The organism is Kitasatospora sp. NPDC001175, from assembly GCF_053598215.1.
This window is the reverse complement of the sequence record NZ_JBSFJU010000052.1, coordinates 1-56,060: the sequence shown is the minus strand read 5'-3', so window position 1 is coordinate 56,060 and position 56,060 is coordinate 1. Positions and strand designations below refer to the sequence as shown.

General features: G+C 72.0%; 55 protein-coding genes (1 of these 55 running past the window's edge). 32 read left to right on the top strand and 23 right to left on the bottom strand.

The features are described from left to right. Positions 1–10, top strand: partial view of a DUF2079 domain-containing protein gene (locus ACWDAK_RS29605; protein WP_344637441.1) — the final stretch only. It extends 1,463 nt beyond the left edge of the window; the window shows 10 of its 1,473 coding nt (coding positions 1,464–1,473); its start codon lies beyond the left edge, outside the window; the stop codon is at positions 8–10. Between the two features lie 89 nt (positions 11–99). Here the strand turns inward: ACWDAK_RS29605 and ACWDAK_RS29600 are convergent, their stop codons facing one another. After that, positions 100–315 (bottom strand): DUF397 domain-containing protein, encoded by a 216-nt coding sequence (locus ACWDAK_RS29600; RefSeq protein WP_427395948.1) that lies wholly within the window; start codon positions 313–315, stop codon positions 100–102. Then, positions 315–1,172, bottom strand: coding sequence for a helix-turn-helix domain-containing protein (locus tag ACWDAK_RS29595; RefSeq protein WP_427395949.1), 858 nt, complete (start codon positions 1,170–1,172; stop codon positions 315–317). Before ACWDAK_RS29595 ends, ACWDAK_RS29600 begins: the two co-directional genes overlap by 1 nt. A gap of 274 nt (positions 1,173–1,446) precedes the next feature. Between ACWDAK_RS29595 and ACWDAK_RS29590 the strand changes: the two genes are divergently transcribed. The 5 genes from ACWDAK_RS29590 (at position 1,447) to ACWDAK_RS29570 (ending at position 3,405) form a co-directional block, all read left to right on the top strand. Next, a complete protein-coding gene (locus ACWDAK_RS29590) occupies positions 1,447–1,887 on the top strand; it encodes an ATP-binding protein (protein WP_427395950.1) in 441 nt (146 codons plus the stop codon). Then, complete coding sequence (locus ACWDAK_RS29585) at positions 1,884–2,174, top strand: hypothetical protein (RefSeq protein WP_344637437.1); 291 nt, start codon at positions 1,884–1,886, stop codon at positions 2,172–2,174. The genes ACWDAK_RS29590 and ACWDAK_RS29585 overlap by 4 nt, the downstream gene beginning before the upstream one ends. A gap of 2 nt (positions 2,175–2,176) precedes the next feature. Then, positions 2,177–2,332: a hypothetical protein gene (locus tag ACWDAK_RS29580; protein ID WP_344637436.1), complete on the top strand. Its 156-nt coding sequence runs from the start codon at positions 2,177–2,179 to the stop codon at positions 2,330–2,332. Between the two features lie 111 nt (positions 2,333–2,443). Then, the gene (locus ACWDAK_RS29575) at positions 2,444–2,809 is read left to right on the top strand and encodes a PadR family transcriptional regulator (RefSeq protein WP_344637435.1); all 366 of its coding nucleotides are present in this window, start codon (positions 2,444–2,446) and stop codon (positions 2,807–2,809) included. After that, positions 2,806–3,405: an HAAS signaling domain-containing protein gene (locus ACWDAK_RS29570; RefSeq protein WP_344637434.1), complete on the top strand. Its 600-nt coding sequence runs from the start codon at positions 2,806–2,808 to the stop codon at positions 3,403–3,405. The genes ACWDAK_RS29575 and ACWDAK_RS29570 overlap by 4 nt, the downstream gene beginning before the upstream one ends. 406 nt (positions 3,406–3,811) lie before the next feature. Here the strand turns inward: ACWDAK_RS29570 and ACWDAK_RS29565 are convergent, their stop codons facing one another. Beyond that, positions 3,812–4,336, bottom strand: a complete 525-nt coding sequence (locus ACWDAK_RS29565; RefSeq protein WP_344637433.1) for an NUDIX hydrolase — start codon at positions 4,334–4,336, stop codon at positions 3,812–3,814. Between the two features lie 495 nt (positions 4,337–4,831). On the opposite strand from ACWDAK_RS29565, the gene ACWDAK_RS29560 reads away from it, so the two are divergent. Next, on the top strand, positions 4,832–5,248 hold the full coding sequence (locus tag ACWDAK_RS29560; protein ID WP_344637432.1) for an SsgA family sporulation/cell division regulator: 417 nt from the start codon (positions 4,832–4,834) through the stop codon (positions 5,246–5,248). A gap of 74 nt (positions 5,249–5,322) precedes the next feature. Here the strand turns inward: ACWDAK_RS29560 and ACWDAK_RS29555 are convergent, their stop codons facing one another. Beyond that, positions 5,323–5,700 carry a phage holin family protein gene (locus ACWDAK_RS29555; RefSeq protein ID WP_344637431.1) on the bottom strand — a complete coding sequence of 126 codons (378 nt, stop codon included), beginning with the start codon at positions 5,698–5,700 and terminating at the stop codon, positions 5,323–5,325. Between the two features lie 171 nt (positions 5,701–5,871). Here ACWDAK_RS29555 and ACWDAK_RS29550 point away from each other — a divergent pair, with 171 nt between their 5' ends. The 3 genes from ACWDAK_RS29550 to ACWDAK_RS29540 all read left to right on the top strand — a co-directional run bounded on the left by ACWDAK_RS29550 (position 5,872) and on the right by ACWDAK_RS29540 (position 7,647). Continuing rightward, positions 5,872–6,189, top strand: coding sequence for a cupin domain-containing protein (locus ACWDAK_RS29550; protein WP_344637430.1), 318 nt, complete (start codon positions 5,872–5,874; stop codon positions 6,187–6,189). A gap of 221 nt (positions 6,190–6,410) precedes the next feature. Next, positions 6,411–7,193, top strand: coding sequence for a thiaminase II (gene tenA, locus ACWDAK_RS29545; protein ID WP_427395951.1), 783 nt, complete (start codon positions 6,411–6,413; stop codon positions 7,191–7,193). 253 nt (positions 7,194–7,446) lie between these two features. Continuing rightward, positions 7,447–7,647, top strand: a complete 201-nt coding sequence (locus ACWDAK_RS29540) for a DUF5326 family protein (RefSeq protein ID WP_344637428.1) — start codon at positions 7,447–7,449, stop codon at positions 7,645–7,647. Between the two features lie 84 nt (positions 7,648–7,731). On the opposite strand, the gene ACWDAK_RS29535 is transcribed toward ACWDAK_RS29540, so the two are convergent. The 5 genes from ACWDAK_RS29535 to ACWDAK_RS29515 all read right to left on the bottom strand — a co-directional run bounded on the left by ACWDAK_RS29535 (position 7,732) and on the right by ACWDAK_RS29515 (position 13,145). Then, positions 7,732–8,628: an NAD-dependent epimerase/dehydratase family protein gene (locus tag ACWDAK_RS29535; protein ID WP_344637427.1), complete on the bottom strand. Its 897-nt coding sequence runs from the start codon at positions 8,626–8,628 to the stop codon at positions 7,732–7,734. Between the two features lie 61 nt (positions 8,629–8,689). Next, on the bottom strand, positions 8,690–9,736 hold the full coding sequence (locus tag ACWDAK_RS29530; RefSeq protein ID WP_427395952.1) for a cytochrome P450: 1,047 nt from the start codon (positions 9,734–9,736) through the stop codon (positions 8,690–8,692). Positions 9,737–9,813: 77 nt separating this feature from the next. After that, positions 9,814–11,304, bottom strand: a complete 1,491-nt coding sequence (locus tag ACWDAK_RS29525) for a class I adenylate-forming enzyme family protein (RefSeq protein ID WP_427395953.1) — start codon at positions 11,302–11,304, stop codon at positions 9,814–9,816. A gap of 93 nt (positions 11,305–11,397) precedes the next feature. Next, positions 11,398–12,138, bottom strand: a complete 741-nt coding sequence (locus ACWDAK_RS29520) for a glycosyltransferase family A protein (RefSeq protein WP_344637424.1) — start codon at positions 12,136–12,138, stop codon at positions 11,398–11,400. Then, positions 12,135–13,145, bottom strand: coding sequence for a 3-oxoacyl-ACP synthase III family protein (locus tag ACWDAK_RS29515; RefSeq protein ID WP_427395954.1), 1,011 nt, complete (start codon positions 13,143–13,145; stop codon positions 12,135–12,137). Before ACWDAK_RS29515 ends, ACWDAK_RS29520 begins: the two co-directional genes overlap by 4 nt. Positions 13,146–13,337: 192 nt before the next feature. On the opposite strand from ACWDAK_RS29515, the gene ACWDAK_RS29510 reads away from it, so the two are divergent. Further along, a complete protein-coding gene (locus ACWDAK_RS29510; RefSeq protein ID WP_344637422.1) occupies positions 13,338–14,114 on the top strand; it encodes a VC0807 family protein in 777 nt (258 codons plus the stop codon). Between the two features lie 107 nt (positions 14,115–14,221). On the opposite strand, the gene ACWDAK_RS29505 is transcribed toward ACWDAK_RS29510, so the two are convergent. Together ACWDAK_RS29505 and ACWDAK_RS29500 are read right to left on the bottom strand one after the other, a co-directional pair. Next, the gene (locus ACWDAK_RS29505) at positions 14,222–15,709 is read right to left on the bottom strand and encodes a flotillin family protein (RefSeq protein ID WP_344637421.1); all 1,488 of its coding nucleotides are present in this window, start codon (positions 15,707–15,709) and stop codon (positions 14,222–14,224) included. Positions 15,710–15,938: 229 nt separating this feature from the next. Continuing rightward, positions 15,939–16,145: a hypothetical protein gene (locus ACWDAK_RS29500; protein WP_344637420.1), complete on the bottom strand. Its 207-nt coding sequence runs from the start codon at positions 16,143–16,145 to the stop codon at positions 15,939–15,941. Positions 16,146–16,366: 221 nt separating this feature from the next. On the opposite strand from ACWDAK_RS29500, the gene thiC reads away from it, so the two are divergent. Beyond that, positions 16,367–18,187 carry a phosphomethylpyrimidine synthase ThiC gene (gene thiC, locus ACWDAK_RS29495; RefSeq protein WP_427395955.1) on the top strand — a complete coding sequence of 607 codons (1,821 nt, stop codon included), beginning with the start codon at positions 16,367–16,369 and terminating at the stop codon, positions 18,185–18,187. 234 nt (positions 18,188–18,421) lie between these two features. On the opposite strand, the gene ACWDAK_RS29490 is transcribed toward thiC, so the two are convergent. Both ACWDAK_RS29490 and ACWDAK_RS29485 read right to left on the bottom strand, forming a co-directional pair. Continuing rightward, positions 18,422–18,778, bottom strand: a complete 357-nt coding sequence (locus ACWDAK_RS29490; protein ID WP_344637418.1) for an LPXTG cell wall anchor domain-containing protein — start codon at positions 18,776–18,778, stop codon at positions 18,422–18,424. Positions 18,779–19,094: 316 nt separating this feature from the next. Next, positions 19,095–19,481, bottom strand: a complete 387-nt coding sequence (locus ACWDAK_RS29485) for a VOC family protein (protein ID WP_344637417.1) — start codon at positions 19,479–19,481, stop codon at positions 19,095–19,097. 224 nt (positions 19,482–19,705) lie between these two features. On the opposite strand from ACWDAK_RS29485, the gene ACWDAK_RS29480 reads away from it, so the two are divergent. Further along, a complete protein-coding gene (locus ACWDAK_RS29480) occupies positions 19,706–20,437 on the top strand; it encodes a sulfite exporter TauE/SafE family protein (protein ID WP_344637416.1) in 732 nt (243 codons plus the stop codon). A 202-nt stretch (positions 20,438–20,639) separates the two neighbouring features. Then, positions 20,640–22,316 (top strand): DUF885 domain-containing protein, encoded by a 1,677-nt coding sequence (locus ACWDAK_RS29475; RefSeq protein WP_427395548.1) that lies wholly within the window; start codon positions 20,640–20,642, stop codon positions 22,314–22,316. 221 nt (positions 22,317–22,537) lie between these two features. Here the strand turns inward: ACWDAK_RS29475 and ACWDAK_RS29470 are convergent, their stop codons facing one another. The 3 genes from ACWDAK_RS29470 to ACWDAK_RS29460 form a co-directional block, all read right to left on the bottom strand. Further along, complete coding sequence (locus tag ACWDAK_RS29470) at positions 22,538–23,497, bottom strand: hypothetical protein (RefSeq protein WP_344637414.1); 960 nt, start codon at positions 23,495–23,497, stop codon at positions 22,538–22,540. A gap of 265 nt (positions 23,498–23,762) precedes the next feature. Further along, complete coding sequence (locus ACWDAK_RS29465; RefSeq protein ID WP_344637413.1) at positions 23,763–24,920, bottom strand: metallophosphoesterase; 1,158 nt, start codon at positions 24,918–24,920, stop codon at positions 23,763–23,765. A gap of 207 nt (positions 24,921–25,127) precedes the next feature. Beyond that, the gene (locus ACWDAK_RS29460; RefSeq protein ID WP_344637412.1) at positions 25,128–26,300 is read right to left on the bottom strand and encodes a LacI family DNA-binding transcriptional regulator; all 1,173 of its coding nucleotides are present in this window, start codon (positions 26,298–26,300) and stop codon (positions 25,128–25,130) included. Positions 26,301–26,671: 371 nt separating this feature from the next. Here ACWDAK_RS29460 and hisC point away from each other — a divergent pair, with 371 nt between their 5' ends. The 13 genes from hisC to ACWDAK_RS29395 all read left to right on the top strand — a co-directional run bounded on the left by hisC (position 26,672) and on the right by ACWDAK_RS29395 (position 44,636). Next, positions 26,672–27,751 (top strand): histidinol-phosphate transaminase, encoded by a 1,080-nt coding sequence (gene hisC, locus ACWDAK_RS29455; protein ID WP_344637411.1) that lies wholly within the window; start codon positions 26,672–26,674, stop codon positions 27,749–27,751. Between the two features lie 352 nt (positions 27,752–28,103). Next, entirely contained in the window at positions 28,104–28,295 is a 192-nt protein-coding gene (locus ACWDAK_RS29450; protein WP_427395550.1) for a hypothetical protein, read from the top strand. A 250-nt stretch (positions 28,296–28,545) separates the two neighbouring features. Beyond that, the gene (locus ACWDAK_RS29445) at positions 28,546–29,955 is read left to right on the top strand and encodes an efflux RND transporter periplasmic adaptor subunit (protein ID WP_344637409.1); all 1,410 of its coding nucleotides are present in this window, start codon (positions 28,546–28,548) and stop codon (positions 29,953–29,955) included. Beyond that, positions 29,952–30,776, top strand: a complete 825-nt coding sequence (locus ACWDAK_RS29440; RefSeq protein ID WP_344637408.1) for an ABC transporter ATP-binding protein — start codon at positions 29,952–29,954, stop codon at positions 30,774–30,776. Before ACWDAK_RS29445 ends, ACWDAK_RS29440 begins: the two co-directional genes overlap by 4 nt. Beyond that, complete coding sequence (locus tag ACWDAK_RS29435) at positions 30,773–31,975, top strand: ABC transporter permease (protein ID WP_344637407.1); 1,203 nt, start codon at positions 30,773–30,775, stop codon at positions 31,973–31,975. The genes ACWDAK_RS29440 and ACWDAK_RS29435 overlap by 4 nt, the downstream gene beginning before the upstream one ends. Positions 31,976–32,020: 45 nt before the next feature. Beyond that, positions 32,021–32,713 carry a single stranded DNA-binding domain-containing protein gene (locus tag ACWDAK_RS29430; RefSeq protein WP_427395551.1) on the top strand — a complete coding sequence of 231 codons (693 nt, stop codon included), beginning with the start codon at positions 32,021–32,023 and terminating at the stop codon, positions 32,711–32,713. Positions 32,714–32,864: 151 nt separating this feature from the next. Then, positions 32,865–33,548, top strand: coding sequence for a VC0807 family protein (locus ACWDAK_RS29425; protein WP_427395552.1), 684 nt, complete (start codon positions 32,865–32,867; stop codon positions 33,546–33,548). 287 nt (positions 33,549–33,835) lie between these two features. After that, positions 33,836–34,528 (top strand): response regulator transcription factor, encoded by a 693-nt coding sequence (locus ACWDAK_RS29420; RefSeq protein WP_425557649.1) that lies wholly within the window; start codon positions 33,836–33,838, stop codon positions 34,526–34,528. A 4-nt stretch (positions 34,529–34,532) separates the two neighbouring features. Then, positions 34,533–36,119, top strand: a complete 1,587-nt coding sequence (locus ACWDAK_RS29415; protein ID WP_344637404.1) for a sensor histidine kinase — start codon at positions 34,533–34,535, stop codon at positions 36,117–36,119. Between the two features lie 436 nt (positions 36,120–36,555). Then, the gene (locus tag ACWDAK_RS29410; protein ID WP_344637403.1) at positions 36,556–38,115 is read left to right on the top strand and encodes a cytochrome ubiquinol oxidase subunit I; all 1,560 of its coding nucleotides are present in this window, start codon (positions 36,556–36,558) and stop codon (positions 38,113–38,115) included. A gap of 26 nt (positions 38,116–38,141) precedes the next feature. Further along, positions 38,142–39,155, top strand: a complete 1,014-nt coding sequence (gene cydB / locus ACWDAK_RS29405; protein ID WP_427395553.1) for a cytochrome d ubiquinol oxidase subunit II — start codon at positions 38,142–38,144, stop codon at positions 39,153–39,155. 31 nt (positions 39,156–39,186) lie between these two features. Further along, on the top strand, positions 39,187–42,708 hold the full coding sequence (cydD, locus tag ACWDAK_RS29400) for a thiol reductant ABC exporter subunit CydD (RefSeq protein ID WP_427395554.1): 3,522 nt from the start codon (positions 39,187–39,189) through the stop codon (positions 42,706–42,708). A gap of 38 nt (positions 42,709–42,746) precedes the next feature. Then, entirely contained in the window at positions 42,747–44,636 is a 1,890-nt protein-coding gene (locus tag ACWDAK_RS29395; protein WP_344637400.1) for a GAF domain-containing sensor histidine kinase, read from the top strand. 36 nt (positions 44,637–44,672) lie between these two features. Here the strand turns inward: ACWDAK_RS29395 and ACWDAK_RS29390 are convergent, their stop codons facing one another. The 7 genes from ACWDAK_RS29390 to ACWDAK_RS29360 all read right to left on the bottom strand — a co-directional run bounded on the left by ACWDAK_RS29390 (position 44,673) and on the right by ACWDAK_RS29360 (position 50,351). Then, positions 44,673–45,500 carry an HAD family hydrolase gene (locus ACWDAK_RS29390; protein WP_427395555.1) on the bottom strand — a complete coding sequence of 276 codons (828 nt, stop codon included), beginning with the start codon at positions 45,498–45,500 and terminating at the stop codon, positions 44,673–44,675. Between the two features lie 153 nt (positions 45,501–45,653). Further along, positions 45,654–46,220, bottom strand: a complete 567-nt coding sequence (locus ACWDAK_RS29385; protein ID WP_427395556.1) for a hypothetical protein — start codon at positions 46,218–46,220, stop codon at positions 45,654–45,656. Between the two features lie 173 nt (positions 46,221–46,393). Then, positions 46,394–47,623, bottom strand: coding sequence for a serine hydrolase domain-containing protein (locus tag ACWDAK_RS29380; RefSeq protein ID WP_427395557.1), 1,230 nt, complete (start codon positions 47,621–47,623; stop codon positions 46,394–46,396). A gap of 293 nt (positions 47,624–47,916) precedes the next feature. Then, on the bottom strand, positions 47,917–48,318 hold the full coding sequence (locus tag ACWDAK_RS29375) for a DNA-binding protein (RefSeq protein WP_344637396.1): 402 nt from the start codon (positions 48,316–48,318) through the stop codon (positions 47,917–47,919). Continuing rightward, positions 48,315–48,563: a type II toxin-antitoxin system CcdA family antitoxin gene (locus ACWDAK_RS29370; protein WP_344637395.1), complete on the bottom strand. Its 249-nt coding sequence runs from the start codon at positions 48,561–48,563 to the stop codon at positions 48,315–48,317. Before ACWDAK_RS29370 ends, ACWDAK_RS29375 begins: the two co-directional genes overlap by 4 nt. 199 nt (positions 48,564–48,762) lie before the next feature. Continuing rightward, a complete protein-coding gene (locus ACWDAK_RS29365; protein ID WP_344637394.1) occupies positions 48,763–50,019 on the bottom strand; it encodes a hypothetical protein in 1,257 nt (418 codons plus the stop codon). Between the two features lie 53 nt (positions 50,020–50,072). Continuing rightward, positions 50,073–50,351 carry a hypothetical protein gene (locus ACWDAK_RS29360; protein ID WP_344637393.1) on the bottom strand — a complete coding sequence of 93 codons (279 nt, stop codon included), beginning with the start codon at positions 50,349–50,351 and terminating at the stop codon, positions 50,073–50,075. A 749-nt stretch (positions 50,352–51,100) separates the two neighbouring features. Here ACWDAK_RS29360 and ACWDAK_RS29355 point away from each other — a divergent pair. From ACWDAK_RS29355 to ACWDAK_RS29335, 5 genes are all read left to right on the top strand, one after another. Beyond that, positions 51,101–51,988, top strand: a complete 888-nt coding sequence (locus tag ACWDAK_RS29355) for an LLM class flavin-dependent oxidoreductase (RefSeq protein WP_427395558.1) — start codon at positions 51,101–51,103, stop codon at positions 51,986–51,988. 295 nt (positions 51,989–52,283) lie between these two features. Next, complete coding sequence (locus ACWDAK_RS29350) at positions 52,284–53,183, top strand: hypothetical protein (RefSeq protein WP_344637391.1); 900 nt, start codon at positions 52,284–52,286, stop codon at positions 53,181–53,183. Between the two features lie 74 nt (positions 53,184–53,257). Next, complete coding sequence (locus tag ACWDAK_RS29345; RefSeq protein WP_344637390.1) at positions 53,258–54,106, top strand: hypothetical protein; 849 nt, start codon at positions 53,258–53,260, stop codon at positions 54,104–54,106. Continuing rightward, positions 54,103–54,933, top strand: coding sequence for a hypothetical protein (locus tag ACWDAK_RS29340; protein WP_344637389.1), 831 nt, complete (start codon positions 54,103–54,105; stop codon positions 54,931–54,933). The genes ACWDAK_RS29345 and ACWDAK_RS29340 overlap by 4 nt, the downstream gene beginning before the upstream one ends. Next, complete coding sequence (locus ACWDAK_RS29335; RefSeq protein ID WP_344637388.1) at positions 54,930–55,934, top strand: hypothetical protein; 1,005 nt, start codon at positions 54,930–54,932, stop codon at positions 55,932–55,934. Before ACWDAK_RS29340 ends, ACWDAK_RS29335 begins: the two co-directional genes overlap by 4 nt. Positions 55,935–56,060 lie beyond the last annotated feature (126 nt).

Sequence of the window (56,060 nt, the reverse complement as noted above, 5' to 3'; positions counted from 1 at the left end):
CGGCCGCTGACCGGCCGAACCGTCCCGCCCGCACCACCGACCCGATCAACCCGCCGCAGCCACGACCAACAACCGCTCGCGGCCGGATGGATCACGAAGTCACGCGAAGTCGCCTGCCTTGATGCCCGCGACGAAGGCCGACCAGGCGCCGGCGGGGAAGACGAGGGCGGGGCCGTGCGGGTCCTTGGAGTCGCGGACGGGGACGATGCCGGGGAGGCCGTCGGCGACCTCGATGCAGTTTCCCTGGTCAGCGCTGAACTTGCTCTTGCGCCATGTGGCGTGGCTTAGGTCTATACCGACCGGGTCCGTCTGCATCACTCAAGATCCTTTGCAATCTGCCCGATCAAGCGTCGCGACGGCCCAACGTCGAGTGCCGCTGCCCGGAGCCGATCAAACGCCTGGTCGTAGGCCGTTACGTCGTCGTCCCGTTCCAGATAAAGGCTACTCGTCAGGGCTTCGGTGTACACCACATCGAGATCGTTCCGGACGGGGAACTCCAGGATGACAAACGATCCGTGAACGCCCGGGTGGGCGCCCGCCGCGAACGGCACCACCTGCAGGGTGATGTGAGGTTCCCTGCAGCCGGCTACCAGGTGTTGCAGCTGCTTCGCCATGATGGACTGGCTGCCGATCAGTCGACGTAGCGCAGCCTCGTCCACGATCGCCCAGAGTCTCAGCGGATCCTCTCGCTGAAGTGCCGCGTTCTGTCGTGCCAGGCGGACATCAACCAGTGCGTTGACAACCTCCGGCTTGGCGTCCGGTCGGAGTTGTCGGATCAGCGCCCGTGCGTAGTCCGATGTCTGGAGCAGCCCAGGGATGAGCGAAGACTCGAAGTTTCGGACCGACACGGCCTCCGCCTCGAAGCTGATGAACGAGGCGTAGCGCTGGGAGATCACGTCGGAGTATGGCTGCCACCAGACCCTGCGCTTGCCCTCCCGCGCCAGGGCTGCAAGCGCCTCGCGCGTTGCCGGGTCGGTGACTTGGTAGACGTCGAGGAGTGCCCCGACCTCGTTCGCACGCACGCCGGAGCGGCCGGTCTCCAAGCGACTGACCTTGGACTGGTGCCACCCGAGGCGGGACGCGACTTCGTCAACCGTGAGGTCCAGCCTCTCTCGGATCTTCCGGAGTTCCGCACCCAGCATCCGACGGCGCACGGTGGGCGTTGCGGGCACGTTGCTGCCTCCCTCTGTCGCACTGCCTCGTCGGATCACAGTCTGTCCTGCTGAACAGGGCGTCGTCACACGAGATCTGAAAGTGCATATGTACTTTTTCTGATGCGATTGCATGAAGCGACGGACTAGGGGCATGCTACGGCACGTAGTCACTCGTTAGACGCAGAGTGATTACGGAGGGCGGTTGGCCGGGCATCCCTATGCCTGATCCCGGCCGCCGCCGGGCCGTGTGCCCGGATCACGGCTACCGACCATGCCCGGAAGGGGCGTTGCCATGACCGGAACGTTGCAGAGACCGCCCGCTGTGACCGGCGAGCACTCGTGTTGGCTGCCGCGTCACCGCAAGTCGGCGGGTAGAGCCCGCAGGCAGCTGCGTGACTTCCTCGCCGGCCTCGATGGCGGCGAACAGTACGCGGACACCGGGGAGTTGCTGCTCTCCGAGCTTGTCGCCAACGCTGTCGAACACGCCCGCGTGCCACCCGGCCGCCTGATCCAGGTCCGTTTCGAACTCTCCCCCGCCGTACTGCGGATCGAAGTCCACGATGCCAACGCCCGTCATCCGAAGCCCTGTTCGGTGAGCGAGGACGGTGAGGACGGCCGCGGTCTCTGGCTCGTTCAGCAACTGTCCGCCGACTGGGGCTGCCACCCCAGACCGGGCGGCATCGGAAAGGCCGTCTGGTGTCTGATCAGCCCGACCCGGCGGAGTGCGGTATGAGCACCCCGAGCACGGACGACATCCCGGTCGTCGTTGAGATCGAGGGTATCGCCGCCCCCGCCGCGTTCACGCATCTCCCCGACGCGCTCGCCGCCGTCTGGGACGCCCTGAAGCCACTCCCGCTCGGCACTCTCCAGGCCGACGCCTTCCGCTACTTCCTCACTCGCCCCGACGCCGCCGAGCGTGCCACGGAGTTCCTCCGGCGCGACGGCCGGCTCGATCTCTCCTTCACCCTGCACGGCCAACCCCACACCGTCCGCCTCCGCCACCAGGACGCGGAGCACTGACCGTGGACGACGACCCCCAGGCCGAGTACCGCGAAGCCGCCGAACGCCACCGGCGAGGGCAGCCGGACCCCCGCGCCGCTCTCCTCGCCTACGCCTTCTCCAGTGTCTGCATCGCCCTGCTCGCGCTCGCCCTGCTCCTCTCCGCCCACTCCCGCTGATGTCGCATCAGGAACGCCAGTCACGCCTCCAAGGCGATCAGATGACCAGTCGTCAGCGGGCTCTGGAGCTGTCTTGTTCCGCATGCTATCTTGCGTTGCATGGTACCTGGCATGACACACACTGACGGTTCCGGTGCGGCGGACGGGTCGGTGGCCACTCAACTGCGCAAGGGGGTGCTGGAGTACTGCGTGCTGGCGCTGCTGAGGGACGGTCCGCGCTACGGGGTCGAGCTGCTGCAGGAGCTCGGCCGCTTCCCGATGCTGGCGACCAGCCAGGGCACGATCTACCCCCTGCTGTCCCGGTTGCGCCGCGCCGGGCTCGCCGACACCTTCCTGCGCGACTCGGCCAGTGGTCCGTCGCGCCGCTATTACACCCTCACCCCGGCCGGCCGCAGTGCGCTGGAGGAGTTCACCGCGCTTTGGCCCGCCTTCCGAGCAGCCGTAGACCACGTCCTAGCCCCAGGAGAGAAGCCATGACCCCCATCGAGCACCCGCTGGTCCGCGCCTACCTGGACGCGGTCACCCGATTCACTGCCGCGCTGCCCGACGAGCGCCGCCGCGAACTGCTGGCGGACCTGCGCGAGCACATCGAGGTCGCACTGGCGGACCGCGACCCCGTCGACGAGGACGCGGTGCGGCAGGTCCTGAACAACCTGGGCCGCCCCCAGGAGATCGCCGACGCCGCACTCGACGCCGAGGGCGGGCCGCGACCCGAACCGGAGAGCGCCGGCCGCACCAAGCTCACCCTGGCGCTCGCAGTCCTTCCGGCGCCGATGTTCCTGGTCCCGGTCCTCGGGCCGGTACTCGGGCTGGCCGCCGCCATCGCAGTCCTGGTCAGGGTCTGGAAGTCCCCGCAGTGGACCCGGCGGGAGAAGAAGCAGGCGACCCTGCTCCTGTTCTCACCGGTGGTGGCCGTGCCGCTGGTCGCCGCCGCCTTCTCCGTGTCCTCGGCCGGGTTGACCCCGATCAACGTCCTTGCCGTCTGCCTGGTGGGCTTCAGCCTTCCCGTCCTCGCGGCAGTCCGGCTCGCCCGCTCCGCCGCCCGCCTCCGCACCGGCGCTCTCACGGTCTGACCCGGGGCTGCGGGGTAGCGGCGCTCGGCACCGTCAGGCGGTTGCCTCGGCGTCCGGCAGCCCCGGGAGGGTCGGTTCCGCGGTCCAACTGGCCAGCAGCCGTAGCGCCTCGGCGGACGGGGACCCGGTCGAGCAGTTGGTCCTGGGCGGCCCAGACCTCGCCCATTCCGCCCGCGCCCATCGGGCGATCCATCAGGTACCGCCCCGCCACGACCGTGCCGCTGTGCACCGCGCCCCGCCTCTCCGAGATCCCCGGAAGGCAACCCAGGGTAGGGCCATGCGCTGACGCCTTTGCCCGGGCCTCGCCTCGGGCTGTTCCGGCGGTACCGCGCGGCCGTCCGCGTGCGCGCATCGGGCGTCCGGCCCGCCGGCGCTCTTGCGTCGCGCGTCGGCGGGCCGGACGCCCTCAGCCCAGGTCGTGGGCGAGCAGAGCCCGGATGCCCTCGATGTTGGCGGCGAGATAGGCGCGCAGGCTGGGCGGAACGACGTTCACCGAGGTCACGCCCTCGCGGGTGAAGGGGAGGTGGACGATCTCGTACTCGCCGTGCGGGTCGTCCACCTCGGGGCCGTGCCGGCGGGTGGGGTCCATGGCGGCCAGGCGGCAGACGAAGAAGTGCTGGATCTTGACCCCGTGCGGATGGGCGAGGGTGCCGTCGTCGTGGTGGGCGTGGGAGACGGTGTCGACGAAGGCGGGCACCACGTCCACGACCTTGCCGCCGAGCTCCTCGTCGATCTCCCGGTGCAGTGCGTCCACCACGGTGCGGTCACCGGCTTCGACGCCGCCGCCGGGCGTGATCCAGTACGGATTGCTGCCGGGTCGGGTCCGTTTGATCAGGACGATGGAGGCCTGGGCGTGCGGGTCGTCCGGGTCCAGCTCCAGCAGGATGGCCCGGGCCGTGCGTTTGACGACCGGGCGGACGGGGCCGGGCATGGCCACCTCCGGTGCGCGAGCGTTGTGCGGAAGTCTCCCGCGTGCGAGCCTGCCCGAAACCCGAACCGGCCGAAGAACGGGAGGGTTCGGTTCCGCTGAACGGATGATTCTGCGTGTTCGGGGGTGTGGTTCTGCCGGTATGGGTGTAGCGGCCAGGGATCTTCGATTGGAAGGCTTCGCGCTTTACCAATCGTTGAACGTATGGTTGCCTTCTGGCATGGAGAGTGATTCGAAGGCGCTTCGACGGATCCGTTGCTGAGAGTGATTGCAGGCATGCCAACCCTGTGCTGCAATGAGCGTCAATCGGGCAAACGGAGCAGCCAACTCCGGGTCGGGGCCACCACGGCGGGCGGTGCGACTGCCCGGGGCGTGCGGCCCGTCGGATCCCCGGTGGATCGCACGCACCGAACGTGGCCGACGGGTTTGGACCCGGATCCGGGGGCCATAACAGTCGCACAGCCGGGGCAGGCCGGTCAGAACGTGAGGTAGTGGCGCATGCACAGCACGGTCCAGGGCCACGTGGTGATGCACCTCGTGGTCTCGAACGAGCTCTCCTTCCGCATCCTGGTCGACCTCGAGTACGACCCCGCCGACCCGTATGCGATCCGGCTCACCTTCCACCTCCCCGGCGACGCGCCGGTGACGTGGGTCTTCGCGCGGGAGCTGCTGCTGGACGGGATCAGCCAGCCGACCGGCGAGGGCGATGTGCACATCCACCCGCTCGGGGAGGAACTCGCCGAGGTCGGCATCATGCTGCGCTCGCCCGAGGGCGACGCGGTGCTGCGGTCCTCCGCGCCGCCGCTGATCGCCTTCCTCACCCGCACCGACCGCCTGGTGCCGGTGGGCGAGGAGCGCACCGGCGGCGATCTGGACGAGCAGTTGGCGCTCATCCTCAGCCCCGGGGCGCGTTGATCGAGGTCTCCGCACGCCGAGGGTCCGCCGTCCACGACGGCGGGCCCTCGGCGTTGGGGAAGGACGGTCGGTGGTCAGTCCTCGTCGTCGAAGGCCAGGTGGAGGCCCCAGGACACCAGGCTGATGATCAGCGAGCCGAGCAGCGCGGGCCAGAACCCGGTGACGTTGAAGTCCAGGTGGAGGTGGCCGGAGGCCCAGGAAGTCAGCAGCAGCATCAGGGCGTTGATCACAAAAGTGATCAGCCCGAGGGTGAGCACGAACAGCGGCAGCGAGAACAGCTTGACCACCGGCTTGATCAGCCAGTTCACCACGCCGAAGACCAGCGCCACCGAGATCACGGTGACCGTCTTGTGCTGCCAGCCGTCCGCCGTGAGGTCGATCCCGCTGACGATCCAGGCGGCGACCCAGATGGCGGCCGCATTGCTGAGCGTTTTGACGACGAAATGTTTCACGGGTCCGCCCGCATCCAATCTGCTGTGAGCAAGTCTTGCCCTATAGGCGTACCGCAGTCGCAGCGAAAGCCAAACCGGCGGGGCAGCCCGGCGGTGCGGCGGCCGGTGCCGGATGCGGTTGAATGCACCCATCGCGTGGCCGAGTGACGGACGAGATGTGGAGCGGCGCCGATGAAGGTCTTCCGGCTGGACGAACTGGACGCGGAGCGGGCCGCCAACCAAGGCGCCTACCTGCGCTTCCTCAAGGAGCGCAGCATGTCCGCCGGGTTGTACGCGCTTTCGCCGGGCGACACCGACACCCAGTCGCCGCACGCGCAGGACGAGATCTACCAGGTCATCAGCGGCCGGGCCGAGTTGACCGTCGGGTCGGAGACGACCACGGTCGGGCGCGGGAGCGTGGTCTTCGTCCCGGCCGGGATGCCGCACCGGTTCCACCACATCACCGAGGAGCTGCGGGTGCTGGTGATCTTCTCTCCGCCGGAGGACTGACCGGTCACGGGCCCCGGTGCGCCGGGGCCGGACGGCTGTGAACGGCGGCCCGGCCGGGCGGTAGGGTCGGCCGCGTACGCAGTCGAACCGCGGGAGCCCGTGGCAGCGGGCTGAGAGGGCGCTGAACGACACCCCCGGAGCGGGGGTTGTCGCGCCGACCGCCAGAACCTGGCCGTGGCAGCGGGGAACCGCCTGCCCGGGACAGGGAGGGAGTCCACACCGTGTCCCATCCGCACACCGCAGAGCAGCCAGGGGCCCACGCCGCCGAGCAGTCCGGGGAGTTCGGGCAGTTCGGCCAGGTGCAGTCCGGGCCGTTCGAGCCGTACGCCGCCGAGCGGCCCGGTTCGCTCACCGCCGAGCTCTGGGCCGCCATCGCGCCGATCTACGCGGAGATCCTCGGCCACCCGTTCATCGCCGGGCTCACCGACGGCACCCTGCCGCGCGAGGCCTTCCGCCACTTCGTCATCCAGGACTCGCACTATCTGCGCGACTACGCCCGCGCGTTGGCCGTCTGCGCCGCCAAGGCTCCGGGCGAGCAGGACGTCCGGGCTTTCGCCGACGACGCGATCGGCGCACTGGCCGCTGAGCAGGGCATGCACGCCGAGTTCCTGAACGCCTTCGGCCAGACGGCCGCCGAGGCGGCTGCCGAACCCGTGCTGCCGACCACCCGGGCCTACACCAGCTACCTGCTCGCCACCGTCTACGGCGGCTCGTTCGCCGAGGCCGTGGGCGCGGTGCTGCCCTGCTACTGGATCTACGCCCGGGTCGGCGAGCAGCTGCTGGCGAAGTCCTCGCCGCAGCCGCTGTACGCCAAGTGGATCGCCACCTACGGCGACGAGGCGTTCCAGTCGGTGGTCCGGCGGGTGCTGGAGCTGACCGACCGCCTGGGCGAGGAGCTCGCCCCGGCCGAACGGCGGCGGGTGGTCGAGCACTTCACCACGACGTCCCGCTACGAGTGGATGTTCTGGGACGCCGCCTGGCGCGGTGAGACCTGGCCGGTCTGACGTCCGGCGGCCCGTTGCTCCTCCCGGGGAAGCGCAACGGGCGCCGGACGGCGGGTTCGGAGCGCTCGCCGGGCTGGGCACCGATGGGGGCCGTGGGGGTATCCCTGGGCCCGGACTCGGGGGGATCTCGGGGTTCTATGGGGGGCCGGAAGCCTCGTCCACGTGCTGCGACGCCCGTACGATCGAAGCATCGGAAGCGGACGGGACGCGACGGAAGAGCCGGCGCCGGCCCGAGGGGAGATAAGGATCCGACATGGCTGAGCTCTGGAAGTCGCTGCCCTCCTGGGTGCGCAACATCGTTGTCCCGGTCCTCGTCCTGGTACTGGCGTGGAACCTGGTCTGGTTCGTGGTCGGCGTGGTGAGCTCGCTGCTCGGCCTGCTGATCAAGGGCCTGGTGGTGGTCGGCCTGGCCGCCGCGGTGGTGGTGCTGGTGAAGAAGGCTGCGAAGAGCTGACCCGGGCGGCCGGGTCACCGAGACGGCGTGACGGGCCCTGTTCCTCCCAGTCGGGAGCGGCGGGGCCCGTCGTCGTTCCGGGACTCAGACCCGGGTGGTGAACGCGGTGTCCAGGTCCCAACGGGGTGTCCACCCCTGGCCGCGGGCGCGGCCGGTGTCCAGCACCACGCTGTGCGCGAGCTGGTCCACGGCGTACGGAGTGAGGCCCGCAGAGGGCACCGCCCTGGCGGCCAGACGGACCGCCCGGAGCGGGAGATGACGTATCACCGGGTCGGTGACCCCGTGCATCCGGAGCACCCGGCGGACGGCTTCGTCTCGGCGGTACGGCACCGGATCGGCGATGTTGTACGCGCCGGGCGCCCAGCCGGGAGCGGCGAGGCAGGCGTCCGCCAGGTTCTGGACGGCGGTCAGGCTGAGTTCGACGTCCGGGCCGGGCAGCAGCAGCACGCCGCGGCGGACCCGGGCGAGCAGCCGGGGCACCAGATGCGGATCGCCCGGGCCGTACACCGCGCGCGGGCGCAGCACCACCGCTCCGGCGGCGAGCGCGAGCCGCTCCCCGGCGGCCTTGGTGCGGCCGTAGGCGTTGAGGTGCCCGCCGGCGGTGGGGTGGTCCTCGCGGACCAGGCGGCGGCTGGGCCTCGGGTCGTAGACGCTGGCGCTGCTCACCCAGACCACCGGTCTGCCGGCGGCCGCCGCCAACAGCCGCTCGGCACCTGCCACGTTGACCGCGTGGCTCTCCGCCTCCGCCGGGGAGCCCGGCCTCGGGTCGCCGACCGCGGCCGCGCAGTGGACGAGCAGGTCGCAGTCGCGCAGCGCGGCACGCAGCTCGGCGGAGGCCGGGGCGGTGGCCTCCCAGTGCAGGTGCTGCCCGAGCGGGCCCGGGCGGCGACCGAGGCAGAGCACCTGGGCTCCGGCGGCCGCGGCGGCGCGGGCGACGTGCGAGCCGCAGAAACCGCCGGCACCGGTGACGGCGATGCGCATGGATCACGCCTCTCGTAGGGGAGTTCGGAAGCTGTCGGGGCGGTACCGTGCCGCGGCCGGTTCACCGCCGCGGGCGGACCAGGAGGGACGAGTAGCCCGGAAGTGCGGCACGGCGGTCGACCGTGGCGCGGCGGACGGTCGGCTGGTGGCGGGCCAACGCGGCCAGGAAATCCGCGAGTTGGGCGCGGGCTAGCCGGGCGCCGGGGCAGGCGTGCGGGCCGGTGCCGAAGACCGCCTGGACGGCGGCGGCCGGGTCGGCGGGCGTGTCGCGGTGGGATTCGGCGGCGTGCCGGGCCACCAGGACCAGCCGGTCGCCGGGCCGGATCGGGCAGCCGGCGACGGCGGTGCCCCGTGCGCTCGGGGCGGCGGCGCGCGGGAGGATGGGGGACGGTGCGGTCAACCGCAACAGTTCACCGACGAGTTGGGGTGCCGGGCCGGCGGAGATCTCGTCCCAGAGGCCGGCGTCCGCGCACCAGGCGGCGGCGCGCGGGAGCGCGGCCACGGTGGTGTTCACTGCGGCGACGACGAGCATCGCGTCCAGGGCGTCCGGCAGGATTCGCGTCAACTCCAATGCGGCGTACGGCGATCGGCGCCGTGGCAGCAGGCTGGGCAGGTGCTCGCGGGCGGTGGCCGAGGCGGCGTCGGCGGCGGCCCGGGCCAGGTCGAGGGGTGCCGCCGTACTGCCGGTCAGGGCGGCCGCGGTGGCGCCGGCGAGTTCGCGGACGACCGGCACCAGGTCGGCGCCGTCGTGGAGCCGGCTCAGCCGGTGGTCGAGGACGGCCTGCCAGACCGGGCGCAGCCGCTCCACGCCCTGGGTGCTGAGGTGTTCGGCCAGTTCGCGGCGGGTGGCGCGGTGTTCGGCGCCCTCCTGGTCGAACAGCAGTCCGCCGTCGGTGAGTCGGGCCGCCGCGCCGCCGGTGGTGCCGGACGCGGTACGGTCCAGCGGCACCCGGGTGAGCACTTCGCGGTACGCCTGCGGGCTGTGCACCAGCACGGTACGGCCGAGTCGGACGACCGGGCGGTGCCGGGTCGCGGCCAGCAGCGCGAACAGGGCCGGGTGGCTGCGGAGGTAGACCTGCCGGTCACGGCGCCGGGCAAGGGCGTTCACAGGAAGGCTCCTCGGGGGTCGGGGCGGGTCGGGGAGAGGGACTTGTCCGCTGGGGGCCGGGGCGCGGCCGGGGGCGGTCACCTTCCGCCGCGCGTGCCCGAGGGACGGCTCCCGTCCGCTTCGAGGGCGCGGGCGCACAGGCGGGAGGCCGCCGCGCGGTCGGGTTTGCGGGAGCGCCCGGAGAGCGGGATCTCGGCGAAGAGCAGTGCGTCCGGGCGGGCGCTGCCCATCCGGCCCAGCGGGGCCTGCAGCGCGGTGCGCAGCTGCCGCCGGTCGGCTCCGGCCTGCGGCTGGATGAGGGCGACCAGCCGTTCGTCGCCCTCCTCGGCCGGTACGCCCACCAGTACGGCGAGTTCGACTCCGGGCAGGTGCAGCGCTGGCTCGTACAGGCCCGGATAGATGTTCTCCGCGCGGCGCAGCACCATGTCCTTGCAGCGTCCGGCGAGCACGATCCGTCCGTCCGGGGTGAGCCTGGCGCGGTCGCCGGTGCGGACCCAGGGGTCGGGCCGTTCGCCGAGGTAGCGGTGGCGGGCGGCGGGGCCGGTGAGCAGCAGTTCGCCCTCGGGCGAGAGCCTGGCCCCCACGCCGGGCAGCGGCTGCCCGAGCAGGTCGCCGTCGCCCCGGTGGGCGGCCTTGTCGGCCTCCTCGACGGCCGCGGCCGGGAACAGCTCGGTCAGCGCGTACACGCTCCAGGCCTCCCGGGCGCCTGCCCGCTTGACCCGGCCGAGCAGTTCGGCGCTGGCCGGGGCGGATCCCGTCCAGACGCGTCCGGTGAAGCCGTCCAGGCCGCGCAGCTGCGGTGGGGTGAGGTAGGTGTTGGCGGGCCGCAGCAGGCGGATCTGGCGCTGGAGCAGCCGGGTCGAGCGGGCCGGGAGGGCCACCGCGGCCCCGGCGGCCAGCGAGGGGACGAGGACGAAGGAGGTGCCGCCGAGCACGGTCTCCCCCGGCCGGGGCCGGACCAGGTCGGTGACGGTGCGCATTCCGGCGGCCAGTCCACCGCGGCTGTGGACCACGGCGCGCGGGCTCGAGGTGGTGCCGGAGGTGAAGACGATTACGGCGTCGCCGTCACCCTCGTACGGCGCGGGCAGCGGAGCCCGGGCCGGGCGGAGGGCCGGTGCGCAGCCCGGGGCGCGCGGGCCGACCGTCACCACCGGGCCGAGGGCGGCCAGCGGCGGCAGGGCGAGGCCCGCCCGCCGGGCCAGCGGGTGCGCCCAGCCCGCGACGGCCTGGGCGGCGGCGTCGGCGAGCACCAGGGCGGGCCGGGCGGACGACAGCCGGGCGAGCAGGACGTCCGGCCCGGCGGCGGGGTCGAGGACGGCGATGGCGAGGCCCAGGCGGTGTGCGGCGAGCATGACGGCCAGGGCCCGGGGGCCCGGGCGGACGGCCACGCCGATGGTGTCGCCGGGGCGCAGCCCGTACCGCTGGTGCAGGGCGCTCGCGTAGCCGTCCGCGAGCTCGGTGAGTTCGCCGCAGCGGGCCAGCACCCGGGTGGCACCGGTGCGGGACGCGCCGAGTACGGCGGGGCGGTCGGCGCCCTGGCGGAGGGCGTGCGCGAGCTGTTCCAGCATGGTGGCTCCGGTGGGTGCGGGAGATGGGGCGGAGGGCCGTTTCCGGGGGCTCGCTCCTGGCCGCGAACGGTTCCGGTCCGCGGCGGCGGGGCTTCAGCGCGGGTCGACGCCGCGGCCGCCGCTGCCGCGTTCGAGGTACCAGCGGGCGGTGCCGAGGACGCCGTAGGCGCGGATCCGGCGGGTGGAGTTGTGCACCACCATGTCCCGGCAGTGGACGATCGCCGTGGTGTGGCGGCGGACCCGGTTGATGAAGGTGCGGTCGGTCGGTGAGGGGCGGCGGGGCATGCCGCCGACCGCGAGGTAGAGCTCGGCGGTGATGGCCATGTTGTTTCCTGCGTGCATCCGGTACGGGACCAGGTAGCCGTGCCTGCGGTGGTGGGCCGGCCGGATGCGGCCGAAGGCGGCGCCGAGGGTGACCAGGGCGCGGAACGCCGCCCGTCCGAGGAGGCCGTGTTCGTCGTGCCGGGCTGTGATGTGCCCGCAGACCAGGCCCCCTGAGCGGAGCACGGCCGCCCGCGCGGCCGCCGTCCAGCCGGGCTGCGGGAGGCAGTCGGCGTCGGTGCGGGCGAGCAGCGCGGCGCCGGCGGAGATGGCGTGCCTGAAGCCGGTGTCGACGGCGCAGCCGACCCCCTTCTCCGTCTCGACCAGCAGCTCGACCGGGAACGGCGCCCGGGACGCGAACTCCCGTACCACCTCGCCGGTCCGGTCACAGGAGTCGTTGTCGACCACCAGCAGCCGGAAGTCCCGGTCGTGCTGGCGGGCCAGCGCGTCCAGCGTGCCCGCTATCCGGGCCTCCTCCTGGTACGCGGGCACGACGACCCAGAGCTCGGTCACGAGACCTCCCAGACCATCGTCATCAGGCTGACGCCACCGCCCAGACCCACCAGCAGCACCCGGTCGCCCCGCTTCAACTCATCGCGTATCCGGTCGAGTTGGACGCCCAGGGTGGCGCTGGCGATGTTGCCGAGCTCGGGTACGGTCAGCACCAGCCGGTCGGCCGGGACGCCGGTCAGTTCGACGAACCGCTCCAGGTAGGGCACCGTCACCTGATGCACCAGCACCCGGGCGTAGGCGTCCCAGCCGAGCCCGGTGCGGGCGGCCACCCGGGTCAGGATGTCGCCGCCGATCTTCTCGAAGACGCCGCGCAACTCCTTGCCCCCGCCGTGGAAGTAGGTGTGCTCGTCGCCGCGCGGGTGGCGCGATCCGCCGCCCGGTATGCCGCCGACCGTCCAGTGCTCGGAAGCGGTCTCGGTCTCGATGTCGAGGATCCCGCCGTGCGGCACCGGCTCGACCACCACGGCCGCGCCCGCGTCGCCGAAGGTGTAGCCGGCGAAGCCCGCGCGGAACTCGGCCAGTCCGCCCGGGTCGCGGCGCATCGCCCGGCTGGGCGTCTCGCCGGTGACCACCAGGGCGCGCCGGCCCCGGCCGGCCAGGATCATCGCGCGGGCCACGTCGATGCCGTTGATGAAGCTGTTGCACGCGTTGGAGACGTCGAACGCGTGGGCACGAGAACCGAGTTCGGCCTGCACCAGATGGGCGGTGGCCGGTTCCACCACGTCCCGCGTGGCGGAGGCGTACACCAGCAGGTCGATGTCGAGCGGGTGGTACCCGCCGGCCGCCAGCGCCCGGCGGCCGGCGCCCAGCGCGAGCGTCGAGGCGTACTCGCCATCGGCCGCGAACCGCCGGGTCACTATGCCGGTGGCCTTCTCGAACATCCGCTCCGGCAGCCGCAGGCCGGTGCCGGCGGTGACATGGTCCTGGAGTTCCCGCGAGGTGAGCACCTGGTCCGGCAGGCAGGAGCCGACGGCGGTGATGCCGATGCCCGGCGTGTGGAGGTTCATGCCTCCCATGCTTCTGGCCGGCACCGTCCAGCGACCTGAGTACGGGTACTCAGCGCTGAGTGGCCATCAGCTCAACATGACATCCGTCATGTCGCTTCCCGGACGGCAGACACTGCCGGCGGACCGGCCCCGGACGGGATTCTTGAGGCACAGGGAAGCCCGCAGCAGGGACGACAGGAAAGGTCACGGATCATGGCACTCACTGCTGGCAATGTGATGGAGCAGCCCGCCGGGATCGCTCAGGCAGAGACCGCCGCGGCCGGGACCGCTCCGGCCGGGACCGCCGCCGCCGAGGAGAAGCACAGCGAGCTGGCTCCGCTCCGGCCGCTGCTGATCGACGTCGCGCTGCCGCTGCTGGCCTACTACGCGGCGCACTCGGTGTTCCATCTGAGCATGATCGCCTCGCTGACCGTCTCCAGTGTGGTGCCCGCCGTCCGCACCGTCCTCCAACTGGTGCGCGAGCGCTCGTTCAACGCGTTCGCCACCCTGATGCTGGTGGTCAACCTGGCGGGCATCGGCCTCTCGGCGGTCACCGGGGACGCCCGGCTGATGATCGCCAAGGACGGCGCGATCAGCAGCGTGATCGGCTTGGCGGTGCTGGTCTCGGCCTTCGCCGGCCGGCCGATGATGACCGCCGGGATGCGGCCGTTCGTCGTCAAGGGGAAGCCGGCCATGTCGGCCGCGTGGGACCGGCTGGCGTCCGGCGCGGCGGCCTCGGTGGGTGCCTCGGTCTCCTTCCGGCGCTGCGAGCGGGCCTTCTCGCTGATCTGGGGCACCGTGCTGGTGGCCGAGTGCGTGGCCAAGGTGATCGGCGCCTACACCCTGCCGGTGGCGACCATGGCCTGGATGGGCACGGTCTTCCTCGTCGCCGCGATCCTGATCGGCATCGTGGCCGGCAACGCCGCCGCCGGCCGGATCCACGGCCTGGTCGCCGCCGAGGCCGAGCGCACCCCGGCCCCGCTCGCCTGAGCCCCGCCGCCCCGCTTCCCCAAGACCCCCGCTTCCCTGAGTACGGCACCGGGCCCGGCCACCGAGACAACGGTGGCCGGGCCCGGCTCATTCGGTGCGCGGTGGAATCAGTTCCGCTGCTCCTGCACCGGAATCGCCTGGGCAACGGGCTTGGCGGCCGGGGCGGTGGGCGCGGCGTCCGCCGCCCCCGCCTCGCCGCCGCCCGCGTTCATCGCGGAGAGCAGCTGGCGGGCGAGCCCGAGGCCGGTGCCGCCCATGGTCAGCGCCTTGGCGAACATCTCGCCCATGCCGTCGGCGCCGTTCAGCAGCACCATGTGGTCCACGTTGCCGAAGGCCTCGGCACCCGCGCGGACGATCTCGGGCCACTTCTCGGCGAGTTGCTGGGCGACCACGGCCTCCTGGTTCTCGGCGAGCGCGGCCGCGCGGGCCTTGATCGCCTCGGCCTCGGCCAGACCCAGCGCGCGGGCCGCCTCGGCCTGGGCGAGACCCTTGGCCTCGGCCGCCGCGGCCTCCGCCTGGCCGGTCGCCTTGGTCGCCTCGGCGGCGGCCAGACCCCGGGCCCGGGTGGCCTCGGCCTCGGCCGCCGCGGCGATCTTCAGCCGGTTCGCCTCGGCACCGGCCTTCAGCTCGGTCTCCTTGGCGTGCGCCTCGGCCGCCGAGATCCGCGCGTCACGCTCGGCCTCGGCCTTGGTACGGGTCTCGTACGCCCGGGCGTCGGCGGGCTTGCGGACGTCCGCCTGGAGCTGCTGCTCCTTGCGGTGCGCCTCCAGCTCGGCCACCTTGGTCTCCTGGACCACGACCTCCTGCCGGGCGGCGGCCTGCGCCAGCGGCCCGGCCTGCAGCGCGGCGGCCGTCGCCTTCTCCAGCTCGGCCTGGTAACCAGCCTGCTGGATACCGGAGTTGCGGGTCGCCTCGGCCTTGCGCGCGGCGGCCTCCTGCTCGGCCTCGGTGGCCTCCCGGTCGGCTGCGGCGGCCGCGATGCGGGCGTCGCGCTGGACGGCGGCGGCGTGCGGCGCGGCCAGGTTCTTGATGTAGCCGGTCGGGTCGAGGATCTCCTGGATCTGCAGCGAGTCGATGATCAGACCCAGCTTCTCCATCTCCGTGCCGGAGGCGGCCCGGGTCTCACCGGTCAGCCGCTCGCGGTCGCGGATCATGTCCTCGACCGTCAGATTGCCGACGATGGAGCGCAGGTGACCGGCGAACACGTTGTGCACCCGCTGGCCCATCGCCTTCTGCTGGTCCAGGAAGCGGCGGGCGGCGTTGGCGATCGACACCGCGTCGTCGCCGACCTTGAAGATCACAACGCCCTTGACGTGTACCGGAATTCCCTGCGACGTCACGCACTCGACGTCCAGCTCGGCCTCGTTCAGGTCGAGCGACAGCCGGCGGACCGCCTGCACGCCGGGCACCACCAGCGTGCCGCGGCCGGTGACGATCCGGAAGCCCAGGCCCTCGCCGACCCCCTCGGCGCGGTGCTTGGACCCGGAGATGACCAGTGCTTCGTTGGGTTCGGCAACCCGCCACATGAGCTTGAACACGGTCACGATGACCACGAGAGCGACGACCGCTCCCACAACGCCGATCAACATCGGCATTCTCCCCCTTCAGGGCACCGGTTCCGTGGCTGCGCTCTGTTGTGCAGGATGGCGCGGAACCGGTGGCAGCAGGAGATTCTGCGCCTGATGGGATCCAATGTGAAGCCGGGACGGTTCGTGTTCTGCATCGAACCCGTCAAGATTCCGTCAACGCGATGACAATACGGATGACTCGGACTTGTGCCGTCCGGTCGGAGCAGTGTTCAGGCCGGTGCGCGGGCGGCGGTGCTCAGGCCAGCGCGCGGGCCACGTAGACCGTGCGCGGCGGCTGGTACTCCACCACGACCACCGGCGTGCCGACCGGCAGCGTCTCGTCCGGCACCGACGGATGCGCCAGGAACGCCTCCGTCCCCTGCCGCTCAGGTACGTGTACCAGCACCTCGCCGACCAGACCGGCACCGACCTTGCCGGTGACCCGGCCCGTGTTGCCCACCATGGCCCCAGTCTGCCCCTCACCGCGCACGGCCGGAACCCGTCTGGACCGCCCGGGTTCCGCCCGCTACGGTGTTGGACGTCTCACGCAGGCAACACCGCCTGCCGAAACGGGAGCTCGGAGCACCGGGCTGAGAGGGCGCTGACCGGTACACGCGTACCGAACGCTGCGCCGACCGCAGGAACCTGACCGGGTAATGCCGGCGTAGGGAGTAGAGGTCCGAGATGACCACGTTTGATGCACAGCAGCCTGCCCGCGAGCCGGAGGCGACCGCCAAGGTCACCAGCGCGAGCACCGGCTACCCGACCCCGGCATGGCGGAAGGCGTACCACGAGGGCTCCCGGCCCGACCTGCGGGTGCCGTACCGCGAGGTCCGGCTCACCAACGGCACCACCGTGCCGCTGTACGACACCTCAGGGCCGTACACCGACCCCGCGTACGAGCCGGACGTGCGCCGCGGTCTGCCCGCGCTCCGCGACGCGTGGATCCGCCAGCGCGGCGACGTCGAGGAGTACGACGGCCGTGAGGCCCGCCCCGAGGACGACGGGATCCGGCACACCTCGCCGCGCGGCGGCAACCTGCGCAACCTGGACGCGGTCTTCCCGGGCCGTCCGCGCCGTCCGCTGCGCGCCCGGGACGGCGTCGCGGTCACCCAACTCGCCTACGCGAAGCGGGGGATCGTCACGCCGGAGATGGAGTTCATCGCGTTGCGCGAGGGCCTGGAGGCGGAGTTCGTCCGGGCCGAGGTCGCCGCCGGCCGGGCCGTCATCCCGCTGAACGTGAACCACCCCGAGGTGGAACCGGCCATCATCGGCACCAACTTCCTGGTGAAGATCAACGCCAACATCGGCAACTCCGCGGTGACCTCCTCCATCGAGGAGGAGGTGGAGAAGATGACCTGGGCGACCCGCTGGGGCGCCGACACCGTCATGGACCTCTCCACCGGCCGCAACATCCACACCACCCGCGAGTGGATCCTGCGCAACTCCCCCGTGCCGATCGGCACCGTGCCGCTCTACCAGGCACTGGAGAAGGTCGACGGCAAGGCCGAGGAGCTGAGCTGGGAGGTCTACCGCGACACCATCATCGAGCAGTGCGAGCAGGGCGTCGACTACATGACCGTCCACGCGGGCGTACTGCTGCGCTACGTCCCACTGACGGCCCGTCGCAAGACCGGCATCGTCTCGCGCGGCGGCTCGATCATGGCGGCCTGGTGCCTGGCGCACCACAAGGAGAACTTCCTCTACACCAACTTCGAGGAGCTCTGCGACATCCTGCGCGCCTACGACGTCACCTTCTCGCTCGGTGACGGCCTGCGTCCGGGTTCGATCGCGGACGCCAACGACGAGGCGCAGTTCGCCGAACTGCAGACGCTGGGCGAGCTCGGGCGCATCGCCCGTTCGAAGGACGTCCAGGTGATGATCGAGGGCCCGGGCCACGTCCCGATGCACAAGATCAAGGAGAACATGGATCTCCAGAAGGAGATCTGCGACGAGGCGCCCTTCTACACCCTCGGCCCGCTCACCACGGACGTCGCCCCCGGCTACGACCACATCACCTCGGGCATCGGCGCCGCGATGATCGCCTGGTGGGGCACCGCGATGCTCTGCTACGTCACGCCCAAGGAGCACCTGGGCCTGCCCAACCGCGACGACGTCAAGACCGGCGTGATCACCTACAAGATCGCCGCCCATGCCGCGGACCTCGCCAAGGGCCACCCCGGCGCCCAGGCCTGGGACGACGCCCTCTCCGACGCCCGCTTCGAGTTCCGCTGGGAGGACCAGTTCAACCTGGCCCTGGACCCGGAGACCGCGCGCGACTTCCACGACGAGACCCTCCCCGCCGAGCCCGCCAAGACGGCCCACTTCTGTTCCATGTGCGGCCCGAAGTTCTGCTCGATGAAGATCAGCAAATCCATCAACGAGAAGTTCGGCGGCGATGGGGCCTCGCCGGAGTACGACGCGGCGGCCGTCGAGGGCATGAAGACCATGTCCGAGGAGTTCGCGGCCCACGGCAACCGGGTCTACCTGCCGCTGGCTGACTGACGGCACTCCAGTCGGGGCTGCCCCGGAAACCGGGACCGGGCTCCGGGGCAGCCCTCCTTTTCGCCACCCGTGACACCGACGCTGTTGTCCGGTGACGAACCGCCCGATCTCGGTGCCTCGCTGCGCCGTATCGCCGCGAACCGCGCTACGGGCGCTCAGGGCCTGTCCGGCGGAGAACGGGCGGTGCCCCGAGCAGCTTCAGCTGCTCGGGGCACCGCTTCGTTGTCGCGCGTGTCAGCCCTGTGCCTGACGGCGGCGGCGCTGGGTGAAGAAGAGCGTGCCGGCGCCGAGCACCACGAGGGCTCCGCCTGCGCCGACGAGGGCACCGGTGTTGCTCGCGCCGGTGGAGGCAAGCGAGGTGGAGGTGGGGGTGAGATCGGCGAACGGGGCCGAGGAGGTGTCGGCCGCCTGGACGACCTTGCTGGTGGACGTCTTGTCCGGGGAGGTCGAGCCGGAGGTGGCCTCAGTGGTCGGCGAAGGCTGGGCGGGCTGGGCGGTCGGGCTGCTGGAGTCGGACGGGGCGGGGGTGCCGTCCACGGTCACGTGCGCCGGCTGGGAGCTGATCACCGGGCCCTGGCCGATGTACGACAAGGCGCTGAGCCAGCCCGTGACGCGCGGGCCAGTCCGAGGATGCGAGCGGCTCGGACCGCTGCCGCTCGTCGCGTGTGCGGAGGTGGCCAGGCGTCGGTGCGGGCTGGCACGATGCTGTACCTGCGCAATGCTTGACGGGCGAATGCGTTTCAGAGAGAAGCGATGAGGCGTGGAAGAGCGTCTCCGCAGAGTCACCGCCAAACTGGCGAGGGTGCCTCGCCTTCCCGGGGCCATGGACCACGCCGAGGGCGCACCCAGCCTCGCCGACCTCCGTACGGCGTTCATGCACGGTGGGGCGCACCAGGGGCCCCCGGAATCACCCCTCGGCGTCCTGCGGGTACCAGCGCAGTTCGATGGTGTTGCCGTCCGGGTCCCGCACATAGACCGAGGTTGCGCTGCCGCGCGCGCCGTACCGGCCGACCGGCCCGTCCAGGACGGTGAAGACGCCCGAGTCGATGGCCTCCTGCCAGTCCAGCGGCTCCACGGTGAGGCAGAAGTGGTCGACGTTCGATCCCTCCCGGGGGCCGCTCACCAGGTCGATGATGGTCTCGGCGCTGACCCGCACCGACGGGAAGGGGGCCCGGCCGGCCCGCCACTCGTCCACCCGCACCGGCTCCAGGCCGAGCGGTCCGCAGTAGAACTCCAGTGCGCGCTCGATGTCCTGGACGTTGAGGACCAGGTGGTCGAAGGCTTTCACACGCATGACGGTCACTTCGCTTCCGGGGTCGCGGCCTGCTGGGCCGGTCGGTGGTGGGACACACGGTGCCGTTGGCGGGCACCCGCGTGGCCGGTGTGCCGTTCAACCGGTGCCGGAGGCTCCCTGGGGGCCGGGACCGGGCGACGTCTTCCACGATCCGCCGAACGGGCCGCGCCATCAAGACGGGAACGGACTAAGACCGTTTAGCTGGGCTGAACGACGGGACGACCATGTTGGAACGGCATGTCGCCGATCTGTTGCTGGGGTGTGTCGTGCTGTTGGGCGCCTCCGTGCAGCGATTGGCCGGGATCGGGTTCGCTCTGGTCGCGGCGCCGGTGCTGGTGTTGCTGCTCGGACCGGGCCAGGGGGTGGTGCTGGCGAACTGCGCGGCGGGGGCGATCAGCGCGATCGGGCTGGCGGGCACCTGGCGGCAGGTCCGGTTGACCGCGATGCTCCCGCTGGTGGTCGCGGCCGCGTGTACCGTCCCGGCCGGGGCCTGGTTGGCCGCGCGGATGCCGGAGCCCGAACTGCTGGCCGGCGTGGGAGCGTTGGTGACCGCGGCGGTGGTGCTGGTGATGGCCGGGGCCCGAGTGCGCGCGCTGCGCGGGGTCAGCGGGGCGATCGCCGCGGGCGCCACCAGCGGGTTCATGAACTCCGCAGCCGGGGTGGGCGGGCCGGCCGTCTCCCTGTACGCGGTCAACGCGGGTTGGACGGCCGGGGAGTTCGTGCCCAATGCGCAGTTCTACGGGGTCCTGGTCAACACCCTCTCCGTCTCGGCCAAAGGCGTGCCACGGCTCACCGGAACGGTGTGGCTGCTGGCCGCGGCGGGCATCGCGGGGGGAGCGCTGATCGGGAGGGCGCTCGCCGACCGGGTGCCGGAGAGGTACGCCCGGTGGGCGGTGCTGTCGCTCGCGCTGGCGGGTGGGCTCACCACGCTGGGAAAGGGGCTGTGGGAGCTCTGAACCGGGAGCCGTGAGCCCGTCGGCGCCCGGTGGCCGGCTCCGGCCCGCGTCCCCACCTCACGGGTCCGCCGGTGGCGGGCGGCCGGACGGGGCCGTGGAGCGGCCTGCCCCGGGCCGGCGTTCGGCGGCGGAAATCCCAGGGCGGCGGCCGGGGCGGGGCTGGGTGCTGACGGCCGGGCCACCGGAGCGCCAAGATGAAGGAATGTCAGATGACTTGAGCACACCACGACGTATCGCCGACGGCCACGTGGAGCGGGTGGCCGCGCAGGACCCGTCGGTCGCCACCGCGTTGGGGCTGAACCCGGGGGACGACCGGCAGCCCGACCTGTCGCCGGAAGGCTTCGAGGCGCTCGCCGAACTCGCCCGCGGCACCCTCGGCAGGCTCGACGGCCAGGAGGCGGGAACCGACCCCGCCGAGCAGGCCTGCGCCCGGCTGCTGCGCGAGCGTCTCACCGCCGAACTCGCCGTGCACGACGCCGGCGACCACTACCGCTCGCTGCGCAACCTCAACTCCCCGGTGCAGCGGCTGCGTTCCATCTTCGTCCTGATGCCGACCGAGAGCGAGGAGGACTGGGCGACGGTGGCCGGCCGGCTGCGCAACCTCCCCGGCGCGCTGGACGGTTACCGGGCCACCCTGACCGAGGGGATCTCACGCGGTCTGCTCTCCGCCCCGCGCCAGGTGGGCGCCGTGATCCGCCAACTCGACGCCTGGACCGGCCGGGACACCGGCGGCACCAGCTGGTTCGCCGACTTCGTCTCCGACTGCGCCACCGGGCAGCGCCCCGGGCTGGACGACGACGCCGTCGGGGCGAGCGCCGCCGTCGGCGAGTTCCGCGACTGGCTGCACGGGACGTACCTGCCGGCCGCCGCCGGAGTCCCGGACCCGGTCGGCCGGGAACGCTACCTGCGGTCCGCCCGCTTCTCCACCGGCGCCGACGTCGACGTCGACGAGGCGTACGCCTGGGCCTGGGACGAGTTCCACCGGAACCTGGCCGAGATGCGGGCCGAGGCCGGCCGCATCCTGCCCGGCGCCACCGTGCTGGAGGCCATGCACCACCTGGACGAGTACGGCCACGTCATCAAGGGGGAGGAGGAGATCCGGGTCTGGCTGCAGCAGATCATGGACGAGGCGATAGCGGCGCTGGACGGCACCCACTTCGACATCTCGGGGCCGCTGCGCCGGGTCGAGTCGAGGATCGCGCCCCCCGGCAGCTCCCCCGCGCCCCACTACACCCGTCCCAGCCTCGACTTCAGCCGCCCCGGCCGGACCTACCTGCCGACCCTCGGCAAGGACACCTTCCCGACCTGGGAGATCGTCAGCACCTGGTACCACGAGGGCGTTCCGGGCCACCACCTCCAGCTGGCCCGTTGGGTCGAGGTCGCCGACCGGCTCAGCCGCTACCAGGTGACCCTGGGCAGTGTCAGTGCCAACACCGAGGGCTGGGCCCTGTACGCGGAGCGGCTGATGGACGAACTCGGCTTCCTATCCGACCCGGGCCGCCGCCTCGGCTACCTCGACAAGCAGATGCTGCGCATCATCCGCGTGATCATCGATATCGGCATGCACCTGGAACTCGCCATCCCCGCCGACTCCCCCTTCCACCCGGGCGAGCGCTGGACTCCGGAGCTGGCCACCGCGTTCATGGCCGCCTACCACGGCAGTTCGGTCGAGCGCCGCACCGGCGAGGTGGACCGCTACCTCGGCTGGCCGGGTCAGGCGATCAGCTACAAGCTCGGTGAACGTGCCTGGCTGCGGGGCCGCGAGGCCGCCAGGAAGCGGCACGGCGGCGCCTTCGACCTCAAGGCCTGGCACATGAAGGCGCTCTCCCAGGGCTCCTACGGGCTCGACGACCTGGCCGCCAACCTCGCGACGCTGTAACTGGTCGTTTCGGCCGACAGGGGTGCGACTGCTCGGCTCCGCCAGGTCTGCCAGAACATCGGCACCGCCCTCAAGCCCGCGAGGGCGGACTGACGGCACGTCACCAAGCTGACCGTCGACCTGGTGGATCCCGAACTCCCGGCCTCCGCGCGGTCGGCCATCGCCCGCCGTGGGACCGCGAGCCGGGGCCGGACGGTCTGACCGCCGGTGACGCCGGACGGTCAGACCTCGTCCGGTCCGGTGAAGCCCGGTGGGCTGTAGCCCGGGCTGCTGAACTCGGCGGTACGCGGCGTACGGCCCTCGGGGCCGGTCAGGTTCTCGGCACCCGGGCTGGTGAAGCCCGGGCTGCCGAAGGCCGCGCGGCTGTAGCCGGGGCTGAGCAGCTCCGGCGGGTTGGGGTGGGCGGCCGGTTGGGCGGGGAGCGCGGGTTCGGCGCTCAGGTTGGCACGCAGGTAGGGGAGCAGCGCGCGTTCGAGCAGCGCGGTGTGCCAGGCGAGCCGGGCCTCGGCGAGGCCGTCCGATGGCGTGGGAGCGTCCGTCCGGCCGCCGCCAGTGCCGCCGCCAGCGCCGCCACCAGTGCCGCCGTCGGGCGCCGCCCCGGCCGCCGCCCGAGGCTGTGCCGCCGCCTGGGGCTGTGCTGCCGTCTGCGGCGGTGCGTACGGCGGCGGTGCCGTGCTGTCGCGCAGTGCGGTGAGCATCAGTCCGACCGCGCCGGTCACCAGCGTGGCGACGCCGACGGCCAGTGCCGTCCACCCGGCGGTCACCACGGCCCGTCCGAGGGCGAGAGCGGGGCTGGTGGCGCGCAGGGTGTAGCCGAGCAGCAGCAGGACGGCCGCCGCCGACCAGGAGAGGATCGGCGCCAGCACGGTGAGCGCGGGCAGCAGCCCGACGCCCTGTTCGGCCGGCGCGGGGGCTGGCTCCGGCTCCGGCCGCGTCCGGGGTCGGGCGCCCTCCTGGTGCCGCAGGGCGGTGCGCAGCCCGGTGTAGCGAAGGTATTCGTCCGCTGCGCCGGCCGCGGCGGTGTCGGCGGCGAGCAGGGCCTTGGTGCGGAGCTGGGCGGCGGTGAGGTGCGGGCCGGCCCCGGCCAGGGCAGCGAGTATCTCCGGGGCGCGCAGGGCTTCGTCGAGGATGCGCTCGAAGTCCGGGCGGTCCTCGGCGAGCAGATGTGGGGTGGTGGTCATGGGTACCCCGTTCCGCTGGATCACGGAGGTGGACTGGTCCATGCCGGTGGACCGTCGGGTGCCGGTGCTCGGAGCGACCGGGACCCGGCCCGGCATGGTGCATCGATGGTAGGGGCGAGCAGCGAGTGACTGACAGTCGGTTTCCGGATTTTCAGTGGTACGAGCACCCTTGTGGTATCGGACTGCTGTTCACTCCGGTACTGCCGTTCGAAAACACGGCGCCCGGCCGGAGAGTCCGGGCCGGGCGCGAGGCGTTGATTCGGCGTCAGTTGAGGGGCAGTCGGGCGACCAGCAGTCGACCCTCCATGGTGACCCCGCCGTCCATCGCGATGGCCAGCTCGTCCGCGTAGATGTACGGGCCGGGGATGTGCGGCGGCACGCCCTCCTCGGCGTGCGTGGAGCCGGTGAGGTACGGGATCGGGCTGTGCCCGTGCACCACGCGCTGCCCGCCGTACGCGGCGAGCAGCTCGTGCGCGGCCATCGGCCCGGCCTGGCCGCGGAAGGCGAACCGCTTGGTGAAGCGGCGGAAGCAGTCCCACCACTCGTCCGCGCCCTCGTCCGCGAGCAGGTGGTGCACCGCGTCGTTGACCTCGGCGATGGACTCGCCGTACTCCAGGTAGGCGGTGGTGTCGGAGTGCAGCAGCAGGTGGTTGTCCTCGAGGGCCATCGCGGGGAGCCGGGAGAGCCAGCTGATGTGGTGCGGCTCCAGGCGGTCCAGGTCCTGCTGCTGGCCGCCGTTGAGCCGCCAGGCGGCGAGGAAGGAGGCGGTGCCGGCGGTGGACTGGACCGGCTCGTCGCCGTACTTGGCGGCGCCGAGGAAGAGCAGTTCGTGATTGCCCATCAGGGCCCGGCAGTAGCCGCCCGCGGCGGCGGCCTCGGCGGCGAGCTGCATGACCAGGTCGATGACGCCGATGCCGTCGGGGCCGCGGTCGGTGAAGTCGCCGAGGAACCAGAGCCTGGCGCGACCGGCGGACCAGTGGCCCTCGGCGTCGATCAGGCCCTGCTGGTGCAGCGCGGCCCGCAGTTCGTCGAGATAGCCGTGCACGTCGCCGACCACGTACAGCGGGCCCGGAGCCTCGCCCGGGGTGGGTTGCGGATACGGGAAGTGGACTTCCTCGGGTGGCGGCGGAGCGAGCGGTGGACCCAGTTCGATGGTCGGCCGGTCCTCGTGGTGGACCGGCGCCGGCAGCGGCTCGCGGTGGACCATCTGCACTGTCACGTCGTCGGGGTGACTGTGCGTCGGCCAGTGCTGTTCGAGGAAGCGGGCGCCGCCGTAGCCGCTGTAAGTGGTGTCGTAGCCGTACCCGGGCGGCGGCTCGGGAGGCTCGTAGTAGGAGCCGTACGGGAGCACGTCGAGGTCCTGGGGGTGGTGGGGGCCTGAGTCGGGCAGTTCAGGCCCGGGGAAGCGGTCCTCGGGTGTCATTCGCCCATCATAGGAAGACCACTCTCCCGGCGTCCTCACCTGGTCGGTATCCAATCGGCCGGAGAGTCTCGCCGACCCGCTCCGAGCGGGCGCGGACGGTGCTTCCGGCGCCTCAACCGGGGCGGTGTACGACCCGATTTGTCCCATCGTGTGGCGGTCCAGGGCCTGTCCGGCGCCGCGCGCCCGGAAAGATCCGCCGGACAGGCCCTAAACCTCGCCCGGTGGGCGGGGTGCGCTGATGGTGGTCCGGGGACTGCGGCGCTGCGAGGACGCCCGCACGATCAGCTCGGTGGGCATCAGGGTGCCCGGCGGCGGTCCGGTGCCGGCGGTGCGGAAGCGCGGCGGGAAGAGCCGGGTGCCCCCGGTCAGGTCGGAGAGCGCCACGCCCGTGCCGGAGTCGACTCCCTCGATGGCGTCGATCAGCAGGTTGACCACGGTGGTGCCGATCCGGCGCGGCTTGAGCGAGAGGGTGGTGATCGGCGGTTCGGTGCCCGCGTACACGTCGCTCTCGCTGCAGCAGACCAGCAGCAGGTCGTCGGGGACCCGCAGGCCGTACCGGCGGGCGGCGGCGAGCAGGTCGGTGCCGTTGGGGTCGAACAGGCCGTACACCGCGTCGGGGCGGTCCGGGCGGGCCAGCAGCCGGTCGGCGGCGACCGCGCCGGCGGCCGGGTCGTGGGCGGGGTAGGTCTCGTAGACCGGTTCCTGGCCGACCCGCTTGCACCAGGCGAGGTACGCCTCGGTGGAGAGCCGGGTGTAGGTGTCGGTGCTGGTCCCGGTGAGCAGGCCGATCCGGCGGGCGCCGGCCTCGGAGAGGTGGTCCAGGATGCCCAGCACGGCGGCCTCGTGGTCGTTGTCCACCCAGGCGGTGACCGGGCAGTTGCCGGGCTTGCCGTCGCTGACCACCGGTACGCCCGACCGGTACAGCTCGCTGACCAGCGGGTCCTGGTCGGGCGGGTCGATCACCACGGTGCCGTCCAGCGCGATGTTGCTCCAGACGTCGTGCCGCGAGGAGGCGGGCAGCACCACCAGGGCGTACCCGCGGCCGAGCGCCGCGCTGGTGGCCGCCCGGGCCATCTCGGCGAAGTAGGCGAACTCGGTGAAGGTGAACGGTTCCTCGCCGTAGGTGGTGACGGTCAGCCCGATCAGTCCGGACCGGCCGGTGCGCAGGGTCCGGGCGGCCGCGGACGGGCGGTAGCCGAGGCGCTCGGCGACCTCGCGCACCCGGCTTCTGGTCTCGTCGGGCAGGCGGCCCTTGCCGTTGAGGGCGTCCGAGACAGTGGTGATCGACACTCCGGCGGCTGCCGCCACATCCCGGATGCCGGCCCGCTCCAGACGCCGAGAGGTGGGTCGCCGACCGCTCTGATTGGCTGCTGCTGTCATGGCTGACCGATCGTATGGCGCATGGCGGCGGTCCGTGACCGGGGCGGCCCTCGGGCGAGAAGTACCGTTTCTCCATGAACTGTCGCGGTTGTCCCCTTGGATATCCGCGCCAATTCCGGCTTCCCACCTCTGACATGTGCCGTCGGAACCCGGCAGAATGGCTGATCCGCGTCCATGGCCCCGAGGAGCATCTCACTCCTACGGGTGAGCGCGATCGGTATCGTTCAAGGCACCCGACCGGGGCGGAACGGGTGCGTCGGAAGGGTTCGGCACCGCGCGGCGACCCCGGCGGCACCGGGCACCGATCGCATTGCGGCCACCAGGCGGCACGTGCCCGCCGCACGAACAGCAATGAGCAGAAGGAGAGCACCGTGAGCGAGACGGCAGCGCAGGGGCCCCGGCTGAGGCCGACCCTGGACGCCATTCCGACCTACAAGCCCGGTAAGCCCGCCGGCGCCGACTCGTACAAGCTGTCCTCCAACGAGAACCCCTACGACCCGCTGCCGGGCGTGCTGGAGGCCGCCGTGGCCGCCGCCGGCTCGCTGAACCGCTACCCCGACATGGCGGTCACCGAGCTCACCGCCGAACTGGCCGCACGCTTCGGCGTCCCCGCCGAGCACATCGCCACCGGCACCGGCTCGGTCAGCGTCGCCCAGTCCCTGGTGCTCTCCACCGCCGGTCCCGGCGACGAGGTCATGTTCGCCTGGCGCTCCTTCGAGGCGTACCCGATCATCACCCAGGTCGCCGGCGCCACCCCGGTCGCCGTCCCGCTCACCGCCGACGAGGCGCACGACCTGGACGCGATGCTCGCCGCGATCACCGACCGGACTCGGCTGATCTTCGTCTGCAACCCCAACAACCCCACCGGTGTGGTGATCCACCGTGCCGAGCTGGAGCGCTTCCTGGACGCCGTCCCCAGCGACATCCTGGTCGTCATCGACGAGGCGTACATCGAGTTCATCCGCGACGAGCAGGTCCCCAACGGGATCGACCTCTACCGCGACCGCCCCAACGTCTGCGTGCTGCGCACCTTCTCCAAGGCGTACGGCCTGGCGGGACTGCGGGTCGGCTTCGCCATCGCGCACGAGCCGGTGGCCACCGCGCTTCGCAAGACCGCCGTGCCGTTCGGCGTCAGCCGGATCGCCCAGGACGCGGCCCTCGCCTCGCTGCGCTCCGAGGACGCGCTGCTGGAGCGCGTCGAGGCACTGGTCCAGGAGCGCGCCCGGGTCGCCGCGGGTCTCGCCGAGCAGGGCTGGACGGTCGAGGACTCCCAGGCCAACTTCGTCTGGCTGCGCCTGGGCGAGCGCACCCTCGACTTCGCCGCCGCCTGCGCCGAGGCCGGCGTGGTGGTCCGTCCCTTCCCGGGCGAGGGCGTCCGGGTCACCATCGGCGAGACCGAGGCCAACAGCATCTTCCTGGCCACCGCCGCGGCCTTCCGCAAGGAGCTCTGACCTCCCGCGGGCCCGGCCGGCAGGGGCACGGCGCGCCGATGTGCGCGCCGTGCCCCTGCGTCGTCGAGGGTGGTGCGAGGCGCGCAGCCGGGTGGAAGGAGCACCTGCGTCAGCGCCCCTGCGACGGAGAGCGGCGTGATGACCACTCTCAAGTACCTGCTGCCCGAGGACGAGATCCCCACCGCCCGGTGCAACGTGCTGCCCGATCTCCCGTCGCCGGTACCGCCGCTGCTGCACCCGGGGACCAGGAAGCCGGTCACCGAGGAGGACCTGGCACCGCTCCTCCCGCCGGAGGTCGTCGCCCAGGAGTTCACCAGCGCGCGGGAGGCAGGACGCCTGCTTCGAGGCGGGGGTGCGGTTCGCGCGCAGCGAGGACATCGTGCCCGCGCCCGAGTCCTGCCATGCCGTCCGGGCCACCGTCGACGAGGCGCCGGCCTGCCGGGAGAGCGGGGAGGCGAAGGCCATCGTGTTCTCGCTCTCGGGGCACGCCCACTTCGACATGCGGGCCTACACGGACCACTTCGCGGGCCGGCTGGCCGACTGACCGTCGAGAGCTCCAGGGCCAACGGGCCTGCCCCTGACGGCTGCTGCCCCCGGAGGGGCCGGGCCGGATCAGAAAGCGGACCGGAAATGCTGGGAAGTCCCTGGGAGGTCGATCAACCGCTGCCCAAGCGGGAGGAAGAGTTCCGGCCGCCCGGGACCCGGTATGCGGCTGAATGTCCGGATTGCTGGCGTCAGCTCGCTCCCAGGCCTGCCCCAGGACTTGGCAAGAGCACCGCGTCACGCTGACCCCCATGAAGGTGCTCCCGCGACGGCGTGGTGCCGTCCTCGTCAATTCCGCGCTCGGCGTGGTCCTGCTGGGCGGTGCCGCCCTGGCGTACGCCACGCTGGACAGCGGTACCAGTACGGCCGCGGGCCGGCCGCAGACCCGTACCGCCACGGTGACCAAGGGCACCGTGCTGGCCACGGTCTCCGGCTCCGGCACGCTCTCCTCCCCCGGCGACGCCGGGCAGGACTTCGCCACGGGCGGCAAGGTGACCGCGGTCAAGGTGGCGGTCGGCGACACGGTGAAGAAGGGCCAGCTGCTCGCCACCGTGGACACCACGCAGGCACTTCAGCAGGTCACCGCGGCCGAGTCCGCGCTCACCGCCGCCCAGGCCAACCTCACCAAGGCGCAGGACGGCGAGACCACCACCACCCAGGTCCCCGCCAGCGGCAGCAGCAGCGGCAGCGGCCGGGGAGGCGCGTCGGCCGCCCCCAAGACCACCACCGTCACCACCACCAAGGTGGACGCGGCCCAGGTCGCCCAGGCCCAGCAGCAGCTGACCACGGCCGAGGCCGGGCTCACCAACGCCAAGGCGGCGCTCGCCGGCACCAGCCTGGTCGCCTCGGAGGACGGTACGGTCGCGTCCGTCGGCGGCAAGGTCGGCGACACCGTCGCGGGCAGCTCGGGCTCCGCCGGCTCCGGCTCGGGCGGCAGTTCCGGCAGCAGCGGCAGCGGCAAGTCCGGTGGCAGCGGGTCGGGTTCGAGCACGACGAGCGCGCCGAGCGGCTTCATCGTGCTGACCAACCCGGCCGGGATGCAGGTCTCCGCGTCCTTCTCCGAACTCGACTCGCTGAAGCTGAAGAAGGGCCAGGCGGCCACCGTCACCCTGAACGCGAAGTCCGACACCCAGCTCAAGGCGACCGTGCTGTCGGTGAGTTCGCTGCCGGTCGGCTCGGGCAGCGGCGGCGCGGGCGGATCCTCCAGCGCGGTCCAGTACGGCGCGGTGCTGCAGATCGACGGTGACACCAGCTCGCTGCGGACCGGTCTCAGCGCCACCATCTCGGTGATCACCGGCGAGGCCGACAACGCGCTCTCCGTCCCGACCGCCGCGCTCTCGGGCACAGGTGACTCCCGGACCGCGACCGTGGTGCACGACGACGGCAGCACCGAGCGGGTGGACGTCACCGCCGGGGTGGAGGGCGACTCCACGGTCCAGGTGGTCTCCGGGCTGACCGAGGGCGAGCACGTCCAGCTGACCTCGACCACCGCGGGCACCGGAAACGGCTTCCCCGGCGGCTCCTTCCCCGGCCTGGGCGGCGGTGGCGGCGGCTTCGGCGGCGGTGGCGGTGGTGGTGGCTTCGGCGGCGGCCGTGGCGGCAACGGCGGTGGCGGCAACGGCGGTGGCGGCAACGGCGGTGGCGGGGGCGGTCGCGGATGACGCCCTCCCAGACGGCGGCCGCCTGGGAGGCCCGGCAGCGGGCCGCCCAGCAGCCTCCGGTGATCCAGATCCGCAACCTCACCAAGGCGTACGGCCACGGCGACGCGACCGTGCACGCCCTGCGCGGCCCGCTCGCGCCCGGCACCGGCGAGCCCCAGGGCGTCAGCCTCGACATCGCCCAGGGCGACTACGTCGCGGTGATGGGCAGTTCGGGCTCCGGCAAGTCCACGCTGATGAACATCCTGGGCTGCCTGGACGTCCCGACCTCCGGCCGCTACCTGCTGGACGGCATCGACGTCGGGCACCTGGACGAGCAGCAGCTCTCCCTGGTCCGCAACCGCAAGATCGGGTTCATCTTCCAGTCGTTCAACCTGGTGCCCCGCACCACTGCGCTCGCCCAGGTGGAACTCCCGCTGGCGTACGCCGGCGTGCGTGCCGCCGAGCGCAAGCGCCGGGCGCTCGCCGCACTCTCGCTGGTTGGCCTGCTGGAGCGCGCCGGGCACCGGCCCAACCAGCTCTCCGGTGGCCAGCAGCAGCGCGTGGCGGTCGCCCGCGCGCTGGTCACCGCACCCGCGATGCTGCTCGCCGACGAACCCACCGGAAACCTGGACAGCCACTCCACCAAGGAGGTGCTGGCCATCATCGACGGCCTCAATGCCACCGGCCGCACCGTCGTACTGATCACCCATGAGGACGAGGTGGCCGAGCACGCCAAGCGGGTGCTGCGCCTGGTCGACGGGCAGATCATCTCCGACGTCCGGCAGGCCCCGGTGGACGGGCCGCCGCCCGCGCTGCGCGAACTCACCGGAGCCCGCCCGTGATCGTCTGGCAGATGCTCCGCTTCGCACTCGGCGGTCTGGCCGCCAACAAGGTCAGGTCGGCGCTCACCATGCTCGGTGTGCTGATCGGCGTGGCCTCGGTGATCCTGCTGCTGGCGGTCGGCAACGGCTCCTCGCAGGCCGTCAAGAACTCGATCACCTCGCTCGGCACCAACTCGCTCACCGTCTCCTCGATGAACGCCCGCGGCAGCGGCTCGGCTGCCAAGAAGCTCACCGTGGACGACGCCAAGGCGCTGGCCGCCGCCACCGACGCACCGTCGATCAAGTCGGTCGCCCCGGTGGTCACCACCACCGCCACCGCGCTCTACGGGAACATCTCGTACACCCCGGGCTCGATCATCGGCACCTACCCGGCGTACTTCGAGACCGCCAACCAGAAGGTGGCGCACGGCGACTACTTCAGCAACGACGACGTGCTGAACTCCCGCAAGGTCGCGGTGATCGGCTCCACCACCGCCGCCCAGCTGTTCGCGGACGAGGACCCGGTCGGCAAGCGGATCGTGGTCGGCGGCACCCCGTTCACCGTGGTCGGCGTGCTCGCCACCAAGGGCAGCACCGGCTTCAACGACCCGGACGACGTGGTGATCGCGCCGCTGCCCACCGTGCAGAACGCCTTCACCGGCTTCGGCTCGGTCAACCAGATCCTGGTGCAGGCGTCCTCGGCCGACGCCACCACCGCCGCGCAGAGCGACATCACCCGGATCCTGATGGGCACCCACGGGATCTCGGACCCGAGCAAGGCGGACTTCCGGATCAGCAACCAGACCTCGCTGCTGACCGCCCGGGAGAGCACCACCAAGACCTTCACCGTGCTGCTCGGCGCGGTCGCCGCGATCTCGCTGCTGGTCGGCGGGATCGGGATCACCAACATCATGCTGGTCACCGTCACCGAGCGGACCAGGGAGATCGGCATCCGCAAGGCGCTCGGCGCCCCCAAGGCGGTCATCCTGGGCCAGTTCCTCACCGAGTCCACCCTGCTGTCGGTGCTCGGCGCCGGGCTCGGGGTGCTGGCCGGGATCGTCGGCTCGCAGTTCAGCGTCGTCGGCATCAAACCGGTGGTCATCCCGCAGTCGGTGCTCGGCGCCTTCGCCATCGCGGTGGCCATCGGCCTGTTCTTCGGCAGCTATCCCGCCAACCGGGCCGCCTCGCTGCGCCCGATCGACGCCCTCCGGCACGAGTAGACCCCCCCCACGAGCAGACCCCTGAGACGAGCAGAAGAAGGCCACATGACCTCCGAACACGAGCCGTCGGCGAAGCCCGCAGCGCCGGCCGACCCCGCCACGCACGTCGAGCTGCTGGCCACCCCGCCGGACGCCCGCGACGTCACCGCCGAACTGGCCGCGCCGCCGCGCCGCAAGCTGCCCTGGGTCACCCTGGCCCTGGCCGGCGCGGCCATCGCGGTGTTCTCCTTCGCCGGCGGTGTCTGGTACGAGCAGGGCAACGGGAAGAGCAACACCACCCAGCGCGCCGCCGGCCAGCGCGGCCAGGGCTTCGGCACTGGCCAGGGCGGTGGCGGCCAGGGCGGTGGCGGCCGCCGCGGCGGTGGCCAGGGCGGCCAGGGCGGGGCGGGCTTCACCCGGGGCACGGTCAAGGCCGTGGACGGCGGCACCGTCTACCTCACCGATGCGAACGGCAACACCGTCAAGGTGACCACCGGCGACAGCACCAAGGTCCAGCTCAACAAGGAGGGCAAGGTTTCCGACCTCCAGCCCGGCCAGAGCGTGACCGTGATCGGCACCCCCGACTCCTCCGGCGGCTACGCGGCCACCCAGCTCACAGAGGGATCCGGTGGCCCCGGCGGCTTCGGTGGTGGCGGTTTCGGTGGCGGGGGCTTCGGCGGAGCCCGTAACCCGTCCAACCCGTCCAACCCGTCCAACCCGTCCAACCCGTCCAACCCATCCAACTCGTCCAACGGCTGAACCCCGCAGTCGTCGGACGAACCGGGCCCGGCAGATCCCCCATCGGCCGGGCCCGGCCCATGGGCGGTGGAGCCGGGCCAGGGGCTGGTGGAGCGAACACGGGATCCACTACTGTCCGGTCCGGCAAAATCAAATGATCATCGGGGGAATCGTGTCGGACCAGACTCCGGCCAGGCGAGGCGGCGCGGCCGCGCTCGGCTGGGTGTTCACCATCATCTTCAACATCGTCGCGCCGATCCTGACCGAAAGTCAGCTCAAATCGCACGGGTATCCGGAGTACACCGCGCTGCTGGCCTCGGCGGCCTGGCCGATCCTGGGCATGCTGATCAGCATCGCCTGGCAGCGCAAGATCGACGAGTTCGGCATCTTCAGCCTGATCATCGTCGCGCTCACCCTGGCGGTCACCCTCGTCGGTCCGCACTCGGCCCGGCTGCTCCTGGTCAAGGACTCGGCGATCACCGGTCTCTTCGGCCTGGTCTGCCTGGCCACGCTGGCCGCTCCGCGTCCGCTGATGTTCTACTTCGGCCGCAAGTTCGCCACCGACGGCTCCCGCGAGTCGATCGACCACTGGAACGGCCTGTGGGCCTACGAAGGCTTCCGCAAGGTCCAGCGCACGATGACCCTGGTCTGGGGCCTGGGCTCGATCGCCGAGGCAGCACTGCGGATCGTCCTCTCGTACGTCCTGAGCAGCGGCGCGATGGTCGCCGTGAACTCCGTGCTCTCCTACGGAGCCACGGCCGCCCTGATCGTCTGGAGCATCGCCTACGGCAAGCGCGCCCACGCCCGCGCGGCCGCCACCACGGCCGCGGCCGTCACCTCGGTCGCGGCTGCCTGATACTTCAATGGGGCGCGGGGGAGCCTCGTCCGCCGTGGCGCGCCGGTCGCGCACGCGGTCGGCCGAGGAAGGCCCCGCGCCCGTGGGCGTTACCTGGTCGATGCACGTCTAATCCCGTCCTCATCAACCACGCGTAGCCTCCCCGGGCTATCGTCCAACGAGGATGCATCATCCGACCGGGAGGCGGAACAGCAGTGCAAGGGACAGTTTCGACAGCCAGCGGTACCGCCACAGCGGGCGTACCCGCACGTCAGGCTGGCTCAGGCGGCGAACCGTTCCTGCTGGTGGTGGACGACGAGCCGAACATCCGTGAGCTGCTCTCCGCGAGCCTGCGCTTCTCCGGTTTCCGGGTGGCCTCCGCCGCGAGCGGCGAGGAGGCGCTGCAGGCCGTCGCCGCCGAGCGGCCCGACCTGGTGGTGCTCGACGTGATGCTGCCCGACCTGGACGGCTTCACCGTGGTCGAGCGGCTGCGCCAGCAGGCCCAGTGGCCGCAGGCCGCCGAGCACGTCCCAGTGCTCTTCCTCACCGCCAAGGACGGCACCGGCGACAAGGTACAGGGGCTCGCGGCCGGCGCCGACGACTACGTCACCAAGCCGTTCAGCTTGGAGGAGCTGATCGCCCGGATCCGGGCCATCCTGCGCCGGGCCGGCGGCCCCACGGAGGACGGCCGGCTGGTGGTCGGCGACCTCACCCTCGACCCGGTCGCCCACGAGGTCACCCGCGGCGAGCGGACGATCTCGCTCTCGCCGACCGAGTTCAAGCTGCTGCACTACCTGATGGCCAACGTCGGCCGGGTGGTCTCCAAGGCCCAGATCCTCGACCACGTCTGGGCGTACGACTTCGGCGGCGACCTCTCCATCGTCGAGTCGTACATCTCCTACCTGCGCCGCAAGCTCGACTCCGGGCCCGCGCACGGTCCCAAGCTGATCCACACCGTGCGCGGCATCGGTTACGCCCTGCGCCGCCCGCCCCAGCACTGAACCCGTGCGCCGCCTCCGCCTGCCCGGAAAGTTCCTCGGACTGCCGAGGCCGCCCCGGCTCACCCGCCCGCCCCGGTTCGCCGCGCTGTCCTGGCTCGCCCGTCTGGCCAGGTCCGCCCGGTTGTCCCGGTTCGCCCGGCTGTCGCTGCGGGCACGGCTGCTGGTGCTCGCGGTGCTGCTGGTGGCCACCGGACTGGTGGTGAGCGATACCGTCGTCCTCGGGACCGTCCGCGTTCAGCTCGCCGACCGGGCCGACCAGCAGCTGCTCCGGTTCGCCGAACCGCTGTCGCACCGCGGTTTCGGCGGCAACCGCCAGAACAACCCGAGCCCGAACCTGCGCCGGGCCGGGCAGTTCCTGCCCAGCCAGTACGTGGTGCAGTACCTGTCCGCCGACGGCACGGTCCAGCAGACCATGCGGCAGCCGATCGCCGATACCGATCCGGCACCCGATCTCGGGAAGCTGACGTATAGTCAACTGCATCAGCATGCAGGAGAGTTGACCGGATTCGACCTCCCTGACCAGACCGGTCAGGGGCGCTGGCGGGTGGTCGTGCTCCCGTTGCTGCACACCGGCGGCAACCCGTTCGCCGCCCCCTCCTACCTGCTTGCCGCGGTCTCGATGGACGACGTGGACGCCACGGTGGCCAAGCTGCGCGCGTCCTTCTGGGCCATCGGCGGCGCCGTCCTGGTGCTGATCGCCGCGCTCGGCGCGATCGCGGTACGGGCCGGGCTGCGCCCGCTCGCCAGGATCGAGCAGGACGCCGAGCTGATCGCCGCCGGACGGCTCTCGCACCGGATGCCCGAACTCCCGCCCGGCACAGAGGTGGGACGGCTCTCCGCGACCCTCAACGGGATGCTCACCCAGATCGAGGCCGCGTTCGCCGCCCGCGCCGAGTCCGAGGCGAAGATGCGCCGCTTCGTCGCCGACGCCTCGCACGAGCTGCGCACCCCGCTCGCGGGCATCCGGGGCTTCGCGGAGCTGTACCGGATGGGCGCGCTGCCCGACGTGGACCGGGCGATGGACCGGATCGAGAGCGAGGCCGTCCGGATGAGCGGGCTGGTCGAGGACCTGCTCACGCTCGCCCGGCTCGACGAGGAGCGCCCGCTCGACCTGGCCCCGATGGACCTGCGCACGCTGGCCGCCGACGCCCTGCACGACCTGACCGCGCTCGACCCCGGCCGCCCGGTCTCCCTCACCGGGCCCGACGGCAGCGGCGCCCCGCAGCCCGCTCCGGTGCTCGGCGACGAGGCCCGGCTGCGGCAGGTGGTGACCAACCTGGTCGGCAACGCGGTCAAGCACACCCCCTCGGGCACCGCAGTCCGGATCGGGGTCGGCACCACGGGGGACGGCCGCTGCCTGCTGGAAGTCGCCGACTCGGGCCCCGGTCTGACCGAGGAGCAGGCCGCCCAGGTCTTCGAGCGCTTCTACCGCGTCGACGCCTCCCGCAGCCGCCACGAGGGCGGTGGCGCCGGCCTCGGCCTGGCCATCGCCACCGCCCTGGTCCACGCCCACGACGGCACCCTCACCCTCTCCACCGCCCCGGGCCGGGGCGCCGCCTTCCGCGTCCACATCCCCGCGCAGAGCCACTGAGCAAGGGGGCGTCCCTGCCGCCGGGGTGATCGGCCCCTCCTGCGGCGGGGTCTTTCGGGCATGCCTTCGGGACAGGGTCTTCCGGGCAGGCGTTCCAGGGCGGGCCGGCGGCCCGGGGGAGGCCCGCCGGCCCGTGAGGAGTGCCCGTCCGGCCCTTGCCTGGAGGGTCGCCGCGCAGTCGTGCCGTCAAGCTCCCGAGCGGCGAAGAAGCCCGCCGTTGTCCTGCCGTCCGTTTCTTGTCGCAGGCCATGGCCGCGTCGGATGGTCCGTTCGACCATCCGAGACCCACCCCCCACTGTCCGCGCTGTCGTAAGCATGGGAGATACTGCCCTTGTGAACGTGTTCACGTTCACAAGCGGACAAGTCCGTGCTGATCGCTCTCATGCCGAAGGCGCGGCTCGTCCGAAGCGCGGGGAACGACCAGAGAGAGGGCGCCGTGGAGCTAGCAGTCGCTCACGAGACCATCGCGAGATGGCAGTTCGGTGTCACCACCGTCTACCACTTCCTGTTCGTGCCGTTGACGATCAGCCTCGCCGCCACCGTGGCCGGCCTGGAGACCGCCTGGGTACGGACCGGCAAGGAGAAGTACTTCCACGCCACCAAGTTCTGGGGCAAGCTCTTCCTGATCAACATCGCCATGGGCGTGGTGACCGGGATCGTGCAGGAGTTCCAGTTCGGGATGAACTGGTCCGACTACTCACGCTTCGTCGGCGATGTCTTCGGCGCCCCGCTCGCGATGGAGGCGCTGATCGCCTTCTTCTTCGAGTCCACCTTCATCGGCCTGTGGATCTTCGGTTGGGACAAGCTGCCGAAGAAGATCCACTGCGCCTGCATCTGGATGGTGTCGATCGGCACCGTGCTCTCCGCGTACTTCATCCTGGCCGCCAACTCCTGGATGCAGCACCCGGTCGGCTACGCCGTCGACAAGGCCACCGGCAAGGCGCGGCTGACCGACATCACCAAGGTGCTGTTCCAGGACACCACCCTGGTCGTGGTCTTCCACACCCTCACCGCCGCCTTCCTGACCGGCGCCGCCTTCATGGTCGGCATCGCCTCGTACCACCTGGTCCGGGCCAGGCGCGCCGCCGCGGCCGGAGAGGTCACCGCGGACCAGCGCAAGAAGGTCGCCACCATGCGGACGTCGCTGCGGGTCGGCCTGGCGATGGCCGTGGTGGCCGGCCTCGGCACCGCGATCAGCGGTGACACCCTGGCAAAGGTGATGTTCGAGCAGCAGCCGATGAAGATGGCCGCCGCCGAGGCGCTCTGGGACACCCAGTCGCCCGCACCGTTCTCGGTCTTCGCGGTCGGCGACGTCACCAAGGGCCACAACTCGGTGGAGCTGGAGGTGCCGGCGGCGCTCTCCTTCCTGGCCAAGAGCGACTTCAGTTCGGCCGTCCCCGGCATCAACAACACCGCCGAAGCCGAGGCGGCCAAGTACGGCGGCAAGCCCGCCGGCTACATCCCGAACGTCTTCGTGACGTACTGGGGCTTCCGCCTCATGATCGGTTTCGGGATGACCTCCTTCGTGGCCGGCCTGATCGGGCTCTGGACCACCAGGAGAAGATTCCTCCTCGCCCCCGAGTTCCGCACCGAGGATGACGAGGCGCCCCGGCTGATGCTCACCAGGACCCGGGAGATGGGCCCGTTCCTCACCAAGTGGAGCTGGCGGATCGGCATCTGGACCATGGGCTTCCCGCTGATCGCCAACAGCTTCGGCTGGGTCTTCACCGAGATGGGCCGCCAGCCCTGGGCCGTCTTCGGCCTGATGACCACCGCCGACGCCGTCTCGCCCAATGTCAACGCCGCCACCCAGGTCGGTGCGCTGGCCACCTTCACGCTGCTGTACGCGATCCTCGCGGTGATCGAGGTGCGGCTTCTCGCCAAGTACGCCTCGGCCGGACCGGTCACCTCGGAGCAGCCGCCCGCCAAGGACCCGACGCTCCGTGGTCCGTCCTCGGCAGAGGACGCCGAAAAGCCCCTCGCCTTCGCCTACTGAGACCCCGTTCACCGAGGGACAGTGACATGCAACTCCACGACGTCTGGTTCGTCCTCATCGCGGTCCTGTGGATCGGCTACTTCTTCCTCGAAGGCTTCGACTTCGGCATCGGCGTGCTCACCAAGCTGCTCGCCAGGAACACCGCCGAACGCCGGGTCCTGATCAACACCATCGGCCCGGTCTGGGACGGCAACGAGGTCTGGCTGCTCACCGCCGGCGGCGCCACCTTCGCCGCCTTCCCCGACTGGTACGCCACCCTGTTCAGCGGCTTCTACCTGCCGCTGCTGGCGATCCTGGTCTGCCTGATCGTCCGGGGCGTGGCCTTCGAGTACCGGGCCAAGCGCACCGAGGAGCGCTGGCAGCGCAACTGGGAGCACGCCGTCTTCTGGACCTCCCTGCTGCCCGCCTTCCTGTGGGGCGTGGCCTTCGCCAACATCGTCCACGGCGTGGCGATCGACGAGCACAAGAACTACGTCGGTGGCGTCCTCGACCTGCTGAACCCCTATGCGCTGCTCGGCGGCCTGGTCACCCTGGCGCTGTTCACCTTCCACGGCGCGGTGTTCGCCTCGCTCAAGACGGTCGGCGAGATCCGCGACCGGGCGCGCGCCGCGGCGCGCTGGCTCGGGCTGGCCACCGCCGTGGCGGCGGCGGGCTTCCTGGCCTGGACCCAGGCCCACCAGGGCACCGGCTGGAGCCTGGCCGCGCTGCTCGTCGCGGTGCTGGCGCTGGCCGCCGCGTTGGCGGCCAACCAACTGGGCCGCGAGGGCTGGGCGTTCACCTTCTCCGGGCTGACCGTGGTGGCGGCGGTGGCTATGCTCTTCCTGTCGCTCTTCCCGGACGTCATGCCCTCGACGCTGAACAGCAGTTGGTCGCTGACGGTGGAGAACGCCGCCTCCTCGCCCTACACGCTCAAGCTGATGACCGTCATCGCAGCGGTCTTCACCCCCCTGGTGCTGCTCTACCAGGGCTGGACGTACTGGGTGTTCCGCAAGCGGATCGGCGTCCAGCACCTTCCGGCGGTCCACACCGCCGACCACTGACCCGCCCGCGTACGCACCGAAGGAGCCGACCGTGAAGCCTGTGGACCCCCGGCTCCTGCGGTACGCCCGCACCACCCGCGCCTTCCTCGCCGGGTCGGTGGTGCTCGGCGCCCTCGGCGCAGTGCTGGTGGTGGCCCAGGCCTCGCTGATCGCCGAGATCGTGGTCCGGGCCTTCCAACGGCACTCCTACCACCTCGCCGCTCCGCTGCTCGGGCTGGCCGCCACCGCGGCCGGCCGGGCGGCGGTCGCCTGGCTGACCGAGCTGACCGCACACCGCTCGGTCGCCACGGTGAAGTCCACCCTGCGGCGGCGGTTGCTCGACCACACCACCGCCCTCGGTCCCGCCTACCTGTCGGGCCGGCGGACGGGGGAACTCGCCGCGCTGGCCACCCGGGGCGTCGACGCCCTGGACGACTACTTCGCCCGCTACCTGCCGCAGCTGGCCCTCGCCGTGGTGGTCCCGGTGGTGGTGCTGGCCCGGATCCTCGGCGCCGACTGGACCTCCGCCGCGATCATCGCGGGCACGCTGCCGCTGATCCCGCTCTTCATGGTGCTGATCGGCTGGGCCACCCAGTCCCGGATGGACCGGCAGTGGGCCTCGCTCTCCCGGCTCTCGCACCACTTCCTGGACGTGGTCGCGGGCCTCCCCACGCTCAAGGTCTTCAACCGGGCCAAGGCGCAGGCCCGCACCATCGCCAGGATCACCGACGAGTACCGCCGGGCCACCATGCGGACCCTGCGGATCGCCTTCATCTCCTCATTCGCCCTGGAGCTGCTCTCCACCCTCTCGGTCGCCCTGGTCGCCGTCTCGATCGGCTTCCGGCTGGTCGACGGCAGCCTCGGCCTGGAGACCGGGCTGCTGGTGCTGATCCTGGCGCCCGAGGTGTACTTCCCGATCCGGCAGGTCGGCGCGCTCTACCACGCCAGCGTCGAGGGGCTCGCCGCCGCCGACCAGATCTTCGAGGTGCTGGAGACCCCATTGCCCGCCTCGGGCACCCGTCCGGCCCCCACGCCGGCCGGTGCGGTGATCTCGGTCGAGGGGGTCGGCCTCACCCACCCGGGCCGGACGGCGCCCGCGCTGTCCGGGCTCTCGCTCACCATCCGGCCGGGTCGCACGACCGCGCTCACCGGCCCGAGCGGCTCGGGCAAGAGCACCCTGCTGTCCGTCCTGCTCGGCTTCACCCGGCCGGACTCGGGCCGGGTGCTGGTCGACGGCCAGGACCTCGCCGACCTCGACCCGGCGAGCTGGCGCAGCCGGATCGCCTGGGTGCCGCAGCATCCCCACCTGTTCGCCGGGACGATCGCCGAGAACGTCAAGCTCGCCCGCCCCGACGCCACCGACGACCAGGTCAGGGCCGCGCTCGCGGCCGCCCACGCCACCGACTTCGCCGCCCTGGACACCGTGCTCGGCGAGGGCGGCGCCGGCCTCTCGGCCGGCCAGCGCCAGCGCATCGCGCTCGCCCGCGCGCTGCTCACCGACCGCCCGCTGGTCCTGCTGGACGAACCCACCGCCAACCTGGACGGGGCGAGCGAGGCCGCCGTCGTCGAGGCCGTCCGCGCCCTGGCCGGCCGCACCGTCCTGCTGGTCGCCCACCGTCCGGCCCTGCTCGCCGTCGCCGACCACCACTACCACCTCACCGCCCCCGAACCCGTGGCGGCCGTACAGGCCGCCCAGGCATCCGAGGGGCGGCCCGAGATCGAGCAGGACGCACCCCGCGACCCCGGCGGGGCGGCGCCCGTGCTTCCCGTGGCGCGGGTGCCCCACGCGGTTCCCCGCGACGCCGAGGGCGAAGACGCAGTCCCCGGACTCCCCGAGGCGGCGGCCGAGCCCCGCCTGGCGCCCGCCGTCCTGCTGGGCGCCCTCGCGCTGGGCTGCGCCGTGGCCCTGATGGCCACCTCCGGCTGGCTGATCTCCTACGCCTCCGAGATGCCCCCGGTGCTCTACCTGATGATGGCCGTCACCTCAGTACGGGCCTTCGGCATCGGCCGCAGCGCCTTCCGCTACGCCGAGCGCCTGGTCTCCCACGACGCCGTCCTGCGCGCCCTCGGGGGCGTCCGGACCGCCGTCTACCGGCGGCTCGAACAGCTCGCCCCGGCCGCCCTGCCCGCCTTCCGCCGCGGCGACCTGCTCTCCCGCCTGGTCCGTGACGTGGACGCGGTCCAGGACCACCACCTGCGCTGGCGCCTGCCCGCCGCCGTCGCACTGCTGGTTTCGCTCGGCTCCGCCGCCGCCCTGGCCGCCTTCCTCCCACTCGCGGGCGCCCTGCTGGCGCTCGGCCTGCTGCTCGCGGGGGCCGTCGTACCCGCCCTCGCCGCCCGGATCTCCGGTCGTGCCGAGCGCCAACAGGCGCCCGCCCGTGGCGAGTTGGCGGCCATGGTGGTCGACACCCTGACCGGTACCGCCGAGCTGGCCGTCGCCGGGGCGCTGCCCGCCCGGCTCGACGCCACCCGCGCCGCCGACCGCCGCCTGACCGCCCTCGCCGCCCGCTCGGCCGCCGCCGGCGGGGTGTCGGCCGGGCTGATCGCCCTGGTCACCGGGCTGACCGTGACCGCGAGCGCGGCCGCCGGAGTGCACGCGGTCAGCGGCGGCACGCTCCCGGGCGTGTGCTTGGCGGTGGTGGTGCTCACTCCGCTGGCCGCCTTCGAGGCCGTCGCGGGCATGTCCACCGCCGTGCAGTTCCGCGAGCGCAGCCGGGCCGCACGGGCCAGGCTCGCCGAGGTGCTCGCGGCCGAGCCGCCGGTCGCCGAACCCGTAGCACCGGCTGCCCCGCCCGCCGACCCGTTCCCGATCGCCGTCCGCGGCCTGACCGCCCGTTGGCCGGGACAGGCCGAGGACGCGCTGCGCGACGTCGACCTCGACCTCACCCCGGGCCGTCGGATCGCCGTGGTCGGCCCGTCCGGCTCCGGCAAGACCACCCTCGCCCAGGTGCTGCTGCGCTTCGTGGACCAGCGCGCGGGGTCCGTCACCCTCGGCGGCCGTCCACAGCCTGTGGACACCCGGATGCTCGACTCGGACGACGTCCGCCGCGTCATCGGCCTCTGCGCCCAGGACGCGCACGTCTTCGACAGCTCGCTGCGCGAGAACCTGCGCCTCGCCCGGCCGGACTGCACCGAGGAGCAACTGCGGGCCGCGCTCGCCGCCGCCCGCCTGCTCGACTGGGTGGACGGCCTGCCCGACGGCCTGGACACCATGGTCGGCGAGCACGGCGCCCGGCTCTCCGGCGGCCAGCGCCGGCGCCTGGCACTCGCCCGCGCGCTGCTCGCCGACTTCCCCGTTCTGATCCTGGACGAGCCCGCCGAGCACCTGGACCTGCCCACCGCCGACGTCCTCACCGCCGACCTGCTGGCCGCCACCGCGGGCCGTACCACCCTGCTGATCACCCACCGGCTGGCCGGGCTGGACGACAACACGGTGGACGAGGTGATCGTCCTGGAGCACGGCCGGATCGTGGAGCGCGGCCGCTGGTCGGAACTCACCGCGGATCCGGACAGCCGCCTCGGCGCGCTCCGCCGGCGGGAGGAGCGGGCCGACACGCTGCTCGCCGCCGCCTGAATCATCGGGTCAAACCTGAACGAACTAGGCTCACAGGCATGGAGAGCAGACCGGACCCCGCCCGAGAGGACCGGCCACGGCCGGGCCGCTCCGTGCCGGAGCGTCCTGTTCCCGGGCGCCCCGCTCCGGTGTACTCCGCACCGGACCTCACCGCGCAGCCAGCCGCCGGCCAGCCCCCGCACCGGGTGCCCGAGATCGCCTCGCTCGGCCTGGACACCCTGGTCACCGAGGTCGCCGAGCGCCTCCAGTCCGCCGCCGCCGTCACCGAGCGGATGCAGCGGCTGCTGGAGGCCGTGGTCTCGGTCGGCGCCGGGCTCGACCTGCACGCCACGCTGCACCGGATCGCCGCCGCCGCGGCCGAACTGGTCGACGCCAAGTACGCGGCCCTCGGTGTGATCTCCCCGCACGGCGACGGGCTCTCCGACTTCATCCACATCGGCATCGACGACGAGACCGCCGACGAGATCGGCCAACTCCCCACCGGACGCGGCATCCTGGGCGCCCTGATCGAACGCCCCGAACCACTGCGGCTGGCCGACCTCGCCACCGACCCGCGCTCCGTGGGCTTCCCGCCGCACCACCCGCCGATGACCTCCTTCCTCGGCGAGCCGATCCGGGTCAGGGGCGAGGTGTTCGGCAACCTCTACCTGACCGAGAAGCGCAGCGGCAGCGGCGTCTTCACCCCAGAGGACGCCCAGGTGCTGAACGCGCTCGCCGCCGCGGCCGGGGTCGCCATCGAGAACGCCCGCCTCTACGAGGAGGGCCGCCGCCGCGAGCGCTGGATCGCCGGCGCCGCCGCCGTCTCCACCGCGCTGCTCTCCACCGACGAGGCCGAGGTCGCCCTCACCGTCGCCGCCGAGCAGGTCCGCGAACTGGCCGACGGCGCACTGGGCATGATCCTGCTGCCCACCGGCGACGGCCAGATGCGGGTGGCCCACGCCTCCGGCGAGGCGGCCGAGTTCGTCCGGGGCGAGCTGCTCCCTCAGGGCAGCTTCGCCTCCCGGCTGATGGCCGGTTCGGGCGTCTACCTGGACGACATGTCCACCGACCCCGACGTGGAGATCCGGCTCGCCCGCAACTTCGGTGCCTCGATGGCCGTCCCGATGATCGCCGCCGGACGGGTCCTCGGCGGGCTCTGCGTCTGGCGCAGCGTTGACGCGCCCCCGTTCACCGAGACCGAGAAGCAGCTCGCCCAGACCTTCGCCTCGCAGTCAGCGCTCGCCCTGCGACTGGCCGAGGGCCAGCGCGACCAGCAGCGGCTGGCCGTCTTCCAGGACCGCGACCGGATCGCCCGGGACCTCCACGACCTGGTGATCCAACGGCTGTTCGCCACCGGCATGATGCTGGAGGGCGCGGCCCGGCGCGCCGTCGTCCCCGAGGTCAGGACGGGCATCGGAAAGGCGGTGGACGAGCTCGACGCCACCATCCAGGAGGTCCGCACCACCATCTACGCCCTCCAGCACGACGAGAGCGGCGACGAACCGGACAACCTGCGCACCCGCGTGCTGCGCGAGGCCGGCCAGGCGGCTGCCGCCCTCGGCTTCAAGCCCTCGGTGACCTTCACCGGCCCCGTGGAGAGCCTGGTCGGCGAGCAGACCGGTCGCCAACTCCTGGCCGCGCTGAGGGAGATGCTCTCCAACGCGGCTCGCCACGCCCGCGCCTCCCGGGTCGGCGCCGAGATCGACGCCACCGTCCACCTCGACGCCGACGGCCACCCGGTCTCCGGCGCCCCCGGGTCGTTGGACCTGGCCGGTCGGCCGGGCGTGCTGCTCACCGTCACCGACGACGGGGTCGGCATACCGCACGGCGGCCGGCGCAGCGGGCTGAAGAACCTCACCAGGCGCGCCGAGAACCTCGACGGCGCCGCCTGGCACGAGCCCGGTCCCCACGGCAAGGGCACCCGGGTCCGCTGGTCGGCCAGGCTCTGACGACCGGGCCGGAGCGTGCCGCCCGGCCGCGCGGGGTCAGCCCCGTTCGAGCAGTTCCTCGATCGCCACCGCCACGCCGTCGTGCTCGTTGCTGACGGTGTGCTGCGCGACCGCAGCCAGCACCTCGGGGTGGGCGTTGGCGACGGCGTACGAGGTACCGGCCCAGGCCAGCATCTCCAGGTCGTTCGGCATGTCGCCGAAGGCCACCACCTCGGAGCGGTCGATCCCCTGTTCACGGCACCAACTGGCCAGCGTGCTGGCCTTGGTGACCCCGAGCGCGCTGATCTCCAGCAGGGCGACCGGCGCGGAGCGGGTGATCTCGGCGAGGTGTCCGGCGACCCGGCGGGCCTCTGCCAGGAAGGCGTCCGGATCGAGGTCGGAGTGCTGGGCGAGCACCTTGTAGAGTCCGCGCACCCGACCCTGCGGAGCCAGCAGCTCCTCGGCCGGGGCGGCCGGCCGGACGTCGTCGTCACCCCACATCCTGAGCTCGTACTCGGGTTCGCGGGCGAACCCGTCCAGGTGCTCGAAGGCGAAGGCGGTACCCGGCAGCGCCTCCCGCAGCGCCGTGATCACGGCCAGCGCGTCCGCCGGGCCAAGCGGGAAGACCTCCACCATCTCGCCCTGCCGGACGTCGAAGACCGCTCCGCCGTTGGAGCAGATCGCCACCCCGTGACCGCCGATGTGCGGGCTGATCTGCTGCATCCAGCGCGGCGGCCGCCCGGTCACGAACACCACCTGCAGGCCTGCCTCCTCGGCCGCCGCCAGCGCGGCGGCCGTCCGTTCGGAGACGGTCCCGCTCGGGCAGAGCAGGGTGCCGTCGAGGTCGGTCGCGATCAGGCGGGGGCGCACGGGGTTGGTGGTCACCGCTCCATCTTCGCGCACCCGCCCGGTGCCGCCTCCGGCCGGCTCGGGCGGCGGCCCCGCCCGGTGCCCGGCGCCCGGCGCCCGGGGCCCGGGGCCTCCCGGCGCCGGTGCCAGGGCCCACCCGGCGTACCGGGACGGGCGGGGCGAGGCCGGTCAGGAGTGCCAGAGCTCCTTGATCTCGGTGATCTCCCCGGAGGAGTTCTGAGTGATGTCGTAGACCGGGAAGGCGGAGCAGGTCAGCGGGGGCTTCACGTTCTGGCCGCCGTCCAGGCAGTCACCGATGTGGTTCCAGAGCTCGCCGACCGCGACCGACTTGTAGCCGACCGATCCGGCGGCGAGCTCGGCCTTGGCGTGCGGCGCGAAGACGAACCTCTCCGGGCTGCCGACCGCCTCCCAGTGGCCGTCGTTGGGGTCGCAGGCGAACTTGGTCGCCTTGGCGGGCATGGTGTTCTGCTTGGGCTGCTGCACCGGTTGGACGATCTTGTGGCCCGCCGGGAGCTTGGCCGGGGTGCAGTTCTCCCCGGGGTCCCCGTCGGGAGCGCTCGAGGACTTGCCGGCGGGCGCCGGCTTCGCCGTACCGGAGGCAGCGCCGGAAGCCGTGGCGGACGGTGCCGCAGGGGCCGCCGAGGAGCCGCCCTTCGGGTCGTTGGGATCGCACCCGACCAGCCCGAGAGCGGCGACGGTGAGCACGGCGGCGGCAAGCAGTCTGCGAGAGGACATCGGATAGGTTTCCCCCATGGTTGTGACGCGGCGTCGGGCCGCGCTGACGGCGAGACAGGCTATCGATCCGTGCCGACACCTGCTCACGCAGCCCGCCACTGCTCACCCGGCTCTCGCATCCCGTCCACGCAGCTGCATCTGACTGACAGTTCGAGAGCGCCTCCGGGGGGGCGTCAGTGCCCGGCGGGCTTGAGGGCGGCCATCAGCAGCCGGTTGGAGAGTGCGGTCGGACGGCCGTTGTTCAGGTCGGTGGTGGAGACCGAGAAGACGCCCTTCATCGACAGGTCGCGGGTGGCGAACACGCCGTTGGCGTAGCCGAGGTCGTGGCCCGTCTTGCCCCAGAGCACGGTGCCGTCGGGCAGCGGGTTGCCCATCAGTCCGGCACCGAAGCAGGCCGGACCCGGATTGCCCTTGCCGTCGGTGCAGTTGGAGTTGTCGAAGTACTTGAGCGTCTTGCCGTCGCTGCCCTCGGGCAGCCGGAACATCTCGTCCAGCTGGGCGGCGGGCAGCAGCCGGCCCTGGAACAGCGCGGTGATGAAGTGGTCCAGGTCGGACGGGGTGGAGATCATGTTGGACGGATTGCCGCCCTGCTCGCTGACATCGACCGCCCTGCCGTCGCCGCTGGTCAGGTAGCCGTGCAGGTACGGGCGGGGCATCCGGGTGCGGTCCTCGGGCACGGAGGTCTGCGAGAGGTGCAGCGGCTTGATGATCCGCTCGGTGACCTCGTCCCTGAACGAGTTGCCGGTGATCTGCTCGATCAGCTTCCCGGCGATCCGGAAGCCCAGCGAGTTGTACTGCTGCGCGGTGCCGGGCGCGAAGTTCGGGCCCGGCGCCGGGCGGCCGAGCGGGCGCAGGGTGTCCTGGATGACCTGGTCGAAGGTGCGGTAGTCGTACCGGTGGGCGATCAGGTAGTCCGCCGACTGGTCCGGCGCCCCCTGGTCGACGTCCGGCAGGCCGCTGGTCATGTTGAGCAGCTCGCGCACGGTGATGGGCTGCCGGAAGGTGTCCGGCAGCAGTCCCGGCATGTAGTGCTGGACGGTCTGGTCCAGGTCGATCCTTCCCTCGGCCGCCAGCTGCAGGACCACCACGGTCTCGAAGGTCTTGGAGATGCTGCCGATGTGGAAGTGCGCGTCGGCCGGAACACTCCGTCCGGTCACCGTGTCACCGGACGACCCCTGCCACACCTGGCCGCCCTTGACCACCCGGGCGATGGCCCCCGCCGCCCCCTCCTCCGGCCGGGGCTGGATCGCCGCCTGCAGCGCCGCGGTGTCCAGCGTCTGCTGCCCCACCCGCGCCGCGACCCGCTCGCTCGCCATCGCCTGTCCGCCGACCACGGCAGTGGTCCCGACCGCGGCCGCACACGCCAGTCCAAGGGCCGAAACGCGTCGCACAAGCTTGTTCACCACTGGCTCCCCAGTCTCCTGAACCGCCTGCCGCGGCTCTCGGCTCACAGCCTGTCCCGCCGCCCCGCCCCCTCGGAACCGGTGATCGCCCTGACCGCACCCCGAGACGCCCCTGACGCCCGGTCAGGTCCGTGCGGTCGCCGGCAGCGGGGCGGCCGGGGCGACTTCCATCGAGGGAATCCGAGGCCATCGAGCGGATCCGGCTCGGCGCCCTCGTCACCTCGGTCAAGCCTCGTTCACCTATTGCATCCTGAGCTGCGGAAACGCTCGACAGGGGCGTCCGGGCGCCAGGTTCAGATCGGGATGAGTCGGACGCGGGTTCCGCAGAGTCTCGCCATGTCGTCGACGTCGGAGGTGAGCATGGCCACCGGTCCCGGCTGGCGCAGTGCCATTTCGGCGACAGTCGCGTCGATCGCGCACTTGTGGCCGTGCAGACCGGCGTGCTTGAGCAGTTCCGCCGCCGCCTTGGCCGAACTCTCGGTGACCGCCTCGACCCTGATCCGGGAGAGCGCCCAGTTCAGTCGCGCCACGTTCACGCGAGCGTGCGCGACTTCCACGATCGTGTTGGCGCAGGCAGCGAACTCGGCGCCCATGGCGACGAACACCTGCAACCTGACGAGTAGTCGGCGATCCTGTGCGATCCAGGCGGACAACCCCTGGGAGTCGAGAACGACCGTCTCGAAGCGCTCGGTCACGCAGCGCTCGCCGAGTCCGTGGCCCCTCCGGGCCCGAAGATCTCCGCGTGTGCCTCGGCCAGCTCCTCGTCGGTGAATTCGCCGTGTTCCGCCTGATAACGGCGAAGGTCTTCAGCGAGCAGCTGGTGCCTGATCTGCCGCGCGACCGCCTCGGCGACGTAGCCGGAGACGTTGTCCGTGAGCTTCTTCAGCTCGGCCACCTGCTCGGTGGGCAGGGTTACTGTGATCCGGGTGGTAGCTCCCATGGGGAAAGCATACTGCGGTATGTCTCGGCTTCAGGGCCTTTCGCGACGTGGGTCGTGGCATGCGTCCGAGTATCGTGATCCTCCCCGTCCACTGGTGGGGCGAAGGGCGGAGGAGGAGATGGTCGGCCTGCTCCCGGCTCGCGGGTACTCGCTTCGGTTCCTTGCGCGTCAGCATGCCCTCGACTGCGGCCCTGCGCTCTTACGCGTGATCGGGCTGGCGCGGCACGCGCCGTGCTCTGGCGAACTTCCGTCCTCGGTTATCAGCGGCGAGTTCGATGAGGCGCTCGCCGATCACGGAAACGCCGGGTCGGGGCTCCTGCGCGTAGTACCAGGGCTTGCGTCGGCGCAGCAGGGCCTCGCCGTCCTCGCTCCAGGTGAATCCAGATTTCCGCAGCAGCTTTCGGAACACCGCGTCGACGGTCTCCGGGTACGCGGCGGCCAGTCGGCGGATCGGTAGTGGCGCGATCGACTCCTCGCGCAGGTATGTGCGCAACAGGTCCTGGTGCTGCCTGCGCCCCGGGAGGTCCGGGTTGGCGAACAGGTCTCGCAGCAGCCCGTAGTCCGCGTAGAAGTTGAGTCCGTCGACCTCGTCGTAGATGACGCCGATGGTGTCCGAGTCCGCGAGTTCTTGTGGCAGTTCGAAGGCCGGAAAGTCGAGGCCCGGGAGTCGCCTGCCTCGGGCACGGTCGGGGTGCCCGGCGACGGCGGCCTCCTGCCGGTGCCGGTAGTAGGCGTTGAGCCGGTCCTCGGTCTCGGCTGGGGGAAGGACCAGTTCGTCGGCGCCGCAGAACTCGACGAACGCGGCCCGGTCCTCCCGCATCCGTTCCCATCCCTGCTCCATCTTCTCGGGGTTGCGGAAGACCAGTTCAGGGTGGCTCGTCGCCAATTGGAGCGCGGCCTGGGCGATCTCGGTGGCGCTGGACCTCGGGTAGGACGACATCGCTCCGGAGATCAGCCACGCGCCGTCGGCCGAGTGGACGGGCACCAGGCAGGCGAGAAGGAATCCTCCCTTGGACGCCTTGTGGAAGGCCCCCCGTCCGACGTTCGAGTACGTGCGGTACTCCATGTCGTCGACCAGGTTCAGCAGGACGACGCCATCCCCGTCCTTGCGCCGGATCTCGAAGATGCCCTCGACCGGGTCACGCCAGCCGAGCAGCATCTCCCGGTCGCCTTCGCTCAAGTCCCGCCGCCCGGCGACGAAGCGGTCCACCACGGTCGCACCGTCCGGCAGACGGTACCGCAGGATGAAGTGGTCGATGATCCGGATTGCCTCGCTCTCGTCCAGCCGCCGCTCAGGGCCTGCGGCCTCCAGCAGGAGGGGAGTCAGCCACCGGTCGAAGCGCGCGCTCTGCGCGAAGGCGACCAGCTCGCCCTTCAACTCGGCGCTGCGCTCGATCAGTTCGCTGAGCGAGCGCTCGTCGATGCCGTGATTAGCGTCCTGCGCGGCGATCGCCATGTCCTGCCTTTCTTCACAAGCCAGTTCCGAGGTGTTGTGTGAGCTGTTTGGCGTCAGGCGGCCCAGTGTCGGTAGGCCTCGATCCACTCGGAGCCCTCCGGGGCAGGTGTCGGCATCGGCAGGTCCAGGATCCCGATCTTCTGTCGAGCGGGGCCGCGAGAGCACAGTGCGACGATCCGGCCGTCCTGTGCGAGGTCGATGCCGCGCACGGTCACCTCGACCCCGAGAACCGTCGTGCTGAACGGCACCGCGAGGTTCTCCTCGATCATGGTGAACAAGCCGGTCAGCTGCTCGTCCTCGCCGTAGGCGTCGACAGTGGCCTCATCGATCATTGCCTCAAGCTCGGCCCTACCCAGAACACCCATGGCGCCACGTTAGCGGTCACGCAGGTGACGTCGCCGCGGGTTGCCCGAACCTCACCCGCCGGAGCGTAAGCGGTCAAGGGAAGCAAGGTGCGGCCGAACAGGAAGACCCCGGGAACGGCCAAGGGCCTCAAGTTGCCCAACGGAAAGATCCTGACGAGCCCCAGCAGCAAGGGCGCGGCTCCGGTGCTGGATCCCGACGTCCAGGCCATCCTCGATACGGCGAAGGCTCCGGGGGACGGCCACGGCAAGTGTGGGCTCCCGGTGCTGCTGACGGAGGCTCTGAACAATGGCGATGATCCCACCGGAGCCGCCGCGGCTGCCGTGATCATCCGCCACCGGTGCGCCTGCGGAGCTGACCCAAGCGCAGGTTGACGGGCGCTTCTGCGCGATCATCACCGACCTCGTCGGTACTCCTACCACCTCTGGCCCCGAGGTCCCAGGCCTGTCTGCCGCACGGCCCCCACGACCCTGCCGCCGACGCCCTACGCCGGGGGCCGCTGGCTCCGCCTGCGCGACGCGTGGGCACCCTGCGCGATCGCCTGACCCACCGCGGCTAGGCGGCTGTGCATGCGTGACGAAGCGACCTGGCAGGGCCTCGACCGGCTGGGCGGGGCCGAACTGCCGGCCGGCCCGGGGCAGCCGGTGCACGGCCCCGCGGACAGGGCGGAGGTTTGCCTTCCTGAAGAGGTGACCACGGCTCCCGTAGGGTCGAGGGCATGCGTCTGAGTACCGTGATCCTCCCCATCCACCGGTGGGGCGAGGGGCAGAAGATCTGGCGGCGGGCCGAGGAGCTCGGGTTTCACGCCGCGTACACGTATGACCACCTGAGTTGGCGGTCCTTCCAGGACGAGCCGTGGTTCGGGGCGATCCCGACGCTGGCGGCGGCGGCGGTGGCCACCGAGCGGATCCGGCTCGGGACGCTGGTGACCTCGCCGAACTTCCGGCACCCGGTCACGCTGGCGAAGGAGCTGATGTCGGTCGACGACGTCTCCGGCGGGCGGCTGACGGTGGGGATCGGGGCCGGCGGGGTCGGGTTCGACGCCACCGCGATGGGCCAGGAGGCCTGGACGCCCAAGGAGCGCGCGGAGCGCTTCGGGGAGTTCCTGCCGCTGCTGGACAAGCTGCTGACGCAGGACGCCACGACCCACGAGGGCCGGTTCTACTCGGCGGTGGAGGCGCGGAACATCCCGGGCTGCGTGCAGCGGCCGCGGGTGCCGTTCTACGTGGCGGCGACCGGTCCGCGCGGGCTGCGGCTGGCGGCCGAGCACGGGCAGGGCTGGGTCACGTACGGCGACCCGAAGGGGCCCGCGGCGATGCCGGCGGAGCAGGCGCCCGCCGTCATCGAGGCGCAGCTGGAGAAGCTGACGGCGGCCTGCGAGGCGCAGGGCCGGGACATGGCGACCCTGGAGAAGGTGCTGCTGCAGGGGTCGACCGCGGAGAAGCCGCTGCAGTCGGTGGGCGCCTTCGTCGACTGGGCGGGGACGTACCGCGAGTTCGGCATCACCGAGCTGGTGATCCACTGGCCGGTGCCGGACTCGATCTTCGAGAACGACCTCGCGGTCTTCGAGGAGATCGCCACCGAGGGCCTCTCGCAGCTGGGCTGAGCCCGGCCGCGGACGGGCGGCGCCGGGGTGCCCGAGCGGGCGCCCCGGCGCCGTGCCGTCCACGGGATCCGCCGCAGGGCAGACTCGTCGCGGCCGGGGCCCGTTGCGGTTCGATCACGACGTGTCCGATTGATCGGCCAATGCGCCGACTGTCGGGAACTATCGTGTTGTTGAAGGGGTTGACGAGATCTCATAATCCTGCTGAACGCGTTGCGGCCGGTCCGCGCGGAGCCGGCGGGGGGCGGCCCGGACCGGGATCGCGCGCGGCGTCATCCATTCACAGTGGGGGAATCCCTTGTCCGCGCCCGAAACCGCGCCGGTCGACAACGCGTCGCCTGGCAGAGCGCCGTCCGACACCGTGCCGCCTGACCACGTACCGTCGGACGGCGCGCCGTCCGACCCGCCCGCACCCAAGGCCGTACCGGGGCCCGGGCGCGGGCTGCCGCGCGCCGTGGGCATCGCGCTGGCGACGGCCGGTCTGCTCGCCGTGACCGCGACCAGTGCCGCGGTCACCGTCGCCGTGGGCAGGCCGACGGCGCACCCGGCCGCCTCGGCCGCCGGTCCCGCAGCATCGGCCACGGCCACGGGCACCACCCCGACCGCCGCCCCGGCCGCGGGCCGGAGCCCGGGCGCCGCCCCGAGCACGAGCGCAGCGCCGACCCCCACCCCGAGCAGCACCCTGCACGGCACCGTGAACGGCGACACGCACGGCGGCGACCTCCGCTACTTCCTGCTGCCGATGCCGGACGGCGCCGAGCCCTACGGCTCCCCCGACGGCACCGGGCTGAGCGTCAAGGACATCGCCGCCCAGTACAGCAACGCCGGCGAGATCCCCTCCGTGCTGGACTCGTACGGCTACCAGGACGAGGGCGCCTACCGCCGGTACCGCTCCGCGGACGGCAGGCAGGAGGTCGAGACCCGGCTGCTGCGCTTCAAGTCCCGCGCCATGGCGCAGGAGTTCGCGCAGGCGGAGACCTTCAAGAACGGCGAGGGCTTCGGCATCGACGGCGACGACTCGGCCAAGGGGTACCTGATGAAGCCGCGTCAGGAGGCCTGGACCGGCAGGCTGGTCGGGGTGGGCTACGTCGGCGACGTCCAGTACGAGATCACCGTCTTCGTGAAGGGCACACCGGACAAGTCGCAGCTGATGGACGTGATGAAGCGCCAGCGCGAGCGGCTGTCCGACGGCGGCTGAGCCGCCGCGGCCTCACGACACCGGCCTTCGATTCCCTTCCGACACAGCGGTCGAACCGCCGCACTGGAGAAAACGTGATCACCCACGAGACCGAAGAGTCTCCCGAGCGGCACCAGGGCCAGGAGCCGGGAGGGGCAGCCGAGTTCGGCGATGTCGTCTCGTCCGGTCTGCCCGAGCCCGAGCCCGCCGTGAATTTGGACGCCGGTCCGGACGCCGGGCGCCGCCGCCCCCGTACCGTGACGCTGCTGGCCGGCGCACTGCTGCTGGGTCCGCTGCTGGGCGCCGGCGTCGGCTACTCGATCCAGGCCGCCCGTCCCGAGACGCCGCTGCCGTCGCTGCACGTCGCAGTGGAGAGCTACCCCGCCACCCCGCTGGACCCGACGGCCGCCGCCGAGGCCGAGCCGAAGCCGCTCGCGATCGACGGTGACCTGCGCAAGCTGCTGATCAGCAAGCCCGACGGCGCGGACGACTGGGACAACTACGGCCACGGCGACGGGTCCGGCTGGCTCAGCGTCGGAGCGAAGGCCGGTTCGTACGGCGGCGCGGACCGGCAGTTCAGGAATCTGGTCCACGGCGGCTTCCGCCGGGACGCGATGGTCGCCTGGACCAAGGGCGGCAACAACTACCGGGTCGAGCTGATCCAGTTCGACGAGGACCACGTCTCCTCCGCGGTCGACTGGGCCCAGGGGGACACCGGCAGCGGCACCGGCATCGACGGCACGCTGGACGGCACGGTGCACGGCACCTATCTGGCGCGGACCCAGCAGGACCACTTCGCCGACAGCACCACCACCTACTACTTCGGGAGCGCCACCGCCCGGCGTGGCAACGTCGTGATGGTGGTCAGCATCTACTCCCAGAGCCGGGTCTCCGCCGACGAGCTCAAGGACATCGCCGAGCAGCAGTGGAAGCGACTGGTATGAGCGAGACCACCGGCATGACCGGTACGGACGAGGCCGTCACCGAGCAGCACCCGGCCCCGGCAGGCGAGTCGAAGCCCAGGCCGAAGCCCGGCCCGGCACTGCGCGCGGGTGCGGCGGTGGTCGCGGCGGCACTGCTCGGGGTCGGGATCGGCGTCGGCATACTGAAGGTCCGGTACCGCGACCCGGAGCCCGACACCGCCGCCCGGGACACCGCGCCCACCGCGGCGCCGAGCACTCCGGCAGGGTCCTCCTACGGCGCCAAGTCCAACGGCACGCACTTCGGTTCGATGCGCGACCTGCTGCTGCCGGTGCCCGCCGGCTACACGCTGGGCCCGGACGCCGGGGCGTACGGCAACGACACCGAACTGACGGAGGACCAGCGCAAGGCCTGGGTCGACGACCAGATCCAGGCCCTGCCGCAGAAGCTCCGGGACGACGTGCGCAAGGTCTGGCAGGACGTGCCGCTGAAGGGCGGCGGGGTCCGCAGCTACGCCGATGCCGCCGGTGGTGACCTGGTGGTCACCATCTGGCTGCTCCAGTACCACCAGGACGCGGTGAAGGCGGACAACGCCTTCGTGGGCGCGATGGCGTCGGACTCCGGGCTGTTCCGCGAGGGGCCGCAGGTGCCGGGACACCAGGAGGCGCACTGCTACCTGCCGTCCGCGCCGCCGGGCGAGAAGCTCGACGCGCTGATCTGCTCGGCGGCGGTGGGCGACCTCCGGGTCGAGACGAGGGTGGAGGGCGTGGCGCCGCTGCCCAAGGACAAGGTCGTGACCCTTCTCCGCCGGCAACTCGACCGGCTCGCCCTGCCAGGAGCATCCGCATGACCGAGAGCACCCGACCCGACGCGCCGGTCGAGCCCGCTGCGCCTGCGCCCGCCCCCGCTCCCGCGAAGCCCGCACCCGAGCCCGCCGCGGTGTCCCCGGATCCGGTGAACCCCTGGGCCGTCTCCGCCGAGGCGAGCGCCGCCGAGGCCGCCCGGAAGGCGGGCCGCACGACCGCCCTGCGCTGGGGCGCCACCGCCCTCCTCCTGCTGCTCTCGGGGACCGCGACGGCGGTGGCGGTCACAGCGCAGGACCGGACCGACATCCCCGGTCTGCGGACCACGAACGACGGCCGGTACGCGTTCCCGGCGCTGACGCTGCCTCCGCTGCCGTCCGGCAAGCCCGTACCGAGCGCCGACCCGGCGAACCGGCGCCACTACGCGGATCTGCGCGGACTGCTGCTGCCCGCTCCCAAGGGAGCGTCGGACGAAGCCGGTCCCCCGGCCGCGCCCGCAACGGCGGTCGCGAGCGCCGCGCCGTCCGCCGGCACGTCCCCCTCCGCGAGCACCGCATCCTCCACCGCGGCCGCCACGCCCGCCGCGCCGTCCGCGACCGCCGTTGCGGGCGCCGCCCGGGTGAGCTGTGCGGACTACGCGAACCGTCACAAGTCCCCGGCCGTGCTCACCGCGATGCTCGACGAGAACGCCTGTCGCGCCGCGGCCAGGCGCGTGTGGACCGGGCCGGACGGCACCCGCACCGAGATCTGGCTGCTCTCCTTCGGTTCGCGCACCGAGGCCGCCGCCTTCGCCCGCGACCTCGGAACGGACGACCTCAAGGACGTGCCGGCGCTGCTCCACGTCAGCCTGCCGATCGACGTGGAGGGGCACACCACGAACCAGCTGCTTCAGACCAAGGAGCGGGCGGCCGGGAAGGACCCGGTCGGCCGGGTGGCCGAGCTGGTCAACGGCGACGTCTTCGGCTCGGTCGTGATGACCAACCCGAAGGGCGTGCCACTCCAGGCATTCCAGCAGGTGACGATCCTTCAGTCCGTCATGCTGGACTGACGCTTGCACGTTGTGGGTCCGATCCCCTAGGCGCGCACTTGCCGTGTCCGATACCGGTCGGGCCGATCTTGCCGTCCTGGGAGTCCTTCAGGATGTCGTCCAGCGCTTGCTTCACGGTTGGATGTG

Bases quoted from the DNA above. Each gene is read 5' to 3' on its own strand.
- ACWDAK_RS29600 (WP_427395948.1), bottom strand. From the start codon at position 315: ATGCAGACGGACCCGGTCGGTATAGACCTAAGCCACGCCACATGGCGC.
- ACWDAK_RS29590 (WP_427395950.1), top strand. From the start codon at position 1,447: ATGACCGGAACGTTGCAGAGACCGCCCGCTGTGACCGGCGAGCACTCG.
- ACWDAK_RS29585 (WP_344637437.1), top strand. From the start codon at position 1,884: ATGAGCACCCCGAGCACGGACGACATCCCGGTCGTCGTTGAGATCGAG.
- ACWDAK_RS29575 (WP_344637435.1), top strand. From the start codon at position 2,444: ATGACACACACTGACGGTTCCGGTGCGGCGGACGGGTCGGTGGCCACT.
- ACWDAK_RS29570 (WP_344637434.1), top strand. From the start codon at position 2,806: ATGACCCCCATCGAGCACCCGCTGGTCCGCGCCTACCTGGACGCGGTC.
- ACWDAK_RS29565 (WP_344637433.1), bottom strand. From the start codon at position 4,336: ATGCCCGGCCCCGTCCGCCCGGTCGTCAAACGCACGGCCCGGGCCATC.
- ACWDAK_RS29560 (WP_344637432.1), top strand. From the start codon at position 4,832: ATGCACAGCACGGTCCAGGGCCACGTGGTGATGCACCTCGTGGTCTCG.
- ACWDAK_RS29550 (WP_344637430.1), top strand. From the start codon at position 5,872: ATGAAGGTCTTCCGGCTGGACGAACTGGACGCGGAGCGGGCCGCCAAC.
- ACWDAK_RS29540 (WP_344637428.1), top strand. From the start codon at position 7,447: ATGGCTGAGCTCTGGAAGTCGCTGCCCTCCTGGGTGCGCAACATCGTT.
- ACWDAK_RS29535 (WP_344637427.1), bottom strand. From the start codon at position 8,628: ATGCGCATCGCCGTCACCGGTGCCGGCGGTTTCTGCGGCTCGCACGTC.
- ACWDAK_RS29525 (WP_427395953.1), bottom strand. From the start codon at position 11,304: ATGCTGGAACAGCTCGCGCACGCCCTCCGCCAGGGCGCCGACCGCCCC.
- ACWDAK_RS29515 (WP_427395954.1), bottom strand. From the start codon at position 13,145: ATGAACCTCCACACGCCGGGCATCGGCATCACCGCCGTCGGCTCCTGC.
- ACWDAK_RS29510 (WP_344637422.1), top strand. From the start codon at position 13,338: ATGGCACTCACTGCTGGCAATGTGATGGAGCAGCCCGCCGGGATCGCT.
- ACWDAK_RS29505 (WP_344637421.1), bottom strand. From the start codon at position 15,709: ATGCCGATGTTGATCGGCGTTGTGGGAGCGGTCGTCGCTCTCGTGGTC.
- ACWDAK_RS29500 (WP_344637420.1), bottom strand. From the start codon at position 16,145: ATGGTGGGCAACACGGGCCGGGTCACCGGCAAGGTCGGTGCCGGTCTG.
- thiC (WP_427395955.1), top strand. From the start codon at position 16,367: ATGACCACGTTTGATGCACAGCAGCCTGCCCGCGAGCCGGAGGCGACC.
- ACWDAK_RS29485 (WP_344637417.1), bottom strand. From the start codon at position 19,481: ATGCGTGTGAAAGCCTTCGACCACCTGGTCCTCAACGTCCAGGACATC.
- ACWDAK_RS29480 (WP_344637416.1), top strand. From the start codon at position 19,706: ATGTTGGAACGGCATGTCGCCGATCTGTTGCTGGGGTGTGTCGTGCTG.
- ACWDAK_RS29475 (WP_427395548.1), top strand. From the start codon at position 20,640: ATGTCAGATGACTTGAGCACACCACGACGTATCGCCGACGGCCACGTG.
- ACWDAK_RS29470 (WP_344637414.1), bottom strand. From the start codon at position 23,497: ATGACCACCACCCCACATCTGCTCGCCGAGGACCGCCCGGACTTCGAG.
- ACWDAK_RS29465 (WP_344637413.1), bottom strand. From the start codon at position 24,920: ATGACACCCGAGGACCGCTTCCCCGGGCCTGAACTGCCCGACTCAGGC.
- ACWDAK_RS29460 (WP_344637412.1), bottom strand. From the start codon at position 26,300: ATGACAGCAGCAGCCAATCAGAGCGGTCGGCGACCCACCTCTCGGCGT.
- ACWDAK_RS29445 (WP_344637409.1), top strand. From the start codon at position 28,546: ATGAAGGTGCTCCCGCGACGGCGTGGTGCCGTCCTCGTCAATTCCGCG.
- ACWDAK_RS29440 (WP_344637408.1), top strand. From the start codon at position 29,952: ATGACGCCCTCCCAGACGGCGGCCGCCTGGGAGGCCCGGCAGCGGGCC.
- ACWDAK_RS29430 (WP_427395551.1), top strand. From the start codon at position 32,021: ATGACCTCCGAACACGAGCCGTCGGCGAAGCCCGCAGCGCCGGCCGAC.
- cydB (WP_427395553.1), top strand. From the start codon at position 38,142: ATGCAACTCCACGACGTCTGGTTCGTCCTCATCGCGGTCCTGTGGATC.
- ACWDAK_RS29395 (WP_344637400.1), top strand. From the start codon at position 42,747: ATGGAGAGCAGACCGGACCCCGCCCGAGAGGACCGGCCACGGCCGGGC.
- ACWDAK_RS29385 (WP_427395556.1), bottom strand. From the start codon at position 46,220: ATGTCCTCTCGCAGACTGCTTGCCGCCGCCGTGCTCACCGTCGCCGCT.
- ACWDAK_RS29370 (WP_344637395.1), bottom strand. From the start codon at position 48,563: ATGGGAGCTACCACCCGGATCACAGTAACCCTGCCCACCGAGCAGGTG.
- ACWDAK_RS29365 (WP_344637394.1), bottom strand. From the start codon at position 50,019: ATGGCGATCGCCGCGCAGGACGCTAATCACGGCATCGACGAGCGCTCG.
- ACWDAK_RS29360 (WP_344637393.1), bottom strand. From the start codon at position 50,351: ATGATCGATGAGGCCACTGTCGACGCCTACGGCGAGGACGAGCAGCTG.
- ACWDAK_RS29355 (WP_427395558.1), top strand. From the start codon at position 51,101: ATGCGTCTGAGTACCGTGATCCTCCCCATCCACCGGTGGGGCGAGGGG.
- ACWDAK_RS29340 (WP_344637389.1), top strand. From the start codon at position 54,103: ATGAGCGAGACCACCGGCATGACCGGTACGGACGAGGCCGTCACCGAG.
- ACWDAK_RS29335 (WP_344637388.1), top strand. From the start codon at position 54,930: ATGACCGAGAGCACCCGACCCGACGCGCCGGTCGAGCCCGCTGCGCCT.